The sequence below is a fragment of the Nonomuraea composti genome, from assembly GCF_012034275.1.
GTDB classification, from domain to species: Bacteria; Actinomycetota; Actinomycetes; order Streptosporangiales; family Streptosporangiaceae; genus Nonomuraea; species Nonomuraea composti.
Genome location: NZ_JAATEP010000006.1, coordinates 226,358 through 284,028, shown reverse-complemented (window position 1 = coordinate 284,028; position 57,671 = coordinate 226,358). Strand labels below are relative to the sequence as shown.

Genomic DNA, 57,671 nt, shown 5'->3' with positions numbered 1-57,671 from the left:
CGACGTGCTGGGGGCGGCGGCCGACGCCACCCTCGACGTGGCCTCGCCCGAGCGCACGGTCGCCGTCCTGAACACCTCCGTCGTGCCCACCGCCGCCATGGTCACCGGCCGGGTGCCCGTGCCCGGCCACGCCGCCGCCGTCTCCCGGGTCGAGAGCGCCACCCGCGAGCAGGTGTGCGTGGACGCGCACGCGCTGTCGGAGGCGCTGTTCGGCGACCACATGCCGGCGAACCTGCTGCTCCTCGGCGCCGCCTACCAGCACGGCTGCCTGCCCGTCAGCGCCGCCTCGATCGAGCGGGCCATCACGCTCAACCGGGCCGCCGTCGAGCAGAACCTGGCCGCCTTCCGCTGGGGCAGGGCCGCCGTCTCCCACCCGGACGCCGTCCGCGCCGCCCTCCTCGACACCCCGGAGGAGCCCCAGGGCCTCGACGACGTGATCGCCACCCGCGTCGCCGACCTGACCGGCTACCAGAACGCCACCTACGCCCGCACGTACGCCGACGACGTGCGGCACGTACGGACGCTGGCCGTCGAGCGGGCCGGCGAGACGGCCGGCACCGCGATCGCCCTCGCCTACGCGCGCGGCCTGCACAAGCTCATGGCCTACAAGGACGAGTACGAGGTCGCCCGCCTCCACCTCGACCCCGCCGAGAAGGCGCGGCGCGAGCGCGAGTTCGGCACCGACGCGGTCGTGTCCGTGCTGCTGCACCCGCCGGTGCTGCGCGCCATGGGCATGAAGCGCAAGATCAAGGTACGCCGCTCGGCCGGCGTCCTGTTCCGCGGCCTGCGGGCGGCCCGGGTGCTGCGCGGGACCGCGTTCGACGTGTTCGGCCGCGCCGGCGTGCGGCGGGTCGAGCGCGAGCTGATCCCCGAGTACCGCGACCTCGTCCGCACGGCGCTCGACCGGCTCACCCCCGAGACCGCCGCCGTCGTCGAGGAGCTCGCCGGCCTGCCCGAGCTGATCCGCGGGTACGAGGACATCAAGCTCGCCCGGGTGGCCGAGTTCCGCGAACGCGCCAGGAAGGCGCTGGAGAACCTGTAGCTCCACGAACGCGCCAGGAAGGCACTGGAGAGAACCTCTGAGGGAGTGATCGTGACAGTCGACCGCCTGCTGCCCCACCAGGATGCCAAGGACCTCATCGAGCTGACGAGGGAGATCGCCGACAGGGAGCTGGCGCGCCGGGTGGACGAGCACGAGCGCGCGGAGACGTACCCGGAGGGCCTGTTCGCCACCCTGGGCGCGGCCGGGCTGCTCGGCCTGGCCTACCCGGAGGAGTACGGCGGGGGCGGGCAGCCGTACGAGGTGTACCTCCAGGTGCTGGAGGAGCTGGCGATGCGCTGGGCCGCCGTCGCGGTGGCCACCAGCGTGCACACGCTCGCCTGCTTCCCCGTGTACGCGTACGGCACGGACGAGCAGCGCGCCCGCTGGCTGCCCGACATGCTGGCCGGCCACCTCATCGGCGGCTACAGCCTCTCGGAGCCCCAGGCCGGCTCCGACGCCGGCGCCCTGACCTGCAAGGCCGAGCCGGTCGAGACCGGCTGGCGGATCACCGGCAACAAGGCGTGGATCACCCACGGCGGCATCGCCGACTTCTACGCCCTGTTCGCCCGCACCGGCCCCGGCTCCCGCGGCGTCTCCTGCTTCCTCGCCCCCGGCACGGCCGAAGGCCTCACCTTCGGCCGCCCCGAGGAGAAGATGGGCCTGCACGCCATCCCGACGACCAGCGCCCACTGGGACGGCGCCATCCTCGACCGCGACCGCCTGATCGGCGAGGAGGGCCAGGGCCTCCAGATCGCCTTCAGCGCCCTCGACTCGGGCCGCCTCGGCATCGCCGCCTGCGCCACCGGCCTCGCCCAGTCCGCCCTCGACGAGGCCGTCACCTACGCCAAGGAACGCCAGACCTTCGGCAAGAAGATCATCGACCACCAGGGGCTCGGGTTCCTTCTCGCCGACATGGCGGCGGCCGTGGACAGCGCCCGGGCCACCTACCTCGACGCCGCCCGCCGTCGAGATGCCGGGCTTCCGTACAGCCGCCAAGCCAGCGTGGCCAAGCTGGTCGCCACGGATGCGGCCATGAAGGTGACTACCGATGCGGTGCAGGTTTTGGGGGGGTACGGGTATACGCGGGAGTTCAGGGTGGAGCGGTACATGCGCGAGGCCAAGATCATGCAGATCTTCGAGGGCACGAACCAGATCCAGCGGCTGGTGATCAGCCGGCATCTGGCGAAGTAGCCCCTGGCGTGCGGAAACCCCGCTCCCCTGTGCTGGGAGGCGGGGTTTCGTGTGTTGGGATTGGGTTCCTAGTTGATCACTGTTCCGTGCCTATTCCGTGAGAGACCTCGCGTGGACGGAACAGGCGTGCCCCGTTCCGTCGCTGTTCCGTGAGGACAGCACGACCAACGAAAGCTGACGAGAGCCGGCCACAGGTGTAATGCCTGGATCAACCCTCTGATCGCAGGGCTTCCCATGTGTCTGCGTTGGGTGTCGGAGATCATGCAGCCTTCGAGGCCGCCAATCAGATCCAGCGGCTGGTGATCAGCCGTCACCTGGTCAAGGAGCCCTAAGCCTGTCGAGACGTGGCTTCCCCATGTCCGCGGCGCCAAATGGCACTCGATCTGGCACTGTTCCCCTGGACGGCCTGAACCATAGCGGCCTTCCGCTCAGCCAAGCCCCAGCGAGACGTGTCGAAGGGGCGACGGCGTTTGCGCCACCATCCAAAAGTAAAGGGACGCCTATACTCGAAGGGTGCAGGACGAGTGGAGCATCTACGTCACCGACGAGGTCGATGCCTGGATCAGCAGTCTTGATCCGGGCTCGCACAGGCTTGTCATCGATGCGCTCGATCGGCTCGCTGAGAACGGCCCCGCGCTGGGCAGGCCACTCGTGGGCAAGGTGAACGGCTCGCGTATCGCCAACCTGAAGGAACTGCGCCCCCGCTCCACCGGACGTAGCGCACTTCGACTGCTGTTCGTCTTCGACCCAAGACGGGATGCCATCGTCCTTGTCGCCGGAGACAAGATCAAGACGAGTCCTCGAGACCCTAACCGCTGGTACGAGGAGGCCGTACCGCACGCAGAACGGCTGTACGAGAATTACCTGAAAGAGCGCGCAGAAGGGGAGCGGCAGGATCGATGACGACCTTCAAGAAGTGGGACCGCGCCAAGCACGTCGAGCAGGCCGGAGGGGAAGAGGCTCTGGCCGAGACCCGACGGATGGTTGACGAGTTCATTGACGTCTGGCAGCTTGCCCAGCGCCGCAAGAGCGCCGCTCTCACACAGAACGAGGTCGCCGCCATGATGGGGGTGACGAAGGCGCGGGTCTCGCAGATCGAGCGGGGGGAAGTCACCTCGGTCGACGTGGTGGCCCGTTATGTGGAGGCCATCGGCGGGCATCTCGAACTCACCGCCACCTTCCCCGGCGCCACCTACCGGCTACGCGCCAGTGGGATGAGGAAGGCGTGTAAGCGACATTTCAAGTTCATGGGCTCGCATGTGAAGTCGCGCACCACTGACGCTCTATAGCTCTAGGGTCGGCAGGCAGACCATGTCCAGGCTCAGACGCTCCCGGCCGGGCTCAGGTGGGTGGTTCCAGCCAGATGTAGCCGGCCACCGCCACCAACGCGAACAGTGTCAGGCCCGTGGCGTGTAGCGCCTTCTTCCAGCGGGGCAGGTCCGCGGAGCGCGTAGGGGTGAAGACGTGTTCGCGGACCAGGACGGCGTGGCAGGTTCCGCCGAGCCACAAGGTGATCAGCGCGAGTATGGGGATGATGTCCAGCTTGTTGAGGCCGTCCTCGTCGCTCAACGGCACCACCAGGAAGATGCCGCACAGTGCCACATACACGAGGGCCGACAGGGCCAGGGTGAGTGAGCGGCGTCTGACCGCCGCGTACACGAACGCCCAGGGGGTGCCGTAGCCGCAGCTGAGGAGGGGGATGGCGGCCCACAGCCAGCTGCCCCATGTGGTGCCGGAGGAGGTGGGCGGGGTTCCGGCGGCGGTGGGCGGGGTGCCCAAGGCAGTGGGTGCGGGGGCTGGGGCAGTGAGTGATAGGGGAGGCGGTGGGTTCAGGGTGGGGTCGGCGGTCAGGATGCGGGTTTCCAGATCGCGCAGGGCGGGGCCGGGCTCGATGCCCAGTTCCTCGACGAGGACCTCGCGGGCCTCGCGGTAGGCCGCCAGCGCCTCCGCCTGGCGGCCGGAGCGGTACAGGGCGAGCATCAGGCTCCGGCGCAGTCCCTCGCGCAGCGGGTACGTGTCGATCAGGCTGTACAGCTCGGCGATGGCCTGGGCGTTGCGGCCCAGGGCGAGGTCGGCTTCGACGGCCGCTTCCGCGGCGGCCGCGCGTTGTTCCTCCAGGCGCCGGGCGGTCATGGCGATGGGGCCGAGGTGATCGACGTCGGCGAAGGGGGGCTCCTGGGCCAGGGCGAGGGCCTCGCGGAGCAGGGTGCCGGCGCGGGCCGGATCGTCGCAGGCGCGGCCGGCGGTCACCAGGTCCTCGAAGCGATCGGCGTCCAGCTCGCCTGGTTTGACGGTGAGTGCGTAGCCGCGGGGTTCGCGGACGACGCGGGTGCCGTCGCCGAGGAGCTTGCGGAGCTGGGAGACGTAGACGCGGAGGTTGTCGACGGCGGACTTGGGCGGGTCGTCGCCCCAGAGCACGTCGATCAGGCGTTCGCGCGACACCGGTTCGTTCGGATGGCACAGCAGCACCGCGAGCAACAGTCGCGTCTTGCCCGTCGGCACTCGGGTCTCGCTGCCGTCGCGGACGACGCCGAGTGATCCGAAGATCCTGAATTCCATGATGCCCCGCCGTGCGACGCCAGATCTGGAGATCTTATCCGGCCCGGCCGGGCGCGCTGATCGTCCGGCTGCGGGCCGGTGTGACGTGGCTGCTCAGGCGGTGTTTATACGGTGCATGTACGGCCCGCGCAACGTCCCGTCCCTAGGGTGAACCCCGAGCGGCGGGAGCTGCCGCTCACCTGAGAAGCCGGACAGGAGTCACATGAACCTCACCAGGAAGCGATCGCTGGCCTTATCCGCGATCGTGATCCCGATATTCACGCTCATCAGCCCATCCGTTCCGGCTCATGCGGACGCGGGCTCCGCCATCGCCCCCGAATCCTGGGCGCTGGTCACCTCGAAACATCCGCACCGCGCCCACTACGTCCCGTATGAGCCGACCTGGGACGGCGACGACGACGCGGTGGTCGGCCGGACGAACCAGCCGAAGAACATCACGCGCGCGTTCTTCCAGGTGAAGGTCTCCTCGTTGGCGGCGAAGCGGGTGTTCCGCGCGGGCCTGTCCCTGGGCATCCGGGACGGTAGCGACTGCGACACGCAGATCGAGGTCTGGGAGACCACGGCGATCGGCCCGCGTACGACCTGGAAGCGCCAGCCGCGGTGGCTGCGCAAGCTGAGCACGACCACTCCCGAGCTCATCTGCCCTTCGGTCATGGGCATCTCGCACTCCGTCACCCAGGCGGTGCAGGACGCGGCCGCGCGGGGCGACGAGTACCTGACGATCGGCTTGAAGTCGGCGGACGAGAGCGTGGCCGGCCGGCGCCTGTACCGGACCACGTCCGTCAGGGAGAACAGCGGGCCCGCCCTGATCACCCGGTACAACACCGCGCCGGACGTGCCCTCCGAGCTCTCCGTCGGCCACGGCTGCCAGGGCCCGGCCGCCGGCCCTGACGTGGGGACCAGCACACCCTCCCTGCGGGCCACCGCCACCGATCCGGACGATGAGACGAGCGCCGAGGTGCTGAGGGTACGGTTCGAGTGGGCGGACGCGTCGGGCGCCAAGCTCGGCGAATCCGTCAGCCCGGAGAGCTCCAGCCTCTCACCGCACTGCGTGACCGTGCCCGCGGGACAGCTCACCGACGGAGGCAAGTACACCTGGCGGGCACGTACGGAGAACGCGTACCGGACGGAGAACCCCGACGGCACCGGCTGGCTCGAAGGCTGGGACCACAGCTCGTGGACCTCCTGGCAGCCGGAGTTCACCGTCGACACCACCAAGCCCAGCCAGCCCCTGGTCAGCTCGACCGACTTCCCTCAGGGCCAGGTCGGCGGCCGGGTGGGCCTGCCCGGCACCTTCACCTTGTCGCCGAACGGCTCGCCGGACGTCGCCGCCTACTCCTTCTCCTTCAGCACAGGACAGTCCGGGAAGGTCGCGGCCTCCGCCGACGGGTCGGCTGTGCTCACCTACACCCCGACCCTGACCTTCCCTGCCACGCTGACCGTGTCCAGCGTCGACAGGGCGGGCAACCAGGGCCCGGCCACGGCCTACACGTTCCGGCCCGCCCCGGCCGCTCCCCCCACGGTCTCCTCCGCCGTCTATCCCCCGGACGTGCCCGGCGGAGGCGTGGGTGTGCCGGGCGAGTTCGTCTTCGGGGTGAACGGCGTCGACGACGCGACCACGTTCCGCTATCGGCTGGAAAGCTCGCCCGAGCAGAACGTCGCGGTCGGTGAGGACGGCACGGCCACGGTGACGATCACCCCCACCCGGGCAGGCGTCAACCGTCTCACGGTCATCACCCTGAACGCCGCCGGCGTCCGGCTCGGCACGAAGACCTACACCTTCACCGTCGGCGCCGCCTGACGCCAGGCTGGCGGCGACTCGCATCCCTGCGGCGCACCGGCCGGTCTTCCGGACCTGTGCCGCAGGCACGCCGGCCGGTGCGATGCGGTAGAGGCGCAGGACGGGGTCAGGGTCGCCGGGGACGTGGGTCGCGGCCACGGTGACGCCTCCGCCGCCGGCGAGCGGCGCCTTCCACCACTCTGCCTCCGGCGCCGGGACGTGCGCCGCCCCGCGGATGGTCAGGACGGGAGCGCTCCGGCCGTCCAGCGTGCCGCGAAGAATCGCGTGAACCACCGGAGCGCCGGTCGCCTTCATGGTCACGCTCCTGGGAATGAGCATGCTGTGCACGCACAGCGTAGTTCGGGGGCGGGCGTCAGCCGGCTTCCGGGCGGATGATGGAGGGCTGGTCGGTGTTCCAGGTGAGGTGGACGTTGGCGGGCTCGCCGGACGTGAAGCGGATGCTGAGGTCGGCCTCGTAGACGCCGTCGTCGAGGCGGAGCCCCGGGGTCCAGATGTCGCGGTTGCCCACCTCGCTCACCGGGGCCGTGTCGTAGTTCCAGACGGCGGTCTGGCGGCCCTCGGGGGATCTGCGGATGATGTCGAGGGCGATCGAGGCTATTCTCATGTCGCGGAAAGGCGGGCGCTTCATCTCCTCATCCTTGGGGGTCAGGAATTGGGCCCATACCACTCCGCATTTGGGATGAGGATTGTGTACGAGGGTGAAATTCCCAATGATGCCCCAGCTTCTGGCGATATCGGCGCTGGCGGAGATTTGGTGGGTACCGTTCAGGTAGCGGCAGCCGTGGGCGATGGGGTCGATGCCGTCGCCCGGGCGGCCGAGCACCACGACCCAGACCGACAGGGCGGCCAGCGCCGCGAAGGCGCCGCCGGCCAGGGCGAGGCGGGGGCGGGTGCGCCTGAGGTCGCGCAGGAGCGGCCACAGGCCGACGATCACCATGCCGAGCAGCGCCCAGCCGATGATCACCCAGGTCAGGGCCGGTCCGTAGACGTCGAGGCCGAGGCCGGAGACGCCGAAGCTGCTGACCAGGCCCAGGATGGCGGCGAGCACGGTGCCGATCGTCGCCCGGACCGCATTGCCGCGCTTTTTCGCGCCATTCTCAGGAGTTTTCTCTTCTTGTATCGTGCTGCCGCCCGCCATTTCCCTGCCCCTTCTCCCCCGGCTTGGACGGTCCCAGGATTCCATAGGCTGGACGGGGCGAGGAATCGAATTTCGCCGGTGTCTACACGGGAAAGTGATGGTTTATGCGGCTTTTGTCGGGGAAGCTGGTGGAATATTGTGGCGGCGGCTGGGGACGCCGGTGGGTATGGGTCGAACAGTGATCTCTCCGCGGCGGGCCCTCTGCGTCGCCGTGCTCGCCCTCGTCCTCCTCCCGATCACCGCCATCCTCACCACGCCTTCGCCGGCGGCGGCCGAGCCGCACAAACGGTCACAGGCCGAGTCCGCGGCGCTCGCCCGGCGCATGCTGGCCAAGCTCAAGGTGGCCAGGCCGTTATCGCTGCGCGGCTACAGCCGCAAGCGGTTCCTGCCGAAGGAAGGGCGACGCACGAGCAGGTGCAGCACCCGGGAGAAGGTCCTGGCCCGCGACGGGCGGCGGGTGCGCAAGAACGCCCACTGCCACCCGGTCAAGGGCACCTGGTACAGCCCCTACGACGGCAAGGTGCTGAAGAGCGAGAGGTACGTCGACGTCGATCACGTGGTGCCGCTGTCGTACGCGTGGCGGTCGGGGGCCAAGCGGTGGAGCGCGGCCAAGCGGCGCGCCTTCGCCCACGACCTCGTCCGGCCCGAGCTGATCACGGTCAGCCACTCCGCCAACATCGCCAAGGGCGGCCAGGGGCCGCAGAGCTGGCGCCCGAGCCGCCGCGCCCACTGGTGCCGGTACGCGACCTCGTGGATCACCGTGAAGCACCACTACCGGCTCTTCGTGACCCGCAGCGAGCGCACCGCCCTGCTCAACATGCTGCGCGCCTGCTGACCCGGCGCCCTGGCCGCTCAGCCGAGGTCGGCGATCATGCCGGGGAGGACGCGCTCTGCTCGGGCGGCAGTGCCGCCTCCGCGACGGACTAACGAGATTCACGCGCCCGCAGCAGGTCGAGAGCCTGGTCCGCGCGGTGCTGCGCGCGGGCCATGGCATCGACGTCGCCCTCCGCCGCCGCCACGACCTCCAGGTAGGCCAGCCGGTCCCGCGTCTTGTCCGTTTCGTGCTTGTCGAGCAGGTCGGTCAGTACAGCGGCCAGGGTGGTGCCGCGGCCCCGCTCGTCGGCGATGGCGATGAGCCGGTCGCGGACGTTCTTGGGCACCTTGATCGTGGTCATGTCCGCAGTCATACCGGGAGACTAGCCAGTAAGCGGCAGGTGCACCGGCGGGTTCAGCCGGACAGGCGGGCGTTCGACGGGAGGTAGGGCGGGAGGTTGAAGCGGGTGCGGATGGCGCGCTGGACGGTGGCCTTGTCGGCGCGGGCGTCGATCGTCATCACGTATTCCTTCCGCTTGAACAGCTCGATCACCGGGTCGATCTTGCTGTGGTAGTCGGCCAGGCGGCGGGCCAGGGCGTCCGGGGTGTCGTCCGCCCTGGTGACGAGGTCGCCGCCGCAGACGTCGCAGCGGCCCTCCACCTCCGGCCGGTGCGCGATGAGGTTGTAGTCCATGCCGCAGCGGGAGCACAGCCGGCGGGCCAGGACGCGGCGGCGGACCTCGTCGTCGGGCAGGTCGAGGTGGATCACGCCGTCGAGGTCGTAGCTCTCCAGGAAGAACTCCGCCTGGCGGCGGTTGCGGGGGAAGCCGTCGATGATGAAGCCGTAGTTCCAGTCGTGGAGCTGGAGGCGGTCTCTGACGACGGATTCCACCAGGTCGTCGCCCACGAGCTCCCCGGCCGCGACCAGGCGCCGGACCTGGGCGCCGAGCTTGGTGTGGTGTTTGACGTGCCAGCGGAAGATGTCGCCGACGCTGATGTGGACCAGGTCGAGGTCGGCGGCCAGCAGGGCGCTCTGGGTGCCCTTGCCGCTGCCCTGCACTCCCATGATCACGTATTTCCGCATAAGTCATCTCATTTCAGGACGTGAGCCTCACCTGAGCATCGTCACCCTCTATCGAATCAGTGGGGGCGGCCGAGTACGTAGATCTCCCGATGCTTTGCCGGGGCCGCCGAGCTTAGGGTCGGCGGCATAGAGCGCTCCTGGAAGGTGGGTTCATGCCTGCGCTGTCCCTGGTCCTGTCCGCCCTGCTCCTGCTCACCCCCATGACGAGCACCACCACCGGGACGAAACCGGCGGCCGTCCCCGACGTCGTCTACCAGCGGGCCGACTTCTCCTCCGGCACCCCCGAGGGCACCACGGCCGGTGACGGGCTGGCGTTCGGGCAGGCCGCGGGGACGATGACGTACACCGACGCGCTGGGCACCAAGACCTGGGAGTACGCCCGCTGGACCGGCCCCGAGCGGGACATCGGGTTCGGGGCGACCGAGCTGATCGCGTCGTGGACGGCGGACGTGCCGCCGGGGAGCTGGATCCAGGTCGAGGCGCGCGGCAGGAACGCCGAGGGCCTGACCAAGTGGTACTCGCTGGGCCGCTGGTCGTACGCCGAGGGCGACATCCTGCGCACGTCCGTACCGAACCAGGGCGACGCGGACGCGTCGGTGGCCGTGGACACGCTGGTCGCGGCGGCCGGCAAGCCGCTCAGCGGCTACCAGCTCCGCCTGACCCTCTACCGCAGGCCGGGGTCGGAGGTGACGCCGCGCGTGCGCACGTCCGGAGTGATGAGCTCGAACGTGCCCGAGCGCAAGAGCGTGCCCGTCAGCCCCGGCGGCGGCGCGTGGGGCACCGAGCTGGCCGTGCCGCGCCGCTCCCAGAACGTGCACCTCGGCCACTACCCCGAGTGGAACGGCGGCGGCGAGGCCTGGTGCAGCCCCACCTCCACCACGATGGTGCTCGGCTACTGGGACCGGTGGCCCAGCGAGCAGGACACCTCCTGGGTCGACCCCTCCGACCCGAACCCCGAGGTCGACCACGCCGCCCGCTACACCTACGACCACGCCTACGAGGGCACCGGCAACTGGCCGTTCAACACGGCGTACGCGGGGCGGTACGGCGTGGACGGGTTCGTCACCCGGCTGCGCTCGCTGACCGAGCTGGAGCTGCTGATCAAGGCGGGCGTGCCGGTCATCACCTCGCAGTCGTTCAAGAAGGGCGAGCTGCCCGGCGCAGGGTACGGCACCGACGGCCACCTGATGGCCGTCGTGGGCTTCACCTCGACGGGGGACGTGATCGCCAACGACCCGGCGTCCTCCAGCAACGCGGCCGTGCGGCACGTCTATCCGCGCGCCGACTTCGAGAACGTGTGGCTGCGCAGCTCCAGCAGCGGCGGCGTCGCCTACGTCATCCACCCGCCGGACCACCCGCTGCCCCCGACGACCCCGGGCCTGCCGGCGAACTGGTGACGGCCCTCGGCCGGCGGGCTGGTGGCCGTTCCCGGCGAGGGCCGCTACTCCGGGGCCTGGGCGCGCAGCTCCGCCATCCCCTCCCCGGGGCGGCCCCGTTCGGCGGCCAGGACGAGCCCTTCGACGGCGTTGTCCACGTGCGTGGTGTCGGTGCGGTGCCGGCCGCCGCCGATCCACGCGAACCGCCCGCCGCGCACCATGGCGACCAGCTCGGGCAGCACGGTCGTGTCGCCGGCGCCCCAGACGAAGCGGGGCCGGAGCACGACGGTCTCCAGCCCTCCGGCGTCGCGGACGAGCCGTTCGGCGGCGGCTTTGGAGGCGGCGTAGTGGGCGCGCGAGCCGGGCCGCAGCGGCGCGGTCTCGTCCACGCCGACGAGCGGCCGGCCGTCCATCAGGGCGGCCTCCGTGCCGACGTGCACGAGCCTGCGCACTCCCGCCTCGCGGGCGCAGCGCAGGACGTTCGCGGTGCCCTGGACGTCGTCGGCCCAGAAGCGGACGCGGTCGCCGCCGCGGGTGGTGCGGGCGGCGGCGTGGAAGGCCAGCTCGCAGCCGGTCATCGCCTCCCGCAGGCTCGTGGGGTCGCCGATGTCGCCGCGTACGGGTGCCGCGCCCAGCGCTTCGGCGGCGGCGGAGGCGTCGCTGCGTGCCAGGGCCCGTACGGTGTGGCCGTCCTTGATGAGGCGGGTGACGAGGCTCCCGCCCACGAATCCCGATCGCCAGTGACGAACACCACTGTCATGATCTGCCCCTATATGTGGCGATCTCTACCTAGATATTAGGCCGCGCCTTAGCAGAATGCGCCGTATGCGGCCTCGACGGTGCCGCAAGGACCTGCGTAACCTGAACAACGCCGTTTTTCGCCAACCCCCACGCCCGTGGAGCGCCGGATGACCGAGGACGATTCGACGACGCTCGAGAGGACCCGGCTCGTCCGGCCGGCCGGCCGGAACGATCCACCCCTGCTGCTGGCGTCCGAGGGCGCCCGGGTGGTCGTGGCCGGCACCGGCGCGCACCGGCCCTCGTCACGGCTGCCGCAGGTGCCCGCCGTGCCGGCGACCGTCACCGACCTCGGGCAGTGCCTGGTCGACCGGGCGGGCCTGGCCCCGCAGCACCTCACCGTGCTGCTCGACCCCGCCACCCCCGCCAACCTGGGCGAGGCGCTCGAACACGCGGCGCGCGAGGCCACGAGCGTGCTGATGTTCCACTTCGTGGGGCATGCCCTGTTCGCCCCCGACAACGAGCTGCACCTGGCCACGCGGGCCACGGTCGACCTGGGGCAGGGGGCGCCGGGCTTCCAGGCGCTGCCGTACGCGATGGTGCGCCGCATCCTCGGCTCGTCCCGGGCCGAGCATGTCGTCGTCGTGCTCGACTGCTGCTTCACCAGCGGCAACCGGCCGGTGCCCGCCAAGGCGATGGACCAGACGTTCGACGCCTCCTGGCGCGGCGCGTACGTGCTGACCTCGGCCAGCAAGGACGAGAACGCCTGGGCGCTGCCCGGCGTCCGGCACACCGCGCTCAGCGGGGCGCTGCTGCGGCTGCTGAACGACGGCGACCCGGCGGGGCCCGCGGCGTTCACGCTCGACCACGTGCACCACCACCTGGCCCGCGTGCTGCCCGCCGCCGGGTTCCCCCGGCCCAGGAGGCAGGCCGGGGAGGTCAAGGAGCTGCCGCCGCTCACCGTCAACCCGGCCCACCGCGCCACCCGCACGCACGCGGGCCCGCCGATCAGCTCCCCCGGCGACCTGAACAGCCCCTACCGGGGGCTGGCCGCGTACGGGCGCGACCACGCCGAGCTGTTCCTCGGCCGCGAGGAGGCGACCAGATCGCTGGCCGCGCGGGCCCGCCAGGCGCTGCGCTCCGCCGGGCCGCCGGTGGTCATCGGCTCGCAGGCGTTCGAGGCGGGCGGCCCGCTCATCGTCACCGGCCCGTCCGGCTGCGGGAAGACGTCGCTGCTGCACGCCGGCCTGATCCCCGCCGTGCGCGAGGACGCGCGCAGGAGCGTCGTGCTGACCCCCGGCCCGCTGCCGGTGGCCGCGCTGGCCCGCGAGCTGGCCGCGCTGGGCGGCGGCGATCCCGAACGGCTGCGCGCGATCATCGACTCCGACCCCGGCGCGGCCCGGCGGGGGCTGCCCGCGCGCACGCTCGTGGTGGTGGACCAGTTCGAGGAGCTGTTCACCCTGTGCGACGACGAGGCGGCCCGGCGGCGGTTCGTGGAGGCGCTCGTCGAGGTGTCCCGATCGGCGGCCGTGGTGATCGCCGTGCGGGGCGACTTCTTCGCTCGCTGCGCCGCGTACCCCGGCCTGCTGGAGACGATGCGGCGGCCCGAGATCGTCGCCCCCATGACCCCGGCCGAGCTGCGGCGCGCGATCGAGGAGCCGGCCGTCCGCTCCGGGCTCTCGCTGGAGGCCGGGCTGACCGAGCTGATCCTGGAGGACGTCCAGGCGCTGGCGGGCGCCGACGACCTGCTGCCCCTGCTGTCGCACGCGCTGCTGGCCACCTGGCAGCGGCGCTCCGGCGGGGTGCTCACCATGGCGGGCTACCGCGCGGCCGGCGGGGTCGCGCGGGCGGTCGCGCTGAGCGGCGAGGAGACGCTGCGGCGGCTCGGCGCGGAGTCCGAGCCGGTCGTGCGCGGGCTGCTGGTGCCGCTCGTGCACGTGGACCCGCAGGCGGGGGCGCTGCGGCGGCGCGTGCCGGTCTCCCGGCTGAGCTCCGGCGCGGCCTCCGTCGAGGGGCAGGTGCTGGCCGAGCTGGTACGCGCGCGCCTGGTCACCGTGACGGTCACCGACGAGGGCGAGCAGGCGGAGCTGGCCCACGAAGCCCTCGTGCGCACCTGGCCCCGGCTCGGCAACTGGGCCGAGACCGCGCGGGCCGGGCTGCTCGTCCGGCGGCGGCTGGCCGAGGACGCCGAGATGTGGCAGCGGGACGGCCAGGACGCCTCCTACCTCTACACCGACGACCGCCTCGCCACCGCCCAGGCCGCCGTCTCGGCCCTGCCCGGCGCCCCACCCCCAAGTGCGGTCACGTCCGTCGAGAAGGAGTTCCTCGACGCGTCCCGGCGCCGGCAGCAGCGCCGCAAGCAGATCACCCGCGGCGCGATCGCCACCCTGACCCTGCTCTTCCTCGTGGCCGCCACGGGCGCCGTGGTGGCGCTCGTCCAGTCGAGCCGCTTCAGCCACCAGGCGACCGAGGCGGCACTCGAGCGCGACCAGGCGCTGTCCCGCCAGGTGGCCGCGGCCGCCGCCGGCGCCGGTGACAGCTCGCTGGGCTCGCAGCTCGCCCTGGCCGCCTACCGCCTCTCGGCCACCCCCGAGGCGAGGGGCGCCCTGCTCGGCTCGCTCTCCCGCCCGGTCGGCGCCCGCATGACCGGTCACACCGCCCCGGTGGAGCGGGTGGCCTACCGCCCCGACGGCCGCGTGGCCGTGACCGCCTCGGGCGACACCACCGCCCGGCTGTGGAACGTCACCGACGCCCTGCGGCCCAAGAGCGCGGGCGTCGTCAAGGGGCACACGGGAGGCGTGCTCGCCACCGCGTTCAGCAAGAGCGGCAAGGTGCTCGCGACGGGGTCGGCCGACGGCACCGCCCGCCTGTGGGAGGTCTCCGACACCGCCAAGCCCCGCGCGCTGGCCACGCTCAAGGGCCACGAGGAGCAGGTGGGCTCCGTCTCGTTCAGCCCCGACGGCAACGTGCTGGCCACCGCGTCCACCGACGGCACGATGCGGCTGTGGAACGTCACGGACCCGGCCAAGCCCGCGCAGGTCGCGGTCGTCAAGCAGGACGCCGACCCCACGAGGACGGCCTTCTCCCCCGACGGCCGGCTCGTGGCGCTCGGCTCGACCGACGGCACGATCAAGCTCCTCGACGTGCTCACCCCCGCGAAGCCGGCCGTGCTGGCCACGCTCACCTCGGCGGAGGGCGCGGTCAGGAGCGTCACGTTCGCGCCGAACGGCCGCTACCTGGCCTCCTCCTCCGACACCGGCAAGGTGCAGGTCTGGGAGATCACCGCGACGAAGCTGGTCGGCACCGCGAGCGGCCACTCCGGCTCGGTGGACGACGTCGCGTTCAGCCCCGACGGCAACGTCCTGGCCACCGCCTCCGCCGACGGAACGGTCCGGCTGTGGAGCGTCCAGAACCCGCGTGAGCCCGTGCTCACCGCCACCCTGGCCGGGTTCCCCGACGCGGTGACCGGGGTGGCGTTCAGCCCGAACGGCCAGAACCTGCTGACCTCCGCCGCCGACGGCGTCGCCCGGCTGTGGAACGTCTCCAACACCTCCCGCACCGCGCCCTTCGCCCGGCTCGGCGCGCACACCGGGCAGGTCAACGGCATCGCCATCGCCAAGGGCGGCGCCACGCTGGCCACCGCCTCCGACGACGAGACCGTCCGGCTCTGGAACATCTCCGACCCGGCGGTGGCCACGCCCGAGTCCACGCTCAGCGGGCACACGGAGCGGGTCGCGTCGGTGGCGTTCAATCCCGACGGCACCCGCCTGGTCACGGCGTCCGACGACAAGACGGCCAGGATCTGGGACGTCTCCGAGACCGCGACCCCGAAGCTGCTCGGCACGCTGACGGGGCACACGGCCGGCGTGCGGTCGGCCGCGTACGGGCCCGACGGCAAGACGGTCGTGACGACCGGCCGCGACGGCCGGACGCTGCTGTGGAACGTCGCCACCCCGTCCAGCCCCAAGCAGGTCGCCACCGTCGGCGCCGCCGACCGGCGGGTGAGCACGGCCGCCTTCCGTCCCGACGGCCGCGCCCTGGCCGTCGGCTCGGGCACCGGGTCCGTACGGCTGTGGGACCTGTCGAAGCCGGCCGAGCCGCGCTCGCTCGGCACGTTCTCGGCCGGTCCGGGCAGCGTCCTCGACCTGCGGTTCAGCCGCGACGGCAAGACGCTGGCCACGGCGTCGTCCGACGGCGTCGCCCGCCTCTGGAACGTCGCCGCGCCCGCCGCCGTCAAGAAGCTCGCCGACCTGCCGGGACACTCCGCCGCCGTGTCGGCGCTCGCCTTCAGCGCCGACGACCGCACGCTCGTCACGGCCTCCGAGGACGGGAGCGTGCGGGCGTGGAACGTCGTCACGCCCGCCCGTCCCGAGCTGTGGGCCGTGTTCGCGGGCCGGGGCGCGGCCGGTGACGTGGAGCTGGGCCCCGACGGCACCGTGCTGGCCGCCGCCTCCGGCAGCGCCGCCCAGCTCTACGGCCTGAACGTGGAGCAGGCGACGGGCAACGTCTGCGAGGCGTCGGGCACGTCGATCAGCGGCGCCGAGTGGGCCCGGTACGTGCCCGGCCGCCCCTACGCGCCGCCGTGCTCCACCGCCACGGCATCGGCCTCGGGCTCATAGATCGCGTCGTCGAAGACGGCCGCGCAGCCCTCACCGGCCAGGTCCTGCACCCACAGGCCGACGAACGCGCCGGTGAAGCCGAACGCGCGCACCTGGCCGTCGATGATCTCGTCGGCGTGCTCGTCCGACAGGATCGTGGCGTCCAGCTCCACGGGGATGGCGTGGCCGTCGTACGAGAAGCGCAGCACCGGCCCGTCGAGCTCCAGGGCGAGGCGGCTCGCGGTGCCCGGGGCGGTGAAGTGCACGGTGCGGGCGCCCCTGTCGCTGCCGGTCAGGACGACGCCGTCGGTGGTCAGCGCGAGGTGGTACCAGGTGCGGGAGTTGTAGTAGGCGGTGATCCCGGCGGACTGGTGCACGCTGCGGGGCTCGAACGTCACGTTCGCCGCGAACGTGCCCCGCTGGGCGGTCACCCGCTGGGCGACCAGGCTGGGGGCGCGCCGCCCGTACGGTGACTGGCCGCCGCTGACCGTCACCCGCCCGTCCTCGAATCGCACCCAGTCGGGGGATGCCGGCCGGCGCAGCGTGCTCCACACCCCGCCGGCGGCGGGCCAGCGGTGCGGCGGCAGCTCAGGCGCGGACACGTCCACGGCCGGCACTCCCCCGGCCACCCGGGGCCAGCCGTCCACCCACTCGACGCGCTGGATCGCGCTCTCCCTGCCCAGCACGCACCGGCCGCGCGGCGCGTACGGCCGCGCCGCGAGATGCGCCATGTACCACTCACCGCCCTGCGTCCGCACGAGGCAGCCGTGCCCGGCCTTCTGCAGCTCCAGGCCGGGGTCGTGGCGGGAGGTCAGCATCGGTCCGGCCGGGTCGGGCTCGTACGGGCCCTCCAGGGCGCGCGAGCGCAGCACGCTCACGCAGTGCTCGTAACCGGTGCCGCCCTCGGCGACCATCAGGTAGTACCAGCCGTCCACCTTGTAGATGTGCGGCCCCTCCGTGACGCTGCGGTTCTCCAGGATGAGCTTCGGCTCGCCGCCGCCGAGCGGCTGCAGCTCGATGCCGGAGAAGCCGCGCCCGGGGCGCGAGTCGAACACCATGTTCAGCAGGTACGCCGTGCCGTCGTCCTCGTGGAAGAGCGCCGCGTCGAACCCCCGGCCCGGCAGCCGCACCGGGTCCGACCACGGGCCCTCGACGGCGGGCGCGGTGACGAGGTAGTTGGCGACGTCCTTGTAGCCGTGCGCGTACGTGTCCATCACGCTGTAGACCAGGTGGAACAGCCCGTTCGCGTACGTCAGGTCGGGCGCCCACACCCCGCCCGAGTCGGGCACCCCGGACAGGTCGAGCAGCCTGCGCTCGGTCAGGATGCCACCCAGGGAACGCCAGTGCACCAGGTCACGCGAATGGTGCACCAGGACGCCCGGATACCACTCGAACGTCGAGGTGGCGATGTAGTAGTCGTCCCCCACACGCAGGATGGACGGGTCCGGGTGGAAGCCGGGCAGGACGGGGTTACGGATCATCGGATCTCCACGAGATGGGGTCGGCCCGCGGCCAGGTCGAGCCGCGTACGCAGCCCTGAAGCGCGGTGGATCAAGGTGACGGCCTGGTCAGCCGGCGAGCGCAGCACGTCCCAGATCTCCATGTCTGAACCCTGCCAGAGCCATGATCGGCGGCTCACCCCGACCCCCGGCCTCCGCCCGGACTTGGGGGCTCAGGTCACGATGGAGACTGGGTGGCGGCGAGGCGGCGCTGGGCCGAGCGCATCATCGCATGCACGACGACCGGATGCGCCAGACGTACCGGCATGAAGTACACCCTGCCCCGCCACCCCTTCAGCCGCACGGTGGTGGTGACCCGCACCAGCCGCGCGGCGGCGTCCACGGCGACGCCGCAGCGGAAGTCGAGATGCCGGTCATCGGCCACGATGAGCGCCTCCTCCCCCTCCACCCGCGCCACCCGGAAGACGTCCCGAGGAGCCCGCCGGACACCGAGCAGCGGCACGAGAGCCTGCCGCGCCGCCATCGCGGCACCGACCCAGCTCGGCAGCGCCCGCAGGGAGAAGATCTCCTCCGCCCAGACCCGCGGATCCTCGGGGGCGCCGGGAGGCAGCACCCCGATCATCACATCGGCGTAGTCGGGCACCGGGATGTCCTCAAGCGCCGACGACCAGTAGACGGGAGTTCTCATGACGCCTCCATACGCTGCCGTATGGTCCTTACTGTACGCCTCCGTACAGCCCCCACCCCACCCGGGTCCGACCAGCGATGACACCGATCTGCAGCCGACATGAAGCCGCCTCTTGATGGTGTGGCCTGGTCACCACGATCGACCGCAGAACGGGGAGAACAGGATGCGGACCAGGAGAGCACTCACGATCGCCGCCACCGGCACGGCCCTCGCCCTCGGCGCCCTGGCAGGCGCCGCCGCCACGACCACCGCCCTGCCCGCGACGACGGGCCAGCACGAGAACACGACCCCCGCCGGCCACTGGGAGGGCGGCATCGCCCCGGCCGGCCATTATGACGGCGGCATCGCCCCCGCGGGCCACGTCGACGGCGGAGTCGCCCCCGCAGGCCAGCACGACAACGTCATTCCCGCCGGCCATCACGAGGGCAACATCGCCCCGGCCGGCCACGACTGGGTGGGATGAGCGCCGCGCGGCCGGGTGCGACGACACCCGCACCCGGCCGCACGGCGAGAAAGTTCAGCAAACTTCATATCTAGACGTAGGCATACAGCTACCATACGAGTCATGCCGTCACTCAACGACGCACTCGTCCAGATGTTCAGCGACAACCCGCGCTTGGCCGTGGGGCTCCTGCGCGACATCGTCAAGGTGGACCTGCCCGACACTCCTGCGATCCAGCAGGAGGAGCGCACGTTCAACACCCGGATCTCCGACGACATCGAAGCCGACCTCGTCTTCACCCTGGGGCCGGCACAATGCCCGCAGCACGTCATCGTCGTGGAGATCCAGCAGGGCAGGGGTAAGAGCGTCGTACAACTCGCCCGCTACGCGGCCGCCGCCTGGCTGCTGCTGCGCTGCGACGTCACGGTCCTGGTCGTCTGCCCCAACCAGCCGGACGCCGACCATTACGGGCAGCCGATCGACTCGGGGCTGACCGGCTACCACTTCCAGGCCCGCACGGTGGGCCCGGACGACATCCCCGCCATCATCGACCCGCAGGAAGCCACCGCCGACCTGCCCCTCGCCGTCCTGTCGGTCATGGCTCAGGGCCGCGACTGCAAGGTGCTCAAAGCCTTCACCGAAGCGCTCAGCAGCCGCCCTGATAGTGACGCTACGAAGTACTATGAATACGCATACAGCATGTCCGGGCCCGAGGTCCGGAAGCTCTTGGAGGAGATCATGGCGTCCACCACGTGGCCGGTCTACAGCCCCTTCGCCCGCGAGCACTTCGGACGCGGAGTCAAGGAAGGCACGGCCAAGGGCAAGGCGCAGGAGGCTGCCGAGGCGGTGCTGCTCGTGCTCGATGCGCGCGGCGTCGCCATCACAGAGGCCACCCAAACCTGCATCACCACCTGCACAGACGTCGACCAGCTCCACACGTGGCTCACTCGCGCAGCCACCGCGCACTCGCCAGAAGACCTGTTCCACTACCCCGACGACCAGGACTAGGGAGCGCCATCGGGTCTTCGGCATTACCGAAAACGATCTGTACTTCCGGTCAGCTCCCGTGTGATCACCGTTTCCGTTCTGCCCAGCTTGACGGAAAGGCAGGATCGGCATGAGGGACCTGGCAGCCCGATTACCGTCCCGGCGCCTGCGCCACCTCGCGCTGATCGCGGTGCTGGCGTTCGGCGCGCCCCTCATCGCAACGGCGGCCTGGACGTCGGGACAGGCGGGTCACGGGCTCATGCTGCGCCTGTCACGCCGCTCCCCCGTCGTGGGGTGAGCGGCGGGTCAGGCCGCAGGGGTGTCGGTCAGCGGGTCAGGCGGAGGACACCCCAGTGGCTGGTGTCGAGGTAGCTGCGGGACGTCGCGTCGTTCCACGTCACCGCACTCGTACGGGCCGCTCCGGTCGCGTCGTTGACCTGGACGTCGAAGCCCAGCAACGTGCCTTCCCCGAGGGTGATGGTGGGCAGGTCGATGGCCGCCTCCACCACGTACCCGCCGGGCACCGGGGCGGCCGCCGCCCGGATGTGGTCCTTCACGCCTGCCGCGTCGAACGTGCCGCCCACCGTGATGCGGCCGGTGAAGCTCACCCGGTACTGGCCGTCGTCGTCCGTGTAGCCCTTGGTCTTGCCGTTGCCGGGGTCGACGAAGATCTCGACGGAGTCCTGTTCCCATGGGTTGGCGGACTGCTCGCTCAGGGTGGGGTCGGTGACCTGGGCGAGGACGTACAGGGTGGGGCCGGACCAGAGGGCGCGGACCCTCGCGGTGGCGCCCGTGGTGCCCTGGATCCTGGTGGCGGTGCGTACTTCGGGGGCGCCGGTCCAGGTGCGGTCCACGGCGCCGTCCAGGACGGGGGGCGTGGGGCGGTGCGGGGCGGTGGTGTGCTTGACGGCGGGGGCGGGGGTGATCCGGCCGGTCCAGGTGGTCTCGGCGGTCCGGTCTCGTACGGTGAGCTGGACGTCGGTGCCGCCGGCGAGCAGGGCCTCGACGCGGTAGCCGGTGGCGGTGGGGCGGACGCCGGGCGAGGTGCGGGTGAGGGTGCGGGAGCGGCCGTCCACGGTGAAGGTGACGCGGTCGTCCTTGTTCACGGTGCGGTCGGTCACCTCCGCGAGCACGTACAAACCGGAGGTCGTGCCGGGGCGCGCGAGAGAGCTGGTCGTGGCGGCGTGCGCGGGAGAGCCGGTCGTGGCCGTGCGGGCCTGGAAGCCGGCCGAGACGTCGCCGACGCGGGCGAGGGGTGCGTCGGGCAGCAGGTCCCATTCGGGGTCGCGCTTGCCGTCGACCTTGATGACGCCGGCGGGCGCCTCCAGCTTGCGGACGAGCGGGTCCAGCTTGGACGGGTCCACGACGCCCCAGTACGCGGGCTTGGCCTGGAGGTCGTCGTCGAAGAGCAGGGGTGCGTTGAGCCGCGTGATGGGCCAGGAGCGCAGCCAGCTGACGTCGTCCGATTCGCCCCACACGGTGACGGAGCCGAGCCGGGCGGCCTGCCGCCTGAAGACGTCGAACAGCTCCTTGTAGCGGTACCCCTGCTGGAGGAGCAGCTCGGGCGGGATCGTGTCGTAGGTGGAGACGAAGTCGGTGTAGATGCTCACGTCGAGTTCGGTGACCTGCTGGTCGAGGCCGAGGCCAGCGAAGCGCTCGATGGTGGCTTCGACGTCGGCGGCGGGCGGGTGCTCGATGTTGAGGTGGAGCTGGTGCCCGACGCCGTCGATGGGCACGCCTTCGTCCTTGAGCTGCTTGACGAGCTTGTAGAGGGCTTCGCGTTTGCGCGGGAGCTCGGTGTTGTAGTCGTTGATGAACAGCTTGGCGGCGGGGTCGGCCTCGTGGGCGGTGCGGAAGGCGGTGCGGATGAAGTCGAGCCCGGCGATCTCGTACCACTTGGAGCGGCGCAGCCCGTCGGGCTGGTTCTCGTCGACGACCTCGTTGACGACGTCCCAGACGGCGATCCTGCCCTTGTAGCGGGTGACGAGCGTGCGGACGTGCCGTTCGAGGCGTTGCAGCAGCACGTCCTTGGTGGCGTTCTCGAAGACCCAGTCGGGGGTCTGGCTGTGCCAGGCGAGGGTGTGGCCGCGGATGGTCATGCCGTGCTCGGTGGCCCAGTCGACCAGGTAGTCGCCGTCGGTGAAGGTGAACTCGCCTTCCCGGGGCTCGGTGGCGTCCCATTTGAGCTCGTTGCCGGGGGTGACGCCGTTGAAGTGCTTGGCGAGGAGCTGCCCGTGGACGCCGAGCGTGTCGGGGCGGGTGAAGGCGGAGCCCATCGTGAACGGCACCTCGTCCTTGAGCGAGGGCAGCCCGGTCTGGATGGGTTCGGGCTCGACGTAGGTGAGGGTGAAGTCGTCGAGGTGGAAGGGGAAGGTGCCGGTGTCGGACTCGATGTAGACGCTGAGGAAGTCGACGTCGTACGCGAGCGTGTACGCCCCCGATAGCTGCACCCATTGCCCGGCGGGCACGTCCTTGGGCGCGACGACGCGCTCGTAGCTGGGGGTGCCGCCGGTGTGGCGTTCGATGGACAGGCCGAGCTTGCCGGCGGCGGTGTCGGGGCCGAGCCGGACCCAGACGGACAGGGCGTACTTGTCGCCCTTGCCCATGCGGCCGAGGACGTTCAGGGCGGGGCCGTCCCAGGAGGCGGAGCGGCCGGTGACGGTGAGGGCGTGGGCGCCGGTGTGCGCGGTCGTCCCGGTCTCCAGGACGGCGGCGGCGCGCGGTGACCAGTCCTGGGCGGTGCCGTCCTCGAAGTCGCTGGTGATCGGCTCGCGGGTGGGGTCGCCGAGCGGGGTCACGACGATGTCGTCGAGGTGGTACTGGGAGGTGGCGTCGGAGCTCTCGACGTAGAGCTGCACGCCGGTGGACTCGGCGGTGAACAGGTAGCTGCCCGACAGCCGCACCCACCCGCCGTCGGTGACGGTGGCCGCCGCGACCCGCTCGTACGTGGTCTCGCCGCCGGTCGGGGTGCGCTGCACGGTCATCGCGATCGTGCTCGCGGGCTGGCCGGCGGCCAGGCGGGCGTACGCGGTGACGGTGTAGCCGACGCCCCTGGCGAAGGGGGCGGTGATGGCGGCGCCGTGCCAGGTGGCGGTCCTGCCGGTGACGGCGAGGCCGCCGCTGCCGGTGCGGGCGGCGTCCGGGGTGACGGTGACGGAGACGCCGTCGCCGCGCGGCCCCCATCCCTGGGTGGTGCCGTCCTCGAAGTCGTACGAGAGGTCTGACGAGAGGCCGGACGGGAGGCCGGTCGCGTGGGCCGGGAGCACCGGCACGAGGCATGAGAAGGCGGCGGCCACCAGGGCTAAGAGGGTGCGCACAGTGCTCCTACGGCATCCGGACTGAAACTTTCAGGAAAACGCCGATAAATATCAGGCGGACTGTAGAGGCGAGGCTAAGGCGGGTCAACAACCCCGAAGCAGGCTGCAATCGCTTGTTGCAGGAAAGGTGCAGTTTCACTGCAGGTCATTGACGAAGTGAGGGGTTTGGGCGAACGTTTCATGCAACCGATTGCCGCACTCCCCGTCGAGGTTGCGCAGATGCGACTTCTGTTACTCCCCCCAGTGATCGCCCTCGCGGTGGTCGCGACCATGACTCCGGCCGCCACGGCGGCGACCCGCAGCACGATCGTCGTGGCCGCCGACGGCTCGGGCGACCACGCGACCGTGCAGGACGCGGTGAACGCCGTGCCCTCCGGCAACACCCGCCCGGTCACCATCCTGGTCCGCAAGGGCACGTACAAGCAGCAGGTGGTCATCCCCGCCGACAAGCCGCACATCACGCTGGCCGGCGACACCCGCGACCCGCGCGAGGTGGTGCTGACGTTCGACGCCTCGGCGGCCACGCCGAAGCCGGACGGGTCCGGCACCTACGGCACCTCGGGCAGCGCCTCGTACGTGATCAGCGCCCCCGACTTCACCGCCCGCAACCTCACGTTCGAGAACTCCTACGACGAGGCCGCGCACGGCAACAGCCAGGCCGTCGCGGTCCGGACGACCGGCGACCGGCAGGTGTACGACAACGTCAGGTTCCTCGGCAACCAGGACACCCTGTACGCCAACACCGGCTCCGCCACCACTTTCGCCCGGCAGTACTTTCATGACTGCTACGTCGAGGGCGACGTCGACTTCATCTTCGGCCGCGCCACGGCCGTGTTCGACCGCTGCGTGATCAAATCCCTGAACCGGGGCAGCACGGACAACAACGGCTACGTCACCGCGGCCAGCACCGAGATCACGAACCCGTACGGCTTCCTGATCTACCGCAGCCACCTCGTCAGCGACGCGCCCGCCCGCACCTTCCACCTGGGCCGCCCGTGGCCGGCCGGCGGCTCCGCGACGGCGCGCGGCCAGGTGCTGGTGCGGGAGTCGTGGCTGGGCCAGCAGGTCAAGGACGCGCCCTGGACCGACATGTCGGGCCTGAGCTGGCGCGCGGCCCGCCTGTCGGAATACCGCAACCACGGCCCCGGCGCGACCGTCGACGACGACCGCCCGCAGCTCACCGCGGAGCAGGCCAGGGCGTACACGCCGGAGAGGTACCTGGCGGGCGTCGACGGCTGGAACCCGCTGCGCCGCCCCTCTCCCACCAGGCCCGAGCCAGGGCGCCAGGTGCTGCCGCGCGACGACGGCTGGGCGGCCGCCACGACCGGCACCACGGGCGGCTCGGCCGCCCGCCCCGAGAACGTGCACGTCGTCTCCACCAGGGCGGAGCTGCTGGCCTCGCTGGGCGGCCCCGCCGACAACACCCCGAGGATCATCTACGTCAAGGGCGCCATCGACGCCGACACCGACGCCTCAGGCAACCCGCTGACCTGCGACGACTACGCCGTGAACGGCTACAGCCGGCCCGCCTACCTGGCCGCCTACGACCCGGCCGTCTGGGGCAGGACGAGCGTGCCCTCAGGGCCGCTGGAGGAGGCGCGCAAGGCGTCGTACGCGAAGATGGCCGAGCACGTCACGGTCACCATCGGCTCCAACGTCACGCTCATGGGCCTCGGCGGGGACGCCGCGCTGAAGAGCTTCGGCCTGCGCATCAGCAACGCCGACAACGTCATCGTGCGCAACCTGACCATCACCGACACCTCCGACTGCTTCCCGCAGTGGGACCCGACCGACGGCGCCGAGGGCAACTGGAACGCCTCCTTCGACAACATGGAGGTCTCCGGCTCCACCCACGTGTGGCTGGACCACAACACGCTCAACGACGGCGACAACCCCGATTCGGGCCAGCCGCTCTACTTCGGCCGGCCGTACCAGGTGCACGACGGGCTGCTCGACGTCGTGCGCGGCTCTGACTACGTGACGCTCTCCTGGAACCACCTCAGCGGCCACGACAAGGTGACGCTCATCGGCAACACCGACAACCCGGCCCGGTACGGCGAGCAGGACAAGCTCAAGGTCACCCTGCACCACAACTACTTCGAGGCGCTCGGCCAGCGCGCGCCCCGGGTGCGCTTCGGGCAGGTGCACGTCTACAACAACTACTACCGGGGCGGCGACGGGCACGGCTACAGCATCGGGGTCGGCGTCGGCTCCAAGGTGTACGCCGAGAGCAACGCCTTCGACGGGATCGACGCGGCCAAGGTGCTGACGGTGTTCGGCGGCACGGCGATCACGGTCGAGGACAACCTCGTGGACGGGGTGGTCACCGACGTGGTGGCCGCGTACAACGAGGCCAACGGCACGGCGCTCGGCACGGACGCGGGCTGGACGCCCACGCTGGTGCCTCGCGTGCATCCGGCGAAGGCGCTGAAGCGCCTCGTCCCGGCGGGCGCGGGCGCGGGCCGCCTGCGCTGAATCGACCCGGTCGTGCGCAGGACGACCGCGATGACCCCGGCGGCGGGCGGCCCTCGCGCCGGCGGCCCCACCAGGGCCGCCCGCCCCGGTCAACGCCGCGGCCCGGCACCTTCGGGCCCGGCGATCGTCAGATGACGAACCCGTCGTGGTTGACGATGTAGAGCACGCCTCCCGTGACCATCAGCACCGCGCCGACCACGATGGCGGCCCAGCCGCCCACCCACGCCGCGATCATCAGCCCTACGCAGGCAATGACAATCCCGGCAAGCCTATAGATTTGGGCATTTCTACTCACATAAAGAGCTTTGCCGTCCGAAGGTGGGTGTATCCCACCCAGCTTGGGCACTCTTTCCTGACCCCGCCCTCGCCTAACCTCGAAGGTATGGACACCGACAACCTGCTCGGCCAGTTCCTGCGGGCCCGCCGCGAGCGGCTCCAGCCGGAGGACCTCGGCATGCCCGCCGGCACCCGCCGGCGGGTGCGGGGCCTGCGCCGCGAGGAGGTCGCCCGGCTCGCCGGCGTCAGCACGGACTACTACGTCCGCCTGGAGCAGGGCCGCGAGCGCCACCCGTCCGCCCAGGTGGTCGACGCGCTGGCCCGCGCGCTGGAGCTGGAGGAGGACGCGGCCACGCACCTGCACCAGCTCTCCCGCCCCGCCCCCGCCAGGCGGCGCCCGCGCCCCCGGCGCGAGCAGGTCGGCCCCGGCCTGGTCCGCCTGATGGCGGCCTGGCCGCACACCCCCGCCATCGTCCTCGGCCGGTGCATGACCGTGCTGGCCGCCAACCCGCTCGGCAAGGCGCTCTACGACGGCCACGCCTACAGCGACGACCTGGTCAGGCTGGTGTTCCTCGACCCCGACGCCCGCGCCTTCTTCCCCGACTGGGACCGGGTGGCCGTCAACACCGTCGGCGGGCTGCGCTCGGCCGCCGGCGACGACTACGACGACCCCCGGCTCGTCGAGGTCGTCGGGGAGCTGTCGCTCAAGAGCGAGCCCTTCCGCCGACTGTGGGCCCGCCATGACGTCCGCCAGAAGACCCACGAGACCAAGCGTTTCCACCACCCGCTGGTGGGCCCGCTGACCCTGCACTACGAGTCGCTGACCGTGAACGGCGCACCCGGCCAGCAGCTCGTCGTCTACCAGGCCGACCCCGGCAGCCCGTCGGAAGAGGCGCTGTCCCTGCTGGGCAGCCTCACGGCCTGACCTCACCCATCCATCGGGCGCGGAGCACCCCGCGCCATCCCGGCATGCCCGGATCCGGAGGGACATGACGTCCATCCGGTTCATCCCGTTCGAGGAGCAGATCACCATGGAACAGAAAGTCGTCCTGATCACCGGCGCGAGCAGCGGCATCGGCCGGGCCGCCGCGCTGCGCCTGGCCCGCGAGGGCCACCAGGTGGTGCTCGGCGCCCGCCGCGAGGACCGCCTCGCCGAGACCGCCGCGGCCATCGAGGCCGCCGGCGGCAAGGCCGACGCGCGGCGGCTCGACGTGACCGACCGCGCGGACGTGGCCGCGTTCGTGGACGGCGCCGCCGAGCGGCACGGCCGCGTGGACGTCCTCGTCGGCAACGCGGGCGTGATGCCGCTGTCGCGGCTGGACGCGCTGCTGGTCGAGGAGTGGGACCGGATGATCGACGTGAACGTGCGCGGCCTGCTGTACGGGATCGCCGCCGCGCTGCCGCACTTCCAGCGGCAGGGCGCGGGGCACTTCGTCACCGTGGCCTCCATCGCCGCCTACCGGGTGTCGCCGGCGGCGGCGGTCTACTGCGGCACGAAGTACGCCGCCTGGGCGATCACCGAGGGGCTGCGCCAGGAGCTCGACCCGAGCATCCGCGTCACCACCGTCTCCCCCGGCGTCGTGGAGTCGGAGCTGGCCGAGAGCATCACCGACCCGGGCGCGCGGGAGGCGATGCGGACGTACCGGGCGGAGTCGATCCCGGCCGACAGCATCGCGCAGGCGATCTCGTACGCGATCGGTCAGCCGGCCGACGTGGACGTGAACGAGCTGGTCATCCGCCCGGCCCGGCAGCGGTAGGGCTCAGCCGAGCCCGTTGTGCAGGCCCTCGCCCTCCGGTTCGAGCGCGTAGTTGATGCCCGCGTCGATGTCGCTGTCGAACCCGGTGCGGAAGGCCACCTCGTAGGCGTTGTCGCCGAGCAGGTCGCGGGCCTGCTCCTCGCAGGTGCGCCGGGCCGTCACCAGGGCCGGCACGCCGGCCTGCGCCTGACCGTGGGTGCTCCAGATCCGCTGCGCCAGGCCGAGCAGCCGGGCCGCGCGGTGTGCCCGCCCGGCCGCGCCCGCCGCGAGGGCGAGCAGGTCGACGGTGCGGCCCATGCCGAAGCTGTCGTGCAGCCGCCGCTTGGTGCGCAGGGCCGCCTGCCCGTAGGCGACGGCCAGGTCGAGGCGTCCGGCGCTCAGCTCGGCCTGGCCGCGCAGGAAGTCGCCGTGGGCGCGCATCGACAGCTCCCCGCACCGCTCGCACAACGCGCGGGCGTCCTCCAGCACGGCGACGGCCTCGTCGATGCGGCCGTCGGCGGTCAGGGCGTGCGCGCGGCAGTAGAGGCCGGTCAGCTTGGCGATGGTGAGCGGCTCGTCGTCGAAGCGGCTCTGGTAGGCGGTCTCCGACTCGGCCATGGCCTGGATCAGGTTGCCGCGGATCACCCCGGCCATCGCGCGCAGCGCGCCCGTGCAGCTCTCCGCGTAGGGGTCGCCGGGCTCGGCGGCCAGCTCGATCTGGGCGGCCCTGATCTCGGCGGCGCCGGCGTCGCCCTGCGTGGCCGCCAGGTGGCCGTCGGCCCACAGGGCCTGCACCAGCTCGGGGCCTGGCCGGGTGTCGAGGTCGAGGGCCTGCTGGAGGTAGTGGCGGCCCTCCTTGGCGTAGCCGCAGCCGTACCAGAAGAAGCCGAGCAGGCCGGCCAGGCGCAGCGCGGGCAGGCGGTCCTTGGCGGCGAGCGAGACCTCCAGGGCGGCGCGGAGGTTGTCGTGCTCGCCGATCATGCGGTCGTACCAGGAGATCTGGCCGGGACCGAGCCAGCCGGCGGCGCCGCGGACGGCCAGGGACAGGAAGTGGTCGCGGTGGCGGCGCTGGAAGCGCTCCGCCTCGCCGAGGTGGCGCAGCCGGTCCGCGCCGTACTCGCGCAGCGTGTCGAGCATGCGGTAGCGCTCGCCGGCACCGGTCGGCAGCCAGGTCAGGATGGACCCGCCGGCCAGCGCGTCGAGCAGCAGCCCGATGTCGGCCTCCGGCAGCCGCTCGTCGGCGCACACCTCGCGGACCGCCTCGGCGTCGAAGTCGCCGGCGAACACCGACAGCCGCGCCCAGAGCAGCCGCTCGGCGGGCTCGCACAGCTCGTGGCTCCATCCGATGGCGGTCCGCAGCGCCTCGTGCCACGGCGCACCCGAGACCTCCTCCGGGTCGCCGTCCGGCGCGGAGAAGCGGTCGTCGAGCCGGTCGGCCAGCTCGGGGACGGACAGCTCACGCAGCCGCGCCGCCGCCAGCTCGATGGCCAGCGGGATGCCCTCCAGCCGCCGGCACAGCCGGTTGACCGCCTCCTGGTCCTGGCCGGCGAGGTCGAAGTCGGGCACGGCCTCGGCGGCGCGCTCGGCCAGCAGCGCCACCGCGTCGCCGCAGGCGGGCCCCGCGGCTCCGGCGGGCGGCACCGGCAGCGGGTCGACCAGGTACACCAGCTCGCCCGGCACCTCCAGCGGGCGGCGGCTGGTGGCCAGCACGCGCAGCCCCGGCACGGCTTCGAGGAGCGTGGTGACCGTACGTGAGCAGGGGCCGGTCAGGTGCTCGCAGGCGTCGAGGACGAGCAGCACCTCGCGGCCGGAGAGGTGCTCGGCCAGCACCTCGACCATGGGGCGGGTGGTCTGGTCGGTGAGCCGGAGCGCGGCGGCGATGGCGTGCGGCAGCAGGGAGCCGTCGACCGGCGGCGACAGCTCCACCAGCCAGGCGCCGCCGCCGAACTCGGGCCGCAGGACGGCGGCGGCACGCAGGGCCAGGCGGGACTTGCCGACGCCGCCCACGCCGGTGAGGGTCACCAGCCTGGATCGGCGGCAGGCGCGGCGGATCTGGTCGAGCTCGCCACGACGGCCGACGAGGCTGGTCGGCTCCGCCGGGAGGTTCCCTGCCTGCCACTTACCTGCCATCGCGATCGCCACCCATCGGCTTCAGTTGTGACAGCAGCTTGCCTGATTCCACCGCGCTCCGTCACTAAAAGTAAGAAAGTAACTACGCCTGATGCACGTGATGGTGCTCCCGTGGAGAGGGTGACGTCAAGGTGGCGGTCAGGGCGCGCCCGTGCCCGGGCGCGCCCCTTTCCGGCTCAGCCGCCGTAGGCCTTGACCTCCAGCAGGCCCACTGAGCTGGTGCCGGTCCCGGTGAGCAGCACCCGCAGGCGGGTGGTGCTCGTGGCGGTAAAGGTGACGGAGTTGTAGGCGTTCTTGTTCAGCGGGTACGCCGACGCGCCGGGCACGTCCACGTACGCGCTGCCGTTCCAGTACTGCAGCTTCCACGACGCCGGCATGTCGATGCCCTCGTCGTCGTCGAAGAAGTACACCTCGGCCTTGTTGAGGGTGCGGGCCGACGGCCAGGTCAGGTCCACCCACTGCTGCCCGGTCTCCGGCCAGCAGCCCCAGCGGGGGTTGACGGTGTCGTTGGAGGAGGGCGGGTCGATGCCGTCGTTGACGGCGGCCACGCTCTCCCAGGAGGAGGTGTAGGACGCGGTGGCCGTCGCCGACGTCGCCAGGTTCGGCGGCGGCTGGACGCCGCCCCGGTTGTGCACCTTGATCTCGGTCAGGCCGGTCCTGGCGCCGGAGGCGGCCGTGGCCAGCACCCGCACCCGCTGGGCGGTGACGGCGGGGAACTGCACCACGTTGTAGTTGGCGCGCGGCGTGGCCGGGGTCTTGGCCTGGGAGGGCACGCTGACCCAGGCGCTGCCGTCGTGGTACTGGACGTTGTAGGAGGCAGGGGCCCGGTAGGTGGTGCTCGCCGGGCGGCTGTCCTTGAAGTAGAGCCGCACCTCGTTGAGGGTGCGGGCGGTGCCGAAGTTGAGCTCGTACCAGTCCTGCCCGGCGGTGGTGCCGCCCCAGAACGGCTCGTTGACGGGGTAGCCGTCCACGGCGCCGGCCGTGGAGGTGCCGGAGGCGGTGGTGGAGGCCGTGGCGGTGGCGCCGGCGGCGAGGTTGGTGAGGGTGGCGGTCAGGTCCACGCCGGCCTTGGCCAGCATGTCCACCATCCGGGCGCTGTTCTGGACGACCTGGGTGGGCGCCTGCATGCCGGGGACGGCGACGTGGTGGGTGACGGTGCCGGAGGTGGTGACGGCGCCGGTGGCCGGGTCCCACGTGAACGGCACCAGCGACGACACGGTGGCGGCGCGGCTGCCGTTGACGAAGATGGAGTAGCCCTCGGGCACGCCGGGGTAGCGGACCACGCCGTCGGCGGGGTCGTCCCAGACGATGGTCAGGTCGGCGTTGCGGTAGCGCAGGTTGTTGACCGTGAAGTGGCTCCAGCCGATGTTGATCGGCGACAGCTCCACCTTGGCGTCGTTGCGCGGCCGCAACCCGGCGACGTCCTCGATGACGGTCCAGTTGCTGGAGCCCAGGATGTTGTGGTGGATCCAGGAGCGGTAGGTGATCGAGGAGCCGTTCCAGTCGGCCCAGAACTCGTTGGCGTCGGGCCACTGCGTGTTGCCGTCGATGTACTGCGCCCAGGCGTTCCAGTACAGCAGCTTCTTGTACCAGGTGGCGTCGATCCACTCGTTCGGGTAGTTGCGCAGCACCGACGACAGCAGGCGGAACTGCACGGTGGAGTTGATGGTGGAGAAGTTGTTGCTGCCGGTGCCGGAGGCCGCCTTGTCGGCCTGGTTGGCGGTGTAGAAGGGGAAGATCGGGTACTGGGCCGGGTCGTCGAACAGGCGCAGCGCCTGCTTGTAGGTGGCGGTGTTCGGCACCGCGCCGACGGCGAACGGGTAGTAGTTGTTGATCTCCTTCCACGGCACCCACTCGTTGGTGGACTTCAGCCGGTGCTCGAAGAGCTGCCGGCCCGGGTTCCACAGCACGCCGACGATGGCGTTGCCGATCTGGGTGGCCAGGGTGCGCAGCTCGGTGGCCTTGGCCTGGTTGCCGACGGCCTCGTACGCCTGCGCGGCGGCCAGCGCGCCGCTGTACTGGTAGGCGGCCTCGGCCCGGTCCATGCGGCCCGGCTTCCAGTGGAAGGACACGGCGTCGGCGTCGTTGCCGGTCAGGGCGCCCCAGTCGTACTCGATGAGCTTGTTGTTGTCGGTGTCGTAGTAGGCGAGCTGGCCCTTGACGTCCTGCTCGGCGTAGCGGGCCAGGTTCGCGGCGATGGCCGGCTGGCCGCCGTGGATCTGGTAGCTCTTCCAGGCCGCCTCGCCGATGTACTGGGTGTAGCTGTTCGACCAGTTCTCCGGGTCGCCCGGGTTGTCGAGGAAGCGGCCGTTCTTGGAGGTCTGGCCGACGCTCAGCCAGTCGCCGTAGGCGTAGATCGGGTCGCGCAGGTACTTCAGGTCGTCGATGTGCATGGGCTGGGTCAGCGCGATCGCGTTGTTGTAGCCGAGGGCGCCCTCGACGGAGGTGGGGAACTGGAAGGTCTGCCCCGGGATGTCGGCGTCGAGGTGGTTGAAGCGCATCAGCCACCAGCGGTAGTAGATGTTCTTCTTGATGGCCGGCTCGGGCACGTCGATGTACGGCACGTTCTCGGCCCACCAGTGGTTGTACGCCCGCACGTGCGTGGCGAACGCGGTGGCGGCCGAGTAGCCGGCGTAGGCGTCGTACTCGGTGCGGGAGGCCGGCAGCTCGTTGGCGACGAAGCCCATGACGACCTTGACCGTCACCGTGGCGCCGGCGGCGATGGTGAGCGAGCGGTTGAGGCCGCCGCTGGAGACCGCGCAGCCGTCGCACGTGAGCCTGGGGTAGAGGGTGGTGAGGTTGTTGTAGGCGTTGACCTGGCCGGTCAGCTCGCTGCCGCTGCCGCTGGTCGCGTACGGCGAGGTGGCCCGCAGGGTCAGCGTGGCCGAGGCGGAGCCGCCGTTGGTGATGGCCAGGTTGGCCACGGCCACGTTGTTGCCGGTGATGAACTTCGTCTGGTCGACGGTGATCGAGCCGCTGGTGTGGCGGCTCTTCCAGTGGCTGGGCACCTGCCGCCGGGAGGCGACCTGTTCGGTGAACGTGCCGGGGCTGAGGGAGACGGTGAAGGCGTTGTTGTCGCTGATGCTCTCCCAGTAGGCGACCTGCCCGGCGAAGCCGAGCGTGCCCGGGGTGTGCGTCTTCATGAACAGCGCCCGGCCGCGCGTCATGAGCCAGGTGCCCGCCGGGTCGTTGCCGGTGCGGGCCAGCAGGCGGTCCATCCAGAAGTCGGTGCCGGAGCTCTCGGCGTCGTACATGGCCTGCATGTAGTTGCCGGTCGTGTACGTTCCCGGCGGGGCGGGCACGGCCGGGCCCGTGAAGGTGGGGTAGCCGATGGTCTGGTCGGCGTGGGCGGCGGCCGGCACCGACACCAGGCCCAGGACGAGTAACAGGGCTGACAGTGCGCGCCTCATGCGAAGGCCCTCCATTCGAGCACGCCGGTCGAGTAGCCGGATCGAGAGGTGATGTTCAGGCGCAGGCGGGTGGTGCTGACAGGGGTGAACGTGGTGGCGTTGAAGGCGTTGGCGGCCACGCCGCAGCCGGAGGCGCCGGGCACGTTGACGTAGGCGCTGCCGTTCCAATACTGGAGCTGGCAAGAGGCCGGCAGGTCGATGCCCTGGTCGTCGTCGAACCAGTACACCTCGGACCTGGAGATCGTCTGGGCGGCAGGCCACTGGTACTCGATCCACTCGGTGCCCTGGTGGTTCCAGTTGCCGTAGGCGCCGTGGCTGCGGTCCTGCGAGTTCGCCGGGGTATGGCCGTCCTTGATCGCGCCGAGGGTCTCCCACGGCGAGACGTACGAGGTGGCGGCCGTGGCGCTCGCGGCCAGGTTGCCGGGGGTCGTGGGGCCGCCGGTCTGCACGACCTTCCGCATGGTGCCGTCGGCGTTGAAGGACAGCTTGTCGATGGTCACCGAGCGGCGGAAGTCGCCGCCGCCGGGGCTGGAGGCGTTGTGGTAGACCATGTACCACTGGCCCTTGAACTCGATGATCGCCGGATGGTTCGTGGTCGAGGTCACCTGGTCGAGCACGACGCCCCGGTGCGTCCACGGGCCGAGCGGGCTGCTCGCGGTGGCGTAGCGGACGCACGCGTAGCCGGGCGCCGAGCAGGCCGAGTCGTTGGCCGCGTACGCGAGGTAGTAGACGCCGTTCCGCTTGAACATCCAGGGCGCCTCCCAGAAGTTCGACACGCCGCTCGGGGTGATGACCGAGCCGTTGATCGAGGTCATGTTCGGGTTGAGGCGGGCCGCGCGCAGGCCGTAGTAGGAGCCCCAGTACATGTAGACCTGGCCGTCGTCGTCGGTGAAGACGGTGGGGTCGATGTTCAGCGGCGAGGAGTTGGGCGTGCTGTCACTGACCAGCGGGCCGCCCTTGGCGTCGGTGAACGGGCCGAGCGGGCTGTCGCCGACGGCCACGCCGATGTCCATCCAGCCGGCGCCGTTGCCGTTGACCGGGACGTACCAGTAGTAGCGGCCGTCGGCGCCGCGCTCGACCTCGCCGGCCCAGGCGTCCGCGCCCGCCCAGGAGAAGTTCGAGATCGACAGCTTGGCGCCCTGGTCGGTGAACGTGGCGGCGTCGGTGGAGGTGAAGACGTGCCAGTCGCGCATGACGAAGTTGGTGCCGCCGGGCGGGGCCTCGTCGTGGCCGGTGTAGAGGTACAGGGTGTCGCCCACGACCAGCGCGGCCGGGTCGGCCGTGTAGATCGCGGTGGTGATCGGCGCGCCCGCGAGTGCGGGCCGGGCCTGGGTGAGGAGGAGCAGGAGTGCCGCGGCGACGGCCGCCGCCCATCGTCGTCTCATGTGTCGGGCCCCTAAATGATGTGAGCGCTAACAGTGAGGGATCGAGACCGCCTAAAAGGTTTTCGGGAAAGTAGACCGGCCCGATGAGGGCTGTCAATCGTCGCCTGCAACTCGGTGCATCGGCGGTGACGTGCGGGGATGCGGATCAGGGGCCGCTGATCAGCCAACGGGTTGCTCGGTCACATTTCCGTATCGACCGAAAAGGCTTTCGATCGCTGGTCATCTTCACAGGTTCGGACATCCGCCCAGGTCAGGGCACAGACACGCGCTCCAGCCTGCGGGAAAAATCCCCCTGATCGTGAGATGTTCCGAGAAGTAGCTCCTGACCGTTGAGGAACTTCCGTGGGACACGATCACGAGGGCCGGCGGGTCAGCCGGCGAAAACTGATCACCGGGATCGGCTCACTCGGCCTCGGTGGCCTGCTGGCCGCCGGCGAGCCCGGCCTCCAGGCCACCGTCGCCGACACCGCCGCCGACACCGTCTCCGATCCGGACACGTACGCCAAGGCAGACGCGTTGTTCGCCAGGGCCAGGATGTGCTCGCTGGCGCCCAGCGCGCAGCAGGGCCCGTACTACTTCGAGACGCGCGCGCTGCGCAGCGACATCCGCGAGGACCGCGCCGGCGTGCGGCTGCGGCTGGCCGTCAAGGTGCAGGACGGCGGGACGTGCCGGCCGCTGCCCGGCTCCGTGGTGGAGATCTGGCACTGCGACGCGGCGGGCCTGTACTCCGGGGCCGAGACGGAGTCACGCGAGGCGCTGAGCGGCAGCGACAAGATCAAGATCGATCCCGGCGAGAAGTTCAGCGACATGAGGCCCTCGGACGGACGGCGCTACCTGCGCGGCGCCCAGGTGGCCGACGCCGACGGCATCGTCCGGTTCACCACCATCTGGCCGGGCTGGTATCCGGGCCGTACCGTGCACATCCACGTGATGGTGGTCGTGCACGGCAGCCGGGCCCTGTGCACGGAGGTGATGTTCGACGAGGCGATCAACCGGCGGGTGCTGGCGCTGCCGCCGTACCAGGGGCACGCGAAGCCGCGCGACACGTTCAACGGCAACGACCCCATCTACAAGGAGCGCATGCTCGCGCACGTCACCCCGGACGGCGACGGATACCTCGCCGTGATCGTGCTGTCCGCCGACCCCGACGAGCGGCACTAGATAGATCTTCTGTTCCTCATGAGAACTTCATCCTCGGCAAAGGCACGGGTAAGAGGCCGCGGCCTACGGTGTGGTCCCCAGCAATTCGGGACACACCGGAGGATTCTCTGTGGCACACGACCACGAAGGCCAGCGGGTCAGCCGCCGGCGCCTGTTCGCGGGCATCAGCTCGATCGGCCTCGGCACCCTGGTGGCGGCCTGCTCCGGCTCGGGCACCTCGGCCGTCACCACCTCGACCGGCACGACCGTGACGCCGCAGGCCACCACGGCCACGACCGGCGACCTGGCCGCGCTGTTCGAGGGCGCCGGCACGTGCCGGCTGACCGCCACGACCACGCAGGGCCCGTACTACTTCGACGCCGACAAGGTCCGCGGCGACATCCGCGAGGACCGGCAGGGCGTGCGGCTGCGCGTCGCGATCAAGCTGCAGGACAGCGAGACGTGCGAGCCGCTGAAGAACGCGGTGGTCGAGATCTGGCACTGCGACGCGGCCGGGCTCTACTCCGGGGCCGAGTCGCTGTCGAAGGGCGGGGGCGGCAACCCGCCAGGCCGGCCCACCGGCGCCCCGCCGAGCGGCGGACCCGGCGGCGGTGCGGACGACAGGTCGATGGACCTGACGCCCACCGACGACCAGCGGTACCTGCGGGGCGCGCAGGTCACCAACGCCGAAGGCATCGTCGAGTTCACCACCATCTGGCCGGGCTGGTACCGGGGGCGCACGATCCACATCCACGCCATGGTGCACGTCAGCAACGAGCGCGTGCTGACCACGCAGCTGATGTTCGACGAGAAGCTCAACAGCGTGGTCATGGCCAAGGCGCCCTATTCGGCGCACACCGGGCGCGACACGTTCAACGACGGCGACAGCATCTACCAGGACGGCATGCTGATGAAGGTCAGCCAGGACGGTGATGGTTACGTGGGCGCCATCGTCTTCTCCGCCGACTCTGACAAGGACGGCCGTTAGACAGGCCGACTCTGACAAGGACGGCCGTTAGACACGCCGACTCTGACAAGGACGGCCGTTAGACCCTGCGGGCCACGTGCAGGAGGTACTCCTTCCTGTCGAGCGGGTTGTGGCCGATGCGCGGGCGCTCCGGGATCGGGCCGCGTACGGGCTCGTACCGGTCGAAGGCGCACTCCAGCACGCCCTCGCCCCGCGTCAGCCCGGGCAGCCGCTGCTCCAGCTCGTGCACCCTGGCCGCCGGGATCCGCCCTTCCACCACCGACGAGTGGCGGGCGCGCGGGACCGCGCCGAGCCCGGCCAGCACGGGCAGCACCGCGCCCAGCGTGTCGGGCGGCAGCTCCAGGCGGAAGCGGTGCAGCGGCTCGTACACGATCGTGCCCGCCCGCCGCAGCGCCGTCATCAGCACCAGCGGCACCAGGTTGCGGAAGTCGCCCGCCGTGCTCGACATGCTCTTGTCGAACGTGCCGTGCGCGTGGCTCTGCCTGGCCCAGTAGCCCGAGCGGGTCAGCGTGACCACGCAGTCGTGCACCTCCCAGCCGTGCAGGCCCTGCTTGAGCGTCTCGTGCACGGTCTCCTCGATCGTGCGCATGAACGCGTACGGCAGCGAGCCCATCTCCACCTCCAGCCCGAACCGCACCCCGCCGCCGGGCGGGCCCGGCTCGACCCGCAGGCCGACGGTGGCGAGGAACGGGTTGGGGTCCACGGCGATCACCTCGACGGCCTCGCCGGTGCCGGCGGGGCGCTCGACGCAGATCGTGGTGGTCTCGCGGAAGGTGACGTCGAGGCCGTAGTCGGTGGCGAGGGTGGCCTCGATGACCTCTTTCTGGACCTCGCCGTACAGGGAGACCGACACCTCCTGGCGCAGGTCGTCCTGCCGCAGGTCGATCAGCGGGTCCTGCTCGGCGAGCTGGGTGAGCGCGAGCAGCAGCGCGCCCCTGTCGGCCGGGCGGCGCGGGACCACGACGGTCTCCAGGGTGGGCGGCGCGAACTGCGGCTCCGCCCTGGGGGACGGGCCGCCGGCCGTACCGCGGTCGAGCGGGTCGCCGATGCGGACGTCGGCCAGGCCCCACAGGCGGGCGATGCGGCCCGCCGGCACCTCCTGGGCGCGCACCGACGTGCCGCCGTCGAAGACGCCGATCGCCGTGACCTTGCCCGCCCGGCCGGGCCCGAAGCTCAGCCGGTCGCGGACGCGCAGCGTGCCGCCGAACACGCGCGCGTACGCCACCTTCTCCCCCGCCGGCCCCCGCTCGACCTTGAAGACGGTGCCCGACAGCGGCCCCTCCGGGTCGCCCTGGGCGGCGGGCAGCAGCTCCTCGACGCCCGCCATCAGCGCCTCCACCCCGGCGCCCGTGATGGCCGAGCCGAAGAACACCGGATGCGCCACGGCCCGCCCCGTCTGGGCGGCCAGCTCGGCGCGCAGCCGCGGGTAGGTGAGCGACGCCTCGTCGGCCACGTACGCGGCCAGCAGCCGGTCGTCGTGCGAGGCGAGCACGTCCAGCAGGCTCACGGCGAACCCGGGCCGGTCGCCGAACGGCGTGAAGGCGGCGGCGGGCGTGCCGAGGCCGTCGACGTCGCCCATGGCGACCACTCCGGGCGACAGCTTGGCCGCGAGCTCCCGCAGCACCCCGTCGTATCGGGCGCCCCGGCGGTCGATCTTGTTGACGAAGATCAGCGTGGGCAGGCCGAGCCGGCGCAGCGTGCGCATGAGCACGCGGGTCTGCGCCTGCACCCCCTCCACGGCGGAGACCACCAGGACGGCCCCGTCGAGCACGTGCAGCACCCGCTCGACCTCGGCGATGAAGTCGGGGTGGCCGGGCGTGTCGATCAGGTTGACCGTGGTGCCGCCGATCGGGAAGGAGACGACGGCGGATTTGATCGTGATGCCGCGCCGGCGTTCGAGCGCGAGCGTGTCGGTGCGGGTGGTGCCCGCGTCGACGCTGCCGACCTCGTCGATCACTCCGGCCGCGTGCAGCAGCCGCTCGGTCAGGCTGGTCTTGCCGGCGTCCACATGGGCCAAGATTCCCAGGTTGAGCATGCGCAACTGACGTCATGTCCTCTGATCGGTCCGACTCCTTCTGTCTCGTGGGACACGACAGTTGCCCGCATCTTCCGCTCCTCCCGCTCGTCCGGACTGGTGGCCAGAACACCAGAGCGGCTCCCGCCGCAGCAACCCATTTACGCGCCGCTAAGGTGATACACCGTTCACGACGAGAGGGAGATCCGGTGAACGGTAGCGGTGGACCAGCCGTCCCCGAAGTGGTGGAGACCCCTGGCCGGACGGCGCCGCCGGCCAACGGCGTGCTGCGGTGGCTGCTGAAGCACCGGGTGCAGCCCGTCGGCCCCGAGACGGCCGAGGGGCACGCCCCGCCGCAGGCGTGGTGGAAGGTCATGTGCCTGACCGGCGTCGACTACTTCTCGACGCTGGCTTACCTGCCCGCCATCGCGGCGACGGCGGCCGGGGCGCTGTCGCCGCTGGCGACGATGCTGATCGTGGCGCTGACGCTGCTGGGCATGCTGCCGATGTACCGGCGGGTGGCCAAGGAGTCGCCGCACGGGCAGGGGTCGGTGGCGATGCTGGAGCGGCTGCTGCCGTTCTGGCGGGGCAAGCTGTTCGTGCTGGTGCTGCTCGGGTTCGTGGCCACGTCGTGGATCATCACGATCACGCTGTCGGCGGCCGACGCCTCCGTGCACGTCGTGGAGAACCCGTTCTTCCCGGCCTTCCTGCACGGCCACGAGGTCATCCTGACCGTGCTCCTGCTGCTGGTGCTCGGCGGGGTGTTCCTGCTCGGCTTCACCGAGGCGGTCGGCGTGGCCATCCCGCTGGTGGCGATCTTCCTCGGGCTGAACGCCGTGGTCGTCGCCGTGGGGCTCACCGACGTCCTCTCCTCCCCCGGCGCGCTCAGCGCGTGGACGGACGCCCTGGTCGAGGGGCGCGGCGGCCTCGGCGGCGTCATCGGGCCGGCGATCCTCGCCTTCCCGCTGCTCGTGCTCGGCCTGTCCGGGTTCGAGACGGGCGTCAGCATGATGCCGCTGGTCGAGGCCAGGGGCGCGACCGCGGAGGAGCGGCTCGGCGCCCGCATCCGCAACACGCGCAAGCTCCTCACCTCGGCCGCGCTCATCATGAGCGTCTACCTGATCGCCACCAGCTTCGTGACGACCGTGCTCATCCCGGCCGCCGAGTTCCGGCCCGGCGGCCAGGCGAACGGCAGGGCGCTGGCGTACCTGGCGCACGAGCGGCTCGGCGAGGCGTTCGGCACCGTCTACGACATCAGCACCATCCTCATCCTGTGGTTCGCCGGCGCCTCCGCGATGGCCGGCCTGATCAACATCGTGCCCCGCTACCTGCCCGGCTACGGCATGGCCCCCGACTGGGGCCGCGCCGTGCGCCCCGTGGTGATGGTCTACACGCTCGTCTGCGTCGCCCTGACGATCGCGTTCGACGCCGACGTGGACGCCCAGGCCGGCGCGTACGCCACCGGCATCCTGGCGATGATGGTCTCCGGCGCGGTCGCGGTGACGATCTCCGCCGTCCGCAAGCGGCAGCGCGGGGCCATCGCCGGGTTCACCGTGCTGACGCTCGTCCTGCTGTACGCGCTGGTCGAGAACATCAGGGAGAAGCCCGACGGCATCACCATCTCCGCCCTGTTCATCCTCGGCATCATCGTCATCTCCCTGATCTCCCGGGTCACCCGGACTACGGAGCTGCGGGCCGACCGGATCGAGTTCGACGAGGCCGCGCGGCGGTTCGTGGCCGACTCCCTCGCCTACGACGGCCAGCTCAACCTCATCGCCAACCGCCGCCAGCGCGGCGACAAGGCCGAGTACGAGGCCAAGGAGGCCGAGCAGCGCGGCATGAACCCGGTGCCGGGCCGCGCCGACGTGCTGTTCCTGGAGATCGACGTCATCGACCCGTCGGAGTTCAGCAACGTGCTGCGGGTGCACGGCGTGGAGGTGGACGGGCACCGCGTGCTGCGCGCGGAGAGCCCCGCCGCGCCGAACGCCATCGCCGCCATCCTGCTCGCCCTGCGCGACGCCACCGAGGTGCGGCCGCACTGCTACTTCGAGTGGGCGGAGGGCGCGCCGCTGATGCACATGTTCCGCTACCTCATCCTCGGACGGGGCGACACGGCTCCGGTCGTACGCGAGATCGTCCGCGCCGCCGAGCCCGACCCGGCCCGCCGCCCCGGCATCCACGTGGGCGGCTGATCACAACCCTTCGTACGCCCGTCGCACGGCGTCGCTGACGACGGCGTAGCAGTCGCAGGCCCGCGCGCGCAGCGCCGCGCGGTCCTCGATCACGATCGTGCCGCGGCTGTAGGAGATGCACCCTTCGGCCTGCAGCTCGGCCGCGACCTCGCTGACCGAGGCTCGCCGCACGCCCAGCATCTGGGCCAGGAACTCCTGGGTCAGGTCGAAGGTGCCGGCGTGCATGCGGTCGGCGGTCATCAGCAGCCAGCGAGCGCAGCGCTGGCGGATGTTGTGCATGCGGTTGCACGCGGCGTTGCGGGCGAGCTGCGTGAACATGGCATGCGTGTAACGCTGCATGGCGAGCTGCAGCCGGCCGTCGAGCACGGACACGTCGTGCCGGAACCGCTCGGCGCTCATCCTCAGCGCCCGCCCGGCGATCTGCACGGAGGCCCGCTCGGCGGGCGGCCCCGCCCCGAGGAACACCGGCAGCCCCACCATGCCCTCGTGGCCGACCGTGGCCACCTCCACCACGGTGCCGCCGCCGAGGTCGGCGACCAGCGACACGACCCCGACGATGGGGAAGTAGACGTGGTCGATGCTGCCGCCCGGCTCGTAGAGCACCGTTCTGAGCTTCAGGTCGACCGGGGTCAGGTGCCCGGCGAGCCCGCGCTGCTCCGGTTGGGGGAGCGCGCCGAGGATGAGGTTGCGGCGCATCTCGTCCGCTGTCGGCTCCATCAGGGTCACCTCCAGGACCATCCTCACCTCCGGCGTCCGCACCTCCCGCGTCCGCACGCCGGCTTGCTCACCTCCGGCATCCTCGCATCCGGCGGGGGCTCAGCCCGCGTAGGCGGGGCGGGGTGTCACGACGCGCGCCCATGGCGGGAGCGCCACGCGCATCATGCCGGCCGCGCCCGGCACCATCACCAGGGCGGTCAGCGCGTCGGCCAGCACCTCCAGCGGCAGCACGAAGTCGACGCAGCCGGTGGCGATGGCCGCCGAGGGCATCTGGAAGCCCAGCTCGCCGCAGGTGGCCTCGTCCTGGGCGAGCACGCGCCCGCCCGCGCCCTTGACGTTGCGCACGCCCTTGGCGCCGTCGTCGAGCCGCCCGGTCAGCACGGCCGCGAGCACCCGTGGCCCGAACGCCCTGGCCGCCGAGGCGAACAGCTCGTCGGCCATCCGGTGCCCCTCGGCCTGCCGCAGCGACGGCCGCCCGCGGTCGTCGAAGACCGCGCGGGTGCGCCCGGGCACCACGTGGACCGTGCCGGGGCGCAGCGGCCGCCCCGAGACCAGCGGCACGACGGGCAGCGCGCAGCGCCGCTCCAGCACCGCGACGAGCCGCTCCTCGGTGTCGGCCGGCCGGTGCTGCACCAGCACCACGGGCGCGGGGAACGCGGCGGGCAGGCGGGCGAGCAGCTTCCCGTACGCCTGGACCCCACCGAGCGAGGCCGCCAGGCACACCACGTCGAACGGCCCCCGGGAGGACTGCTCACTATGTACGCCACCGGACACAACTCCACCATACGGTACGCCGCCGTACATAGGGGCATGCTAGGGTTTGGACGATCGCCCAAGTCGAATGCCCAAGAGGAGAATATGGCCAACGTCTCCGCCGAACGCGGCAGGTCCACCCGCCAGCGGCTGCTCGACGCGGCCGTCGCCCTCGTCCCCGAGGTCGGCTGGAGCGGCGTCTCGACCCGGCTCGTCGCCGAGCGGGCCGGGGTGGCGCCCGGCGTGGTGCACTACCACTTCGCCTCGGTCACGGACCTGCTCGCCGCGGCCGGTCTCGGCTTCACCGAAGCCCTGCTCGGCCGGCTGGCCACGGAGCTGTGCGCGCGGCCCGACATCGGGGAGGCGGTCGAGTGGCTGCTCGGCGAGCTGTCGCGCTACAGCGGCGTCGACCCGGCCTCGCTGCTGGTGGTCGAGATGTTCCTGGCCGCCACGCGGCTGCCGGAGCTGCGCGAGCGGCTCGGCGAGCAGGTCGGCCGGTTCCGCGCCACGGTGGCGTCCTGGCTGGTCGAGCGCGGTTATCAGGGAGATCCGGCCGTGGCGGCGGCGCTGCTGGCGGCGTCGATCGACGGGATCATGCTGCACCGCGCCCTCGACCCCGCCCTCTGCCCGGCCGCGCTGGGCGGGCCGCTGCGGGCCATGCTCGGGAAGGGAGCACCATCGTGAGGACCGTGATCTGCGGCGCCGGCATCGCCGGCCTGACGCTCGCCTGGCACCTCGAACGCGCCGGATGGGAGGTGGAGCTGGTCGAGCGGGCGCCCGCGTTCCGCGACGGCGGATACATGATCGACTTCTACGGTCCCGGCTACCAGGTCGCCGAGCGCATGGGGCTGCGGCCCCGGCTGCTGCGCGACCGCTACCGGGTCGGCGAGCTGAGCTACGTCGGCCGCGACGGGCGCCGCACCAACCGGCTGAAGCTGGGCTCCGCGCTGGACGAGGTCTACAGCCTGCTGCGCGGCGACCTCGCGCGGGCCGTGGCCGACGACGTGCGCGCGCCCGTCACGTACGGCACCACCGTCGAGAGCGCCGAGCAGCACCCCGGCGGCGTCACCGTGCGGCTGAGCGACGGCACCACCCGCGAGGCGGACCTGCTCGTCGGCGCCGACGGAGCCCGCTCCCGGGTGCGGGAGCTGGCCTTCGGCGAGGTGCCGCAGCGCTACCTCGGGCACCAGGCGACGGCCTTCGTCCTGGCGGAGGCGGAGCTGAGCCGCCGGATCGGCGGCAGCGTCCAGATGCTCACCGAGCCCGGCCTGATGGCCGGCGCCTACGCCCTGCGCGGCGACCGGCTCGCCCTGCTGTTCCTGCGCCGCGAGCCGGACCCCGCCCTGCCCGCCGACCCCGTCGCCGCCCTGCGCCGCCACTTCGGCGGGCTCGGCTGGATCCTGCCCGAGGTGCTGGAGCGGGCCCCCGGGCCCGGCGGGCTCTACCACGACCTCGTGACGCAGGTGGAGCTGGAGCGCTGGCACAGCGGGCGGATCGTGCTGCTGGGCGACGCCTGCCAGGCGGTGTCGCTGTTCGCCGGGCACGGGGCGAGCATGGCCATGGCGGCGGCGTGGGTGCTGGCCGACGAGCTGACCGCCCCCGGCGATCCGGCCGCCGCGTTCGCCCGCTACCAGGCGCGGATGGCGCCGGTGATCGCCGAGGTGCAGGCGTTCGGGCGGCGGGCCGTACGGTGGATGGCCCCGCCGAACCGGTGGCGCATCCTCACCCGCGACCTGTTCCTCCGCCTGGCCGCCCTGCCCGGCGGCGAGCGCCTGTTCGTCAACGCGCTCAGCCCGGGCGGCCACACCCTCATCAGCGCCCGCCCGGACTGATCGGACAGGCGGTGGGCGCCGTACGTGAGGCCGCCCCGGCGCGGCTCCAAGCCCGTACGGCGCCCGGCGGGCGCTACCGGCGGCGCCGGCGGCCCGGCCCGCTCACGCCGCGGAGTCCTCCTCTTCCTCGATGTCGTCCCCGCCTTCGCCGTGGTCCAGCGTCTGCTTGGCGGCCCTGAACCGGGCGCAACGCGCCTCCAGCTCCCGTTCGTCTTCCAGGATCCACTGTTCGATCATGGTCAACGAAGTGATCACAGGCCGCCCGGCGCGCGGGCCGACTTGACGCAGACTTTTCACCCCAGCAACTCGACCGTGCCCCGCTCGCCGTCCACCCTGATCCGGTCGCCGTCATGGATCCGCATGGTCGCGTTTCCGGTGCCGACGACGGCGGGGATGCCCAGCTCGCGGGCCACGATGGAGGCGTGCGAGAGGGGCGCCCCCATGTCGGTCACGACGGCGGCGGCGCGCGGGAACATCGGGGTCCAGCCCACGTTCGTGAGCGTGGTGACGAGGATCTCGCCGGGCCTGAGCCGCTCGCCCTCCTCGGGCCCCGCGATCACCCGGGCGGCGCCCTCCACCACGCCGGGGGCGCCGGGGAAGCCGGTGACGGTGTCGCTCACCGGCGCGGTGGCACCGCGCGCGTCGTACAGGTCGGCCCGCCGGTCGGGGTCGGCGGCCCAGCGCACGGGGTCGAAGCGGCCGACGATCAGCGCCGGGTAGGGCGGCAGCGCGGCGTAGTGCTCGTAGGTGGCCCGCCGCACCGGCGCCTTCTCCAGCACCGACCGGTCGCCGCGCAGGAGCGCGAGCAGCTCGGGCAGGTGGAGGAAGAACACGTCGGCACCGGCCCCGGTCAGCTCCCCGGCCCGCAGGGTGAACGCGCGCAGCACCCAGAACGCCCGGATGTTCTCCGATCGGGCGCTCTCCCGGTCGCGCACGACGGCGTTCCACCGCCGCACCCGCTCGCGCATCGCCGCCTCCTTGCCGGGGTAGCGCTGCGCGAAGCGCGCCCACGCCTCCTCCCTGGCCTTGGCCTGCCGCTCCAGCAGCTCCTCGGTGCCGGCCCGCAGGTCGCGCAGCCCGGCGAGCTGGGCGTCGATCCACGCCGGGTCCTCCCCCGGCCGGGCGATCGACACCTCGAACTCGTGCGGGCCGCGATGCCCGTACCGGCGGGCGAACTCCTCGCGGGTGATCTCGCCCCTGGCCAGCCTGGACAGGCCCATCATCGGCCCCATGCTGGCCAGCTCGCCGTCGGCGTTAACGCCGGTCAGCATCGCCTCGGCAGCCACCTCGCCCATCATCTTGCGCAGCCGGTCGCGGGTGAAGACGAGCGTGGCGCCGCCCTGGCGGCCGGCGGCCTCCAGCATCTGGGAGGAGGTGACCAGGTGCGGCGCGATCTCCCGTTCCCACAGCTCGGCCAGCGCGGCCGGCGTCGCGGTCGCGGCGACGCGCTCGCGCAGCTCCTCGCACCGCCTCGGGGAGTCGGCCAGGAACGCGCGCATGTGCTTGAGGTGGCGGGCGACGCGGCGGCGCAGGCGGATCGCCATGGGGACCGCCTTCCTGATCAGCTCCCAGCGCGACACCGGCACCAGCGGCACCTCCAGGCCGGGCGGTATCTTGCCGAAGACCTGGTCGACCACGCCGAGCCGGCTCTTCATGCCCATGGCGGCGGCGATGGAGTGCAGGACGCTCAGGTTCATGTAGAAGCGCCCGCCGATGTTGCCCACCAGGTCGAGGCCGGGCAGCGCCGAGGCGGACATGGCCTCCTGGATGAAGATCCGCACGTATGACCAGGTGATCGGGGTCATCACGTCGGGGATTGCCTCACCCAGGTTGCCGCCGGTCCACAGGTACTCGCCCTTGAGGCTGTCGTTCCACTCCTCCAGGCGCGGCTTGAGACCGGTGATCGGGCGCGCCTGCACGATGGCGAACGTGCCCGCGCGCCTGGTCCACTCCACGTCCATCGGCGTGCCGTACAGGGCCTGGACGCGGGCGCCGAGGTCGGCCAGCTCCAGGGCCTGGGCGTCGTCGAGCACGGGCGCGGCGCGCAGCTCGGCGGGCACCGGCCGCTCCTCCGTGCCGCCGCCGACGCGCACGGTCATGACGGCCTTGTCGCCGGTGCGCGTCTCGATCACCTTGCCGCCGGACACCTTGATCGTGTCGGGGGTGACCTGGCCGCCGACGACCGACTCGCCGAGGCCCCACGAGGCGTTGATGACGGTCTGGTCCCGGTCGCCGGTCAGCGGGTCGGTGGTGAACATGACGCCCGCCGCGTCGGCGTCGACCAGCTCCTGCACGACCACGGCCAGCGCCACGTCGTCGTGCGGCACGCCGTTCTGGTCGCGGTAGGCGATCGCGCGCGGGTTCCACAGCGAGGCCCAGCAGCGCCTGACGGCGTCGAGCAGGGCGTCGCCCCTGATGTTGAGGTAGGTGTCCTGCTGCCCGGCGAACGACATGTCGGGCAGGTCCTCGGCGGTGGCGGACGAGCGCACCGCCACGGGCACGTCGTCGCCGAGCGCCGCGTACGCCCGCAGGATCTCCTCCGCCAGGCCGGCCGGCAGCTCGCGGGCGGCGAACAGCGGCGGGATCCGGGCGGGATCCTCGGCGGCGGCGCGCAGGATCTCGTCGTGGCAGCCGGCCACGAACGCGCGATAGGCCCCGGTCGTGACGTGGAACCCGCCGGGCACGGGCAGCCCGGCCCTGGCCATCCTGGCCAGGGAGGCGCCCTTGCCGCCCACGGTCGCGAGGTCGGCCGCATTGTCGTCGAGAGGAAGTACGGCCCTCACTGCACACGCTCCTTAGAGCCCGAGGGAGGTCTCCAGCTTGCGCCGGGCGATCTCCACAGAGGCGTCGAGAAATTCGAGGGTGGCCCGCGCGGCCGCCTCGGCGTCGGCCGGAGGCAGCGGGCGGCCGGTGGCCAGGGTGCGCTCGATGGTGTCGGCGACCAGCTCCGCGACGCGCTCGTCGGACGGCCTGGTGTCGTCGGGCAGCGACTCCCGCAGGAACAGGAACCCGTAGACGATCGAGCCGACCGTGACCAGGTGGTCGCCGGGGTCTTCGCGGACGGCGCCACGCTTGACCAGCTCGGCCACGTACGGCTCGAAGGCCGCCTCCGTCAGCGCCCAGCGCGTGCTGGTGCGCCTCTGGCGGGTCAGCTTGCCCAGCACCTGGGAGTCGCCCGTGAGCACCGCCTGGAGCAGCGGGCGCCGCAGCAGCGCCCGCGCGAACTCGCCGAACAGCTCGCTCAGCGTGGCCGGCGCCCGGTCGCGGACCTCGGTCATCATGAGCAGCCGCTCGCGGCGCAGCAACGCGGCGAAGATGTCGTCGCGCGTCTTCCAGTGCAGGTAGATCGTGCCCTTGGCGACGCCGGCGCGCTGGGCGATGTCGTCGATCGTGGTCTTGTCGTAGCCCCAGCGCAGCACCAGCTCGGCGACGGCGTCGAGGATGCGGTGCGCCCGCTCGATCTGGCGCGCCGGATCCCGTGGCGGCCGTCCTGCCCTGGCCATGCGTCTCACCCCATTTGTTTGACCAGATGAGATTATCTGGTCAATTTATTAACCGCAAGTTCACCCTGGAGGGGGCGAACCCGCGTTTCAGGCGATCTTGGCCAGCAGCGTCTCGGCCTCCGGGGCGAACGCGGGATCGCCCGTCCCGGCGGCCGTCGCCAGCAACCGGCGGGCCAGCTCCAGGTCGCCGCGCTCGTACCGGATCTCGCCGAGCCTGAAGGCGGCCTCGGCCACCAGCTCCGGCCGCTCCGTCAGCTCCAGCATCAGCTCGTAGTACCGCAGCGCCCCGTCGCGGTCGCCCAGCCAGTAGCACAGCTCGCCGAGATGCGCCGCCGCCATGCCCGACTCCGGGTCGCCCGCGTCGATCACGCGCTGGTACCAGGTGAGCGCCTCCGGGAAGTTCCTGTCCTGCTTGGCCAGCGCGCCCAGGTACATCGCGGCCAGCGCGCCGACGTGCCCCTCGCCCTCCTCGACCGCCCTGCGGTACCAGGCGCGCGCCCGCTCCGCGTCCTCCTCGTGGTACGTCTGCCCCAGCGCGATCATGGCCCGGGCCGCGAGGTCGCCGTCGTCCGCCTCCAGCACCCGCAGGTACACCTGCCGGCCCTCCTCCACGTGGCCGGCGCCCACGAGCGTCTGCGCGTACACGCTGAGCGTCGTCGGCTCGCCGCTCTCGGCCGCCGCCCGCAGCGTGCGCAGCGACGTCTCCGTGTCGCCCTGGCGCTCCTGCAGCATGCCCAGCAGGCCGCCGAACACGCCCGGCACCGGGCTGTCGGCGTCGCCCGCGCGCCGCTCCGCCAGGTCGTAGAACGCCTCGGCGTCACCCGCCGAGTCCAGCAGCTCCAGCAGCCTGCCGCCCGCGACGAAGCGCACGTCGGCGTCCTCGTGCTCGTTCAGCCGCTCGTACGTGGCCCGCGCCGCCGCCGTCTCCCCCAGCTCCGCCAGCCGCCCCGCCGCCTCGATCTCGGTGTACGGGTCGGACCCGGCCAGCTCGAAGTACCGCCGCACCGCGTCCGGGTCCGTGCACCGGGCGCCGAGGTCGCGTGCCTGGGCGGCGGCGTGCTCGCCCATCAGCCCCAGGACCTCCAGCGCCGGCCCGTGCTCGCCCCGGTCGCACAGCTCCTGCGCGATGCCGTGCAGGGCGTCCAGGGCGGTCCCGGCCATGGCGGTGCCGAGCGCGGCGGCGAACGACCGGGCCGCGGCCAGCGGCCGGCCGTCCTCGTACCGCCAGACGCCGAGTTGCACGCTCGCCTTCGCCGCCACCCACGCCACGCCCGAGCCGGCCGCCAGGTCCAGCTCCCGCTCCGCCCCCGCCGCGTCGCCCAGCTCGCGCAGGGCCGCCGCCAGGTCCAGCCGCAGGGACGCCGACAGCTCGCGATGCCCGGCCCCGATGCCCTTGGCGTACATGCCGGCCGCCTCCCGCAGCTCGCCCCGCGCGGCCAGGGCGCCGCCCCACGCCCAGTAGCCCACCGCCACGGTCTCCGGGTCGCCGCTGCCCACCGCGTGCTCCGCCTCCTCGATCGCGGCGGCGTGCTCCTTCTCGCCGAGCAGGTGGACGAGCAGCCGGCGCAGGCATTCGAGGTCGCCCGCCGCGGCCGACTCGGCCAGCAGCCGCCGCGCCTCGGCGGCGTCGCCGCGCTCGGCGAGCAGGTCGGCGGCGAGGACGGCCGTCGCGGGCAGCCCGGCCCTGGCCGCCTCCACCGCCCCATCGAGGTCGCCGCGGCGGTGCCGGACCACCGCGATGTTGCGCCAGGCCGCGCCCGCCGTGGCCGGGTGGCCGGTGGCGAGCAGGAAGCACAGCTCGGAGCGGCAGTTGTCGCCGTCCTCCGCCAGGCGCGCGCCGAGGTCGATCGCCGCCCCGGCGGCCGGCTCCGGGTCGCCCTCCTCGATGACCAGGCGGTAGAACGCGCTCGCCTTGGGGGCACCGGCCAGGATCTCGTCCAGTGCCCGCGCCCGCTCGTCCTGGCCGAGGGCGGGCAGCAGGCGGCGCACCTCCCGTACGTCCTCGTCGTGCAGCGCGAGCAACAGCGCGGCCAGCGGCTCCGACCCCGTCCGGCCGGTCAGTGCCGCCAGCGCGCCCGGCCGGTCGCCCTCCGCCAGCAGCACCCACGGCAGTTCCTCGGGGGTGGCGCGGCCGAGCAGGTGGCGGGCCACGGCGGCGGCGTGCTCGTCGTCCTCCTGCGCGGCGGCCCGCTCCAGCGCGAAGTGACCGGTCTCGGCGTCGCCGGCCGCCAGCAGGCAGCGGCCCGCCTCCAGCATGATCGCCGGCTCCGTGTCCGGGTCGAGCGCGGCGGCCCGCTCGTACGCCGCCCGCGCGCCCGCCAGGTCGCCGGTCTCCGCCAGCAGGCTGCCGAGCAGGCACTCCGACGCCCCGGACACCTCACCATGCGCCTCCCGCACGACGGCCAGCGCCGCCTGGGAGTCCCCCTGCTCGCGCAACATCCGCGCCAGATGCCACGCGGCCGCCCCGCCCAGCAGCGCATCCGCTCCGCCCACGCGCTCCTCGGCCTTCGTCGTGCCGAAGGCGTCGGCCAGGACGTCGCGGGCCTCGGTCACGCGGCCGCACGCCACCAGCGAGCCGGCCATCATCAGCGCCACCTTGTCGTCGGGGTCGGGCACCCGTTCCAGCGCCTGCACCGCCTGCGCGTGCTCGCCGAGCTCGCGCAGGATCTCGGCGGCCGAGCGCAGCGCCACCCCGTTCAGGTCGTCGTCCTCGCCCAGCGCCCCCAGGAACGCCTCGACCGCCCCGCGCCGGTCGCCCGCGTCGCCGCGCAGCGCGCCGAGCAGGCAGCCGGCCTGCTGGCGCTGGGCGGGATGGCCGGCGGCGGCCACCAGCGCGAGCGCCCCGTCGGCGGCCTCCACCACGCCGGTGTGCTGCCAGGCGTTCGCGCACTCGATGGCGAGCAGCCCGGCCATCGCCCCCGCCTCCCCCTCGGGGAACGCCCGCGCCGCCGCCTCGAAGTCGCGGTCGAGCAGCAGCCGCCCGAACGCGCACAGCTCGTCGCCGCCCAGCTCGAACGCGGCCCGCGCCCCCGCCACGTCGTCGAGCCTGATCCGGTTGAACGCCAGCGGCAGCGCGGCCCGCTCCGGCTCCCCGTCGGCGATCACCCGCTCGTGCAGCCGGCAGGCGGCGAGCAGGTCGCCCTGCCGCTCGTAAACGCCGGTCAGCCCGGCCGCCGCCTCGAACCGCAGCCCCCGGTGCCCGGCCGCGAACGCCGCCTCGTACGCGGCCCGCGCCTCCCCCGGGTCCTCCTCGGCGACCAGCTCGCCCAGCGCCCACCCCACCCAGGGGGCCAGATCCGGATGCCCGTCGGCGAGGGCGTCCCGCAGCAGCCCGGCCGCGCGGGCCCGGTCGGGCAGGACGTCCTTGCAGATCATCGCCGTGTACGACAGCGCCAGCGGGTCTCCGCTGCCGGCCGCCGACAGGAACATCTCGGAGACGTCGGACAGGTCGTACCCGATGGAGGCCAGCACCTGCGCGAACACGGCGGTGCCGATGGCGGACACGGCGGGGTCGGGGTGCCGTGCGGCCTCCTCGTAGCGGGCCAGCCCCTCCTCCCTGCCGAGCCGCTGGTGGTCGAGCATCGCGGCGAGCACGGGGTGCGGCCCGTCGCCGGGGGCGCGCAGCAGGTGCAGCAGGAACGCCGCGTTGAAGCCCTGGAGCACGTCGTCGCCCTCGGCCACGTACGACAGCAGCTCGTCGGCCTGCTCCCGGTCCCCCTCGCCCAGCTCCAGCTTGGCCAGCACGACCATGGCGCGCAGCGACTGGGCGGGCGCGCCGGAGTCGGCGGCCCTGCGCAGCAGCCGCCTGGCCGTGGCCAGCTCGCCGGCCCGCAGAGCCTCCATGCCGTCGTCGGTGTCCTGGAGCGCCTGCTCCTCGACGGGGTCGGCCAGGGGCTGCTGCCTGGCGGCGTGGTCGAGCAGGAGGGTGGCCTTGAACGCGGTGTCCTGGTCGTCGTGGCCGGCGGCGGTCCGCAGCAGCTCGACGATCTCGGCACGAATCTCGGCGCTGGTCTCGGCACCGGTCCCGGGGCTGGTCCCGGCGCCGGTCCTGGGGCTGGTCCCGGGGCTGGTCTCGGGGTGCTGGTCGAGGAGCAGGCCGAGCAGGGTGACGCAGGCGGAGGCCCACGTGTCGTCGCCGGACTCCAGCACGGCGCGCGCCGACGCCAGCGCCTCAGCGGCCTCGCCGGCCTCGGCGTGCATCTGGGCGAGGCAGGCGTGGGCCTGGGCGGCGTACTCGCGGTGGCCGCTGGCGATCACGCGGTGGAAGATGGCCTTGGTCTCCTCGTCGTCGCCGAGCTGCGCGGTCACCTTGGCCAGCTCGACGAGCGAGGGCAGCCGGATGTCCGGCCTGGGGTCCTCGGCGGCCACCCGGTACGCGGCGGCGGACTCGGCGTACTCGCCCAGGTCCACCAGCACCGCCCCGAGCAGCTTGTGCGCCATGGCCCGGTGCTCGGGCGAGCCGACCGCGATGGCGTGCTCGCACGCCTCGCGGGCGGCGTCGAAGTCGCCCTCCTCGGCGTGGATCTGGTAGAGCCGGAACGCCGACAACGCCACGATCTCCGGGTCGCCGCAGGTCAGCAGCGCGCGGTAGTCGTCCTCGTCCTCCGCCTCGGCATAGAGGTCGCGGGCGGAGGCCGGGTCCTGGTGGAACTCGGGCAGCTCCAGCCGGGCGGCCAGCTCGGCGACGGCGGGACTGTGGCACCGGCGGGCCCGCTCCAGCGACTCCTGCGCGCCCTGGGCGTCGCCGAGCTGGGTCAGCACCAGCACGAGCGCCGTGTCGGCCAGCGCGGCCACCTCGAAGTCGGCGCCGTCGGAGGCGATCATCAGCACGCGGTGCGCCGCCGCCCATTCCTCGGCGGTGACCAGCATCATCCCCATGGCGATGGCCGAGCGCTGCCCGAACACCGGGTCGCCCGACTGGATCACCGACCGGTGCGCCGCCTCGGCGCCCTCCAGGTCGCCCTGCTCGTGCAGCAGCCCGGCCAGCAGGTGGGAGGCCTCCGGGTCTCCCGTGGCCGCGATCTGCCTGAACAGCGCGGCGGCCCGGTCCAGGTCTCCCGCTTTCCAATGGTCCATGGCCGCGTCGAGCTGTTCGGACGCCATCGCTCACCCCAATGTCACTCAACAATGTGAAAAAGCTACAGATCTGCCACTCACGTGACAGCGCATTCCGAGATCTTGGGGGTCCGGCCGCCCGGAAGCGCCGGAGCGCCGTAGCGTAGGGGCCATGGGCAAGGCGTTCTGGATCGATCAGGAGTTCGACAGAGACCGTGACGGGCGCTATGCCGTACACGTGCGCAAGAACCTCGACGAGTTCGAGTGGGGCGACATCGCGCCCGTCCGGTTCGCCTGCACGGCGTGGGAGCTGGCCACGCCGCCGTCGCTGGCCCCCGGCTTCGTCCGGTGGGACCGGCGCATCCTGGAGGCGAGCTGCCACCGCAACACCTGGGACGGCACCCTCTACGCGCGGGTCAGGATCGTCTCCCCGCTGCCGGAGGAGCTGCGCCGCTCGCGCGCCTGGTGGCGCGACCGCGGCTGGCTGGGCTGGCAGGAGACCTTCGGCCAGTACGTCGAGCCGACCCATCAGGACCTCGCCCGGCTGCCGTTCCTGCGGGCCTCGCTGCTGGTGGAGGCGCCGCTGCCGCTCGACGACCTGCCGCCCGAGCCGGAGGGGCCGCACATGGAGGTCGAGCAGAGCGCGCACCGCGCGGTGACCGTGCTGGCCCGCGAGCTGAACGCGCTGGTGTCACCCGTGCTCGACCAGCTCGGCGGCACAGCGGGCTAGAAGCCCCGCACCCCTACGACGGGCCCGCGCCACGGCCGGTCAGAAGCCCTTCGTCCCGTCGATCAGCTCGCGCAGGATGTCGAGGTGGCCGTTGTGGCGGGCGGTCTCCTCGGTCATGTGGCCGATGACCCACCTCAGCGTGAGGTGGTTGCCCTGGCTGTCGGTGCCCTTCGAGCGCTGGTCCAGCGGGATGCCCTCGATGAGCTCGTCCACCTTGCGGCACTGCGCCTGGTAGTCCTCCAGGACCCGGGCCAGTGGGTCGCCCAGCGTCGCGGTGAAGTCGGCGTCGGGGTCCTCCTCCGTCCACGGGGCCCGGTCGGGCCCGCCGAGGAACATCACCTCGAACCAGTAGTGCTCGTTCCAGCGCAGATGGCTCACCACGCCGGAGATCGTCATCAGCGGTGAGGTCGCCAGCGGCGCCCGCCTCGCGTCCTCGTCGCTCAAGCCCTCGCATTTCGCCACGACGGTGGCGCGCGCGTAGTCGTGGAAGGTGGTCAGCGTGCTGCGCTCGTCCCAGGAGGTGGGGGTGTCGGTTCTCCGCATCGGACCAGCATGCCTGATTCTCCTGTGGGTAGCAGGGGCCCATGAGGATGGCGTTCGTCGTGCTGATGCTGGCTCTGACTACTGTCGGTTGCGCCGTGGACACGGCCTCGCCCGCACGCGCGGCCGAGCGCTTCCACGCGGCGCTCGCCGCGCACCAGGAGGAGGCGGCGTGCGCGATGCTCGCCCGCAAGACCGCCGACAAGCTGCCCGACCCCGGCCAGAGCTGCGCCGAGGCGCTGCGCGAGCTGCGGTTCGGGCCGGGCGGCCAGGTGACGTCCGTGGCCGTGTGGGGCGAGGACGCCCAGGTACGGCTGGCCGGCGACACGCTCTTCCTGCACCGCTTCACCGACGGCTGGCGGATCAGGGCCGCGGGCTGCGAGCCGATGGGCGACCTGCCGTACGACTGTGAGGTGGACGACTGATGCGGGTGATGTTCACGCTGACCATGCTGGTGATCGTGGTCGGCCTGGCCTGGTTCTTCGCCATGGGGTGGTCGAAACTGTGAGGTGGCTCAAGGAGAACTCGCTGTCACTGGCCTTCCTGATCATGTTCCTGCTGGCGGTGGGCGGGCAGGCCGTGGCCGGGATGATGCAGTTCAACGACCAGCAGGCGGCCGAGGGGTCCGAGCCGGTCTCGCTGCTGCAGTACGTGACCTCGTCGTCGTTCGCGGTGGACGTGGCGGAGAACTGGCAGTCGGAGTACCTGCAGTTCTTCCTGTTCATCGTGCTCACCGTCTGGCTCGTGCAGAAGGGCTCGCCCGAGTCGAAGGAGCTGGACAAGGCCGGGGCCGAGTCCGACGAGGACCAGCAGATCGGCCCCTACGCCGACGCGGACTCGCCCGCCTGGGCCAAGGTCAAGGGCATCAGGCTGTGGCTGTTCAGCAATTCGCTCGGGCTGGTGATGGGGGCCATCTTCGTGCTGTCGTGGCTGGCGCAGTCGGTGGCGGGGCAGGCGGCGTACAACGCGGAACGGCTCGGCGACCTGCGGGATCCGGTCTCGTGGGGCGCGTACGTCACCTCGCCCGAGTTCTGGAACCGCAGCCTGCAGAACTGGCAGTCGGAGCTGCTGGCGGTGCTGTCGATGGTGGTGCTGGCGATCTACCTGCGCCAGCGGGGCTCACCCGAGTCGAAGCCCGTGGGCGCGGCCCACTCGTCGACGGGGGTCGAGGGCTGAGTCGCCGGCAACTGGCGGGAAGGGCCGGCCGGGGGCGAGGGCCGGCTCTCCGATCGGCGGGAAGGGCCGGCCGGTGACGACCGCGACGACGCGGGTGCCGGGTGCGAAGGCGCCCCGGTCGGCGAGGTCGAGGATGCCGTGCAGCATCTTCGCCACGTAGATCCGCTCCACGCCGTGCCGGGCGGCGAAGGCGTCGAGTGCGGGGGTCGTCCTGGCGTACCCGCCGAAGTGGTGGTCGAGGTCGATCGACCAGTTGTCCCACGTCCGCCCGTACGCCTCCCGCTGCAGCCTGGCCACCTCCCCCTCCAGGAACCCGGCCCCCTTCAGCACCGCGAACCCGAGCGCCCGCTTCCCCGGGGGCAGCCCCGCCGAGATCCCGGCCAGCGTGCCGCCGGTGCCCACGGGGCAGCAGATGACGTCGAAGTCGTGCCCGATCTCGGCGGGCAGCTCCGCGCAGCCGCGGACGGCCGCCGCGTTGCTGCCGCCCTCGGGCAGGATCACCACGTCGCTCCCCCAGCGCGCCCGCAGCGACGCCAGCACCTCTTCGGTGTGCTTGCGCCGGTAGGTGGAGCGGTCGAGGTAGGTGAGGGTCATGCCGCGGGCCGCCGCGCGGGCCAGGGTGGGGTTGAGCGGAAGGTGCTCCTCGCCCCGGATCACCCCGATCGTCTCGGCGCCGTGCCGCGCCCCCGCCTCGGCCACGGCCCTGATGAGGTTGGAGTGGGCGCCGCCGAACGCCAGCACCCGGCGGCCGGTCTGCTCGGGCCCCAGGTTGTACTTGAGCTTGCGCGGCTTGTTGTCGTCGTGCACCAGGAACACCCGGACCTGACCGAGCCGCGGATCCAGGAGCTCGTCCATGGCGCTAGTCTACGGTCGGGCCTTTGTTGAGGAGTGTTTGGTTATGCGCGTTGTTGAAGCTTTTCGTGCCGCCTATGGCGCGTCCCCGCAGACCGTCTGGCGGGCTCCCGGCAGGGTCAACCTGATCGGCGAGCACACCGACTACAACGACGGCTTCGTCCTGCCGTTCGCGGTGCCGTGGGGCGTCACGGCGGCCCTGACGCCGCGCGACGACGACACGATCCGCCTCCTCTCCCTCCAGTCCGGCTCCGGCGAGCCGGTCACCATCCCGACGCACGCCGACGCCCAGGGCTGGACCCGCTACGTCGTCGGCGTCCTCGACATGCTCGGCGACAAGGTGCGCGGCGCCGACATCGCGATCGACGGCGACGTCCCGCAGGGCGCCGGCCTCAGCTCCAGCGCCGCGCTGGAGGTGTCCGTCGCCTCCGCGCTCAACGACGTGCACGCCCTCGGCATGACGCCGATGGAGCTGGCCCTGCTCAGCCAGAAGGCCGAGAACGACTTCGTCGGCATGCCCTGCGGCATCATGGACCAGGCCGCCTCCGCCCTCTGCGAGGAGGGCAAGGCGCTCTTCCTCGACTGCCGCTCCCTCGGCTCCCGTACGATCCCGCTCGATCTGGCCTCCCACGGCCTGAGCATGCTCATCATCGACACGCAGGTCCACCACGAGCACGCCGGCGGCGAGTACGCCAAGCGCCGCGCCGAGTGCGAGTCCGCGGCCCGCAAGCTCGGCGTCGCCGCGCTGCGCGACGTCACGGACCTGGCCGGCGCGCTCGCCCAGCTCCAGGGCGACGAGCGCAAGCGCGTGGAGCACATCGTGACGGAGAACCACCGCGTCGAAGCCCTCGTCGGCCTGCTGCGCGCGGGCGCCGTCACCGAGATCGGCGCCCTGCTCAACGCCTCCCACCTGTCACTGCGCGACCTGTACGAGGTCTCCTCGCCCGAGCTCGACGTGGCCGTGGAGGCGAGCATCAGGGGCGGGGCCCGCGGCGCCCGCATGACCGGCGGCGGCTTCGGCGGCTCGGCGATCGCGCTGGTGCCGCTGGAGCGCCTGGAGAGCGTCAAGGAGTCGGTGTCGGACGCCTACGCCGAGCGCGGCTTCAAGGCCCCCCGCTTCCTGCCCGCCACCCCGGCCCAGGGCGCCCACCGCCTCGCCTGAGGAGCCTCAAGGAAAGGGCAGGAGGTCCGGCGGGCGGCGGCGCGTCAGGCCAGGGGCGGGAAGTTCGGCGGGCGGCGCTCCAGGAAGCTGGCGACGCCCTCCGCGAAGTCCGGCCGCCCGAAGGAGGCGAGCATCTCCTGCGTGGCGGTCTTGGCGGCCTCCTCCAGCGTGGCGTCCCAGTCGTGCCACACCTGCCGCTTGATGATCGCCATGGACGCCGGCGAGCTGTGGGAGGCCAGCTCGGCGGCGTACTCCTGCGCCTCGCGCAGCAGCGACTCGCCCGGCACCGCCCGGTTGGCCAGCCCCATCTCGTACGCCTCCCGCCCCGTGAACACCCGCCCCGACAGCAGGACGTCCATGGCCCGCTGCTG

At 72.2% G+C, this 57,671-nt stretch carries 45 protein-coding genes (2 of these 45 running past the window's edge); 23 read left to right on the top strand and 22 right to left on the bottom strand.

Annotation, left to right across the window (positions count from 1 at the left end; all coding sequences use genetic code 11):
* The 4 genes from HCN51_RS11710 to HCN51_RS11695 all read left to right on the top strand — a co-directional run.
* A protein-coding gene (locus HCN51_RS11710; RefSeq protein WP_346433611.1) for an indolepyruvate ferredoxin oxidoreductase family protein crosses the window boundary here: on the top strand, window positions 1-1,042 show its 3' end. 2,300 nt of this gene lie to the left of the window's left edge; only the last 1,042 of its 3,342 coding nucleotides appear in the window; its start codon lies beyond the left edge, outside the window; the stop codon is at window positions 1,040-1,042.
* A gap of 51 nt (window positions 1,043-1,093) precedes the next feature.
* Entirely contained in the window at window positions 1,094-2,233 is a 1,140-nt protein-coding gene (locus HCN51_RS11705; RefSeq protein ID WP_168009565.1) for an acyl-CoA dehydrogenase family protein, read from the top strand.
* A 513-nt stretch (window positions 2,234-2,746) separates the two neighbouring features.
* Entirely contained in the window at window positions 2,747-3,136 is a 390-nt protein-coding gene (locus tag HCN51_RS11700) for a type II toxin-antitoxin system RelE/ParE family toxin (protein ID WP_080041760.1), read from the top strand.
* Window positions 3,133-3,522: a helix-turn-helix domain-containing protein gene (locus HCN51_RS11695; RefSeq protein WP_168009563.1), complete on the top strand. Its 390-nt coding sequence runs from the start codon at window positions 3,133-3,135 to the stop codon at window positions 3,520-3,522. The genes HCN51_RS11700 and HCN51_RS11695 overlap by 4 nt, the downstream gene beginning before the upstream one ends.
* Window positions 3,523-3,574: 52 nt before the next feature.
* On the opposite strand, the gene HCN51_RS11690 is transcribed toward HCN51_RS11695, so the two are convergent.
* Complete coding sequence (locus tag HCN51_RS11690) at window positions 3,575-4,792, bottom strand: AfsR/SARP family transcriptional regulator (protein WP_168009561.1); 1,218 nt, start codon at window positions 4,790-4,792, stop codon at window positions 3,575-3,577.
* A 202-nt stretch (window positions 4,793-4,994) separates the two neighbouring features.
* Between HCN51_RS11690 and HCN51_RS11685 the strand changes: the two genes are divergently transcribed.
* Entirely contained in the window at window positions 4,995-6,593 is a 1,599-nt protein-coding gene (locus tag HCN51_RS11685; protein WP_168009559.1) for a hypothetical protein, read from the top strand.
* A 352-nt stretch (window positions 6,594-6,945) separates the two neighbouring features.
* Here HCN51_RS11685 and HCN51_RS11680 read toward each other — a convergent pair whose 3' ends face one another.
* The gene (locus tag HCN51_RS11680; protein ID WP_168009557.1) at window positions 6,946-7,731 is read right to left on the bottom strand and encodes a hypothetical protein; all 786 of its coding nucleotides are present in this window, start codon (window positions 7,729-7,731) and stop codon (window positions 6,946-6,948) included.
* A 178-nt stretch (window positions 7,732-7,909) separates the two neighbouring features.
* On the opposite strand from HCN51_RS11680, the gene HCN51_RS11675 reads away from it, so the two are divergent.
* Window positions 7,910-8,566, top strand: coding sequence for a GmrSD restriction endonuclease domain-containing protein (locus HCN51_RS11675; protein WP_168009555.1), 657 nt, complete (start codon window positions 7,910-7,912; stop codon window positions 8,564-8,566).
* Window positions 8,567-8,654: 88 nt separating this feature from the next.
* Here the strand turns inward: HCN51_RS11675 and HCN51_RS11670 are convergent, their stop codons facing one another.
* A complete protein-coding gene (locus HCN51_RS11670; RefSeq protein WP_168009553.1) occupies window positions 8,655-8,918 on the bottom strand; it encodes a hypothetical protein in 264 nt (87 codons plus the stop codon).
* Between the two features lie 41 nt (window positions 8,919-8,959).
* Window positions 8,960-9,628, bottom strand: a complete 669-nt coding sequence (locus HCN51_RS11665; protein WP_168009551.1) for an adenylate kinase family protein — start codon at window positions 9,626-9,628, stop codon at window positions 8,960-8,962.
* 152 nt (window positions 9,629-9,780) lie between these two features.
* Between HCN51_RS11665 and HCN51_RS11660 the strand changes: the two genes are divergently transcribed.
* Complete coding sequence (locus HCN51_RS11660) at window positions 9,781-11,025, top strand: C39 family peptidase (RefSeq protein WP_206066851.1); 1,245 nt, start codon at window positions 9,781-9,783, stop codon at window positions 11,023-11,025.
* Between the two features lie 44 nt (window positions 11,026-11,069).
* Here the strand turns inward: HCN51_RS11660 and HCN51_RS11655 are convergent, their stop codons facing one another.
* Complete coding sequence (locus HCN51_RS11655; protein ID WP_168009549.1) at window positions 11,070-11,729, bottom strand: NAD-dependent epimerase/dehydratase family protein; 660 nt, start codon at window positions 11,727-11,729, stop codon at window positions 11,070-11,072.
* Between the two features lie 183 nt (window positions 11,730-11,912).
* Between HCN51_RS11655 and HCN51_RS61280 the strand changes: the two genes are divergently transcribed.
* Window positions 11,913-16,361, top strand: coding sequence for a caspase, EACC1-associated type (locus HCN51_RS61280; RefSeq protein ID WP_168009526.1), 4,449 nt, complete (start codon window positions 11,913-11,915; stop codon window positions 16,359-16,361).
* Here the strand turns inward: HCN51_RS61280 and HCN51_RS11645 are convergent.
* From HCN51_RS11645 to HCN51_RS11640, 3 genes are all read right to left on the bottom strand, one after another.
* Window positions 16,313-17,821 (bottom strand): glycoside hydrolase family 43 protein, encoded by a 1,509-nt coding sequence (locus HCN51_RS11645; RefSeq protein ID WP_168009524.1) that lies wholly within the window; start codon window positions 17,819-17,821, stop codon window positions 16,313-16,315. The two genes, HCN51_RS61280 and HCN51_RS11645, sit on opposite strands and share 49 nt — an antisense overlap.
* Entirely contained in the window at window positions 17,818-17,943 is a 126-nt protein-coding gene (locus HCN51_RS61275; RefSeq protein ID WP_277349961.1) for a hypothetical protein, read from the bottom strand. Before HCN51_RS61275 ends, HCN51_RS11645 begins: the two co-directional genes overlap by 4 nt.
* 74 nt (window positions 17,944-18,017) lie before the next feature.
* Window positions 18,018-18,488 carry a DUF2867 domain-containing protein gene (locus HCN51_RS11640; RefSeq protein ID WP_168009521.1) on the bottom strand — a complete coding sequence of 157 codons (471 nt, stop codon included), beginning with the start codon at window positions 18,486-18,488 and terminating at the stop codon, window positions 18,018-18,020.
* Between the two features lie 163 nt (window positions 18,489-18,651).
* Between HCN51_RS11640 and HCN51_RS11635 the strand changes: the two genes are divergently transcribed.
* From HCN51_RS11635 to HCN51_RS11625, 3 genes are all read left to right on the top strand, one after another.
* Window positions 18,652-18,951: a hypothetical protein gene (locus HCN51_RS11635; RefSeq protein ID WP_168009519.1), complete on the top strand. Its 300-nt coding sequence runs from the start codon at window positions 18,652-18,654 to the stop codon at window positions 18,949-18,951.
* Between the two features lie 102 nt (window positions 18,952-19,053).
* On the top strand, window positions 19,054-19,938 hold the full coding sequence (locus tag HCN51_RS11630) for a hypothetical protein (protein WP_240972712.1): 885 nt from the start codon (window positions 19,054-19,056) through the stop codon (window positions 19,936-19,938).
* Between the two features lie 109 nt (window positions 19,939-20,047).
* Window positions 20,048-20,215 (top strand): hypothetical protein, encoded by a 168-nt coding sequence (locus HCN51_RS11625; protein WP_168009517.1) that lies wholly within the window; start codon window positions 20,048-20,050, stop codon window positions 20,213-20,215.
* A gap of 28 nt (window positions 20,216-20,243) precedes the next feature.
* Here HCN51_RS11625 and HCN51_RS11620 read toward each other — a convergent pair whose 3' ends face one another.
* Complete coding sequence (locus HCN51_RS11620; protein WP_168009515.1) at window positions 20,244-23,234, bottom strand: endo-1,4-beta-xylanase; 2,991 nt, start codon at window positions 23,232-23,234, stop codon at window positions 20,244-20,246.
* Window positions 23,235-23,453: 219 nt separating this feature from the next.
* Here HCN51_RS11620 and HCN51_RS11615 point away from each other — a divergent pair, with 219 nt between their 5' ends.
* The 3 genes from HCN51_RS11615 to HCN51_RS11605 all read left to right on the top strand — a co-directional run bounded on the left by HCN51_RS11615 (window position 23,454) and on the right by HCN51_RS11605 (window position 27,742).
* Window positions 23,454-25,709: a pectinesterase family protein gene (locus HCN51_RS11615; protein WP_168009513.1), complete on the top strand. Its 2,256-nt coding sequence runs from the start codon at window positions 23,454-23,456 to the stop codon at window positions 25,707-25,709.
* A gap of 382 nt (window positions 25,710-26,091) precedes the next feature.
* Window positions 26,092-26,910 carry a helix-turn-helix transcriptional regulator gene (locus HCN51_RS11610; protein ID WP_168009511.1) on the top strand — a complete coding sequence of 273 codons (819 nt, stop codon included), beginning with the start codon at window positions 26,092-26,094 and terminating at the stop codon, window positions 26,908-26,910.
* A gap of 64 nt (window positions 26,911-26,974) precedes the next feature.
* Window positions 26,975-27,742 (top strand): SDR family oxidoreductase, encoded by a 768-nt coding sequence (locus HCN51_RS11605; RefSeq protein ID WP_206066850.1) that lies wholly within the window; start codon window positions 26,975-26,977, stop codon window positions 27,740-27,742.
* Window positions 27,743-27,745: 3 nt separating this feature from the next.
* Here the strand turns inward: HCN51_RS11605 and HCN51_RS61270 are convergent, their stop codons facing one another.
* The 3 genes from HCN51_RS61270 to HCN51_RS11590 form a co-directional block, all read right to left on the bottom strand.
* Window positions 27,746-29,851 (bottom strand): ATP-binding protein, encoded by a 2,106-nt coding sequence (locus HCN51_RS61270; protein ID WP_168009509.1) that lies wholly within the window; start codon window positions 29,849-29,851, stop codon window positions 27,746-27,748.
* Window positions 29,852-30,027: 176 nt separating this feature from the next.
* Window positions 30,028-33,261, bottom strand: coding sequence for a DUF7402 domain-containing protein (locus HCN51_RS61265; protein ID WP_168009507.1), 3,234 nt, complete (start codon window positions 33,259-33,261; stop codon window positions 30,028-30,030).
* Window positions 33,258-34,646 (bottom strand): glycoside hydrolase family 43 protein, encoded by a 1,389-nt coding sequence (locus HCN51_RS11590; protein WP_168009505.1) that lies wholly within the window; start codon window positions 34,644-34,646, stop codon window positions 33,258-33,260. The genes HCN51_RS61265 and HCN51_RS11590 overlap by 4 nt, the downstream gene beginning before the upstream one ends.
* A gap of 342 nt (window positions 34,647-34,988) precedes the next feature.
* Here HCN51_RS11590 and HCN51_RS11585 point away from each other — a divergent pair, with 342 nt between their 5' ends.
* Entirely contained in the window at window positions 34,989-35,807 is an 819-nt protein-coding gene (locus HCN51_RS11585; RefSeq protein ID WP_168009503.1) for a dioxygenase family protein, read from the top strand.
* A 109-nt stretch (window positions 35,808-35,916) separates the two neighbouring features.
* Window positions 35,917-36,774, top strand: a complete 858-nt coding sequence (locus HCN51_RS11580) for a peptidase associated/transthyretin-like domain-containing protein (RefSeq protein ID WP_168009501.1) — start codon at window positions 35,917-35,919, stop codon at window positions 36,772-36,774.
* A 58-nt stretch (window positions 36,775-36,832) separates the two neighbouring features.
* On the opposite strand, the gene HCN51_RS11575 is transcribed toward HCN51_RS11580, so the two are convergent.
* Window positions 36,833-38,809, bottom strand: a complete 1,977-nt coding sequence (locus HCN51_RS11575) for an elongation factor G (protein WP_168009499.1) — start codon at window positions 38,807-38,809, stop codon at window positions 36,833-36,835.
* 188 nt (window positions 38,810-38,997) lie between these two features.
* On the opposite strand from HCN51_RS11575, the gene HCN51_RS11570 reads away from it, so the two are divergent.
* Window positions 38,998-40,980, top strand: coding sequence for an APC family permease (locus HCN51_RS11570; protein WP_168009497.1), 1,983 nt, complete (start codon window positions 38,998-39,000; stop codon window positions 40,978-40,980).
* Here the strand turns inward: HCN51_RS11570 and HCN51_RS11565 are convergent, their stop codons facing one another.
* Together HCN51_RS11565 and HCN51_RS11560 are read right to left on the bottom strand one after the other, a co-directional pair.
* Window positions 40,981-41,697 (bottom strand): Crp/Fnr family transcriptional regulator, encoded by a 717-nt coding sequence (locus HCN51_RS11565; protein WP_168009495.1) that lies wholly within the window; start codon window positions 41,695-41,697, stop codon window positions 40,981-40,983.
* 99 nt (window positions 41,698-41,796) lie between these two features.
* Window positions 41,797-42,471: a chemotaxis protein CheB gene (locus tag HCN51_RS11560; protein ID WP_168009493.1), complete on the bottom strand. Its 675-nt coding sequence runs from the start codon at window positions 42,469-42,471 to the stop codon at window positions 41,797-41,799.
* Window positions 42,472-42,555: 84 nt separating this feature from the next.
* On the opposite strand from HCN51_RS11560, the gene HCN51_RS11555 reads away from it, so the two are divergent.
* A complete protein-coding gene (locus HCN51_RS11555; RefSeq protein ID WP_168009491.1) occupies window positions 42,556-43,134 on the top strand; it encodes a TetR/AcrR family transcriptional regulator in 579 nt (192 codons plus the stop codon).
* On the top strand, window positions 43,131-44,282 hold the full coding sequence (locus HCN51_RS11550; protein WP_168009489.1) for an FAD-dependent oxidoreductase: 1,152 nt from the start codon (window positions 43,131-43,133) through the stop codon (window positions 44,280-44,282). Before HCN51_RS11555 ends, HCN51_RS11550 begins: the two co-directional genes overlap by 4 nt.
* Window positions 44,283-44,384: 102 nt before the next feature.
* On the opposite strand, the gene HCN51_RS11545 is transcribed toward HCN51_RS11550, so the two are convergent.
* The 4 genes from HCN51_RS11545 to HCN51_RS11530 all read right to left on the bottom strand — a co-directional run bounded on the left by HCN51_RS11545 (window position 44,385) and on the right by HCN51_RS11530 (window position 52,888).
* Window positions 44,385-44,525, bottom strand: a complete 141-nt coding sequence (locus HCN51_RS11545; protein ID WP_155128346.1) for a hypothetical protein — start codon at window positions 44,523-44,525, stop codon at window positions 44,385-44,387.
* A 50-nt stretch (window positions 44,526-44,575) separates the two neighbouring features.
* Window positions 44,576-47,065 carry a PEP/pyruvate-binding domain-containing protein gene (locus HCN51_RS62220; RefSeq protein WP_168009487.1) on the bottom strand — a complete coding sequence of 830 codons (2,490 nt, stop codon included), beginning with the start codon at window positions 47,063-47,065 and terminating at the stop codon, window positions 44,576-44,578.
* A 12-nt stretch (window positions 47,066-47,077) separates the two neighbouring features.
* The gene (locus tag HCN51_RS11535; protein ID WP_168009485.1) at window positions 47,078-47,785 is read right to left on the bottom strand and encodes a TetR/AcrR family transcriptional regulator; all 708 of its coding nucleotides are present in this window, start codon (window positions 47,783-47,785) and stop codon (window positions 47,078-47,080) included.
* An 87-nt stretch (window positions 47,786-47,872) separates the two neighbouring features.
* The gene (locus HCN51_RS11530) at window positions 47,873-52,888 is read right to left on the bottom strand and encodes a tetratricopeptide repeat protein (RefSeq protein ID WP_168009483.1); all 5,016 of its coding nucleotides are present in this window, start codon (window positions 52,886-52,888) and stop codon (window positions 47,873-47,875) included.
* 124 nt (window positions 52,889-53,012) lie between these two features.
* On the opposite strand from HCN51_RS11530, the gene HCN51_RS11525 reads away from it, so the two are divergent.
* Window positions 53,013-53,570, top strand: coding sequence for a hypothetical protein (locus HCN51_RS11525; protein WP_168009481.1), 558 nt, complete (start codon window positions 53,013-53,015; stop codon window positions 53,568-53,570).
* Between the two features lie 39 nt (window positions 53,571-53,609).
* Here HCN51_RS11525 and HCN51_RS11520 read toward each other — a convergent pair whose 3' ends face one another.
* Entirely contained in the window at window positions 53,610-54,113 is a 504-nt protein-coding gene (locus HCN51_RS11520) for a DinB family protein (RefSeq protein ID WP_168009480.1), read from the bottom strand.
* A 41-nt stretch (window positions 54,114-54,154) separates the two neighbouring features.
* Here HCN51_RS11520 and HCN51_RS11515 point away from each other — a divergent pair, with 41 nt between their 5' ends.
* Together HCN51_RS11515 and HCN51_RS11510 are read left to right on the top strand one after the other, a co-directional pair.
* Window positions 54,155-54,535 carry a hypothetical protein gene (locus HCN51_RS11515; protein ID WP_168009478.1) on the top strand — a complete coding sequence of 127 codons (381 nt, stop codon included), beginning with the start codon at window positions 54,155-54,157 and terminating at the stop codon, window positions 54,533-54,535.
* Window positions 54,536-54,614: 79 nt separating this feature from the next.
* On the top strand, window positions 54,615-55,286 hold the full coding sequence (locus HCN51_RS11510) for a DUF6766 family protein (RefSeq protein WP_346433610.1): 672 nt from the start codon (window positions 54,615-54,617) through the stop codon (window positions 55,284-55,286).
* Here the strand turns inward: HCN51_RS11510 and HCN51_RS11505 are convergent.
* On the bottom strand, window positions 55,230-56,141 hold the full coding sequence (locus HCN51_RS11505) for a 1-aminocyclopropane-1-carboxylate deaminase/D-cysteine desulfhydrase (RefSeq protein ID WP_168009476.1): 912 nt from the start codon (window positions 56,139-56,141) through the stop codon (window positions 55,230-55,232). The genes HCN51_RS11510 and HCN51_RS11505 overlap by 57 nt on opposite strands.
* 43 nt (window positions 56,142-56,184) lie before the next feature.
* Between HCN51_RS11505 and galK the strand changes: the two genes are divergently transcribed.
* Window positions 56,185-57,300 (top strand): galactokinase, encoded by a 1,116-nt coding sequence (gene galK, locus HCN51_RS11500; protein ID WP_168009474.1) that lies wholly within the window; start codon window positions 56,185-56,187, stop codon window positions 57,298-57,300.
* A gap of 44 nt (window positions 57,301-57,344) precedes the next feature.
* On the opposite strand, the gene HCN51_RS11495 is transcribed toward galK, so the two are convergent.
* On the bottom strand, window positions 57,345-57,671 hold the 3' end of the coding sequence (locus tag HCN51_RS11495) for an enoyl-CoA hydratase-related protein (protein WP_168009472.1). The gene runs 453 nt beyond the window's last position; only the last 327 of its 780 coding nucleotides appear in the window; its start codon lies off the right edge, out of view; it ends in the stop codon at window positions 57,345-57,347.

Coding starts and splice junctions, on each gene's coding strand:
- HCN51_RS11695 (WP_168009563.1), top strand. CDS start 3,133: ATGACGACCTTCAAGAAGTGGGACCGCGCCAAGCACGTCGAGCAGGCC.
- HCN51_RS11690 (WP_168009561.1), bottom strand. CDS start 4,792: ATGGAATTCAGGATCTTCGGATCACTCGGCGTCGTCCGCGACGGCAGC.
- HCN51_RS11685 (WP_168009559.1), top strand. CDS start 4,995: ATGAACCTCACCAGGAAGCGATCGCTGGCCTTATCCGCGATCGTGATC.
- HCN51_RS11680 (WP_168009557.1), bottom strand. CDS start 7,731: ATGGCGGGCGGCAGCACGATACAAGAAGAGAAAACTCCTGAGAATGGC.
- HCN51_RS11670 (WP_168009553.1), bottom strand. CDS start 8,918: ATGACTGCGGACATGACCACGATCAAGGTGCCCAAGAACGTCCGCGAC.
- HCN51_RS11665 (WP_168009551.1), bottom strand. CDS start 9,628: ATGCGGAAATACGTGATCATGGGAGTGCAGGGCAGCGGCAAGGGCACC.
- HCN51_RS11660 (WP_206066851.1), top strand. CDS start 9,781: ATGCCTGCGCTGTCCCTGGTCCTGTCCGCCCTGCTCCTGCTCACCCCC.
- HCN51_RS61280 (WP_168009526.1), top strand. CDS start 11,913: ATGACCGAGGACGATTCGACGACGCTCGAGAGGACCCGGCTCGTCCGG.
- HCN51_RS11645 (WP_168009524.1), bottom strand. CDS start 17,821: ATGATCCGTAACCCCGTCCTGCCCGGCTTCCACCCGGACCCGTCCATC.
- HCN51_RS61275 (WP_277349961.1), bottom strand. CDS start 17,943: ATGGAGATCTGGGACGTGCTGCGCTCGCCGGCTGACCAGGCCGTCACC.
- HCN51_RS11640 (WP_168009521.1), bottom strand. CDS start 18,488: ATGAGAACTCCCGTCTACTGGTCGTCGGCGCTTGAGGACATCCCGGTG.
- HCN51_RS11635 (WP_168009519.1), top strand. CDS start 18,652: ATGCGGACCAGGAGAGCACTCACGATCGCCGCCACCGGCACGGCCCTC.
- HCN51_RS11630 (WP_240972712.1), top strand. CDS start 19,054: ATGCCGTCACTCAACGACGCACTCGTCCAGATGTTCAGCGACAACCCG.
- HCN51_RS11625 (WP_168009517.1), top strand. CDS start 20,048: ATGAGGGACCTGGCAGCCCGATTACCGTCCCGGCGCCTGCGCCACCTC.
- HCN51_RS11615 (WP_168009513.1), top strand. CDS start 23,454: ATGCGACTTCTGTTACTCCCCCCAGTGATCGCCCTCGCGGTGGTCGCG.
- HCN51_RS11610 (WP_168009511.1), top strand. CDS start 26,092: ATGGACACCGACAACCTGCTCGGCCAGTTCCTGCGGGCCCGCCGCGAG.
- HCN51_RS11605 (WP_206066850.1), top strand. CDS start 26,975: ATGACGTCCATCCGGTTCATCCCGTTCGAGGAGCAGATCACCATGGAA.
- HCN51_RS61270 (WP_168009509.1), bottom strand. CDS start 29,851: ATGGCAGGTAAGTGGCAGGCAGGGAACCTCCCGGCGGAGCCGACCAGC.
- HCN51_RS61265 (WP_168009507.1), bottom strand. CDS start 33,261: ATGAGGCGCGCACTGTCAGCCCTGTTACTCGTCCTGGGCCTGGTGTCG.
- HCN51_RS11590 (WP_168009505.1), bottom strand. CDS start 34,646: ATGAGACGACGATGGGCGGCGGCCGTCGCCGCGGCACTCCTGCTCCTC.
- HCN51_RS11575 (WP_168009499.1), bottom strand. CDS start 38,809: ATGCTCAACCTGGGAATCTTGGCCCATGTGGACGCCGGCAAGACCAGC.
- HCN51_RS11565 (WP_168009495.1), bottom strand. CDS start 41,697: ATGGAGCCGACAGCGGACGAGATGCGCCGCAACCTCATCCTCGGCGCG.
- HCN51_RS11555 (WP_168009491.1), top strand. CDS start 42,556: ATGGCCAACGTCTCCGCCGAACGCGGCAGGTCCACCCGCCAGCGGCTG.
- HCN51_RS11535 (WP_168009485.1), bottom strand. CDS start 47,785: ATGGCCAGGGCAGGACGGCCGCCACGGGATCCGGCGCGCCAGATCGAG.
- HCN51_RS11530 (WP_168009483.1), bottom strand. CDS start 52,888: ATGGCGTCCGAACAGCTCGACGCGGCCATGGACCATTGGAAAGCGGGA.
- HCN51_RS11525 (WP_168009481.1), top strand. CDS start 53,013: ATGGGCAAGGCGTTCTGGATCGATCAGGAGTTCGACAGAGACCGTGAC.
- HCN51_RS11520 (WP_168009480.1), bottom strand. CDS start 54,113: ATGCGGAGAACCGACACCCCCACCTCCTGGGACGAGCGCAGCACGCTG.
- HCN51_RS11515 (WP_168009478.1), top strand. CDS start 54,155: ATGAGGATGGCGTTCGTCGTGCTGATGCTGGCTCTGACTACTGTCGGT.
- HCN51_RS11505 (WP_168009476.1), bottom strand. CDS start 56,141: ATGGACGAGCTCCTGGATCCGCGGCTCGGTCAGGTCCGGGTGTTCCTG.
- galK (WP_168009474.1), top strand. CDS start 56,185: ATGCGCGTTGTTGAAGCTTTTCGTGCCGCCTATGGCGCGTCCCCGCAG.